The organism is Rhodococcus gannanensis (assembly GCF_042681175.1).
Classification (GTDB): Bacteria; Actinomycetota; Actinomycetes; order Mycobacteriales; family Mycobacteriaceae; genus Rhodococcus_G; species Rhodococcus_G gannanensis.
Map to the genome: position 1 here is coordinate 98,867 of NZ_JBHUFB010000013.1, position 57,454 is coordinate 156,320.

50 protein-coding genes (1 of these 50 only partly in view) are annotated in these 57,454 nt (G+C 69.3%); 22 read left to right on the forward strand and 28 right to left on the reverse strand.

Annotated elements, in window-relative coordinates:
- Positions 1-1,629: DEAD/DEAH box helicase (locus ACFSJG_RS17690; protein WP_378486550.1), on the reverse strand; the 1,629-nt coding region annotated here is incomplete at its 3' end.
- 284 nt (positions 1,630-1,913) lie between these two features.
- On the opposite strand from ACFSJG_RS17690, the gene ACFSJG_RS17695 reads away from it, so the two are divergent.
- The gene (locus tag ACFSJG_RS17695; RefSeq protein WP_378486551.1) at positions 1,914-3,152 is read left to right on the forward strand and encodes a YihY/virulence factor BrkB family protein; all 1,239 of its coding nucleotides are present in this window, start codon (positions 1,914-1,916) and stop codon (positions 3,150-3,152) included.
- Here ACFSJG_RS17695 and ACFSJG_RS17700 read toward each other — a convergent pair.
- On the reverse strand, positions 3,125-3,361 hold the full coding sequence (locus ACFSJG_RS17700) for a DUF3039 domain-containing protein (protein WP_378486552.1): 237 nt from the start codon (positions 3,359-3,361) through the stop codon (positions 3,125-3,127). The two genes, ACFSJG_RS17695 and ACFSJG_RS17700, sit on opposite strands and share 28 nt — an antisense overlap.
- Positions 3,362-3,465: 104 nt before the next feature.
- Here ACFSJG_RS17700 and ACFSJG_RS17705 point away from each other — a divergent pair, with 104 nt between their 5' ends.
- The 3 genes from ACFSJG_RS17705 (at position 3,466) to ACFSJG_RS17715 (ending at position 6,496) form a co-directional block, all read left to right on the forward strand.
- Complete coding sequence (locus ACFSJG_RS17705; RefSeq protein WP_378486553.1) at positions 3,466-3,825, forward strand: DUF3099 domain-containing protein; 360 nt, start codon at positions 3,466-3,468, stop codon at positions 3,823-3,825.
- 61 nt (positions 3,826-3,886) lie between these two features.
- Positions 3,887-5,368 (forward strand): DUF7782 domain-containing protein, encoded by a 1,482-nt coding sequence (locus ACFSJG_RS17710; RefSeq protein WP_378486554.1) that lies wholly within the window; start codon positions 3,887-3,889, stop codon positions 5,366-5,368.
- Between the two features lie 156 nt (positions 5,369-5,524).
- Positions 5,525-6,496, forward strand: a complete 972-nt coding sequence (locus ACFSJG_RS17715; protein ID WP_378486555.1) for a sigma-70 family RNA polymerase sigma factor — start codon at positions 5,525-5,527, stop codon at positions 6,494-6,496.
- A gap of 87 nt (positions 6,497-6,583) precedes the next feature.
- Here the strand turns inward: ACFSJG_RS17715 and ACFSJG_RS17720 are convergent, their stop codons facing one another.
- Together ACFSJG_RS17720 and ACFSJG_RS17725 are read right to left on the reverse strand one after the other, a co-directional pair.
- Entirely contained in the window at positions 6,584-9,271 is a 2,688-nt protein-coding gene (locus tag ACFSJG_RS17720) for a bifunctional acetate--CoA ligase family protein/GNAT family N-acetyltransferase (protein ID WP_378486556.1), read from the reverse strand.
- The gene (locus tag ACFSJG_RS17725) at positions 9,264-10,547 is read right to left on the reverse strand and encodes an acetoin utilization protein AcuC (RefSeq protein WP_378486557.1); all 1,284 of its coding nucleotides are present in this window, start codon (positions 10,545-10,547) and stop codon (positions 9,264-9,266) included. Before ACFSJG_RS17725 ends, ACFSJG_RS17720 begins: the two co-directional genes overlap by 8 nt.
- A 191-nt stretch (positions 10,548-10,738) precedes the next feature.
- Here ACFSJG_RS17725 and ACFSJG_RS17730 point away from each other — a divergent pair, with 191 nt between their 5' ends.
- From ACFSJG_RS17730 to ACFSJG_RS17740, 3 genes are all read left to right on the forward strand, one after another.
- Positions 10,739-11,425, forward strand: a complete 687-nt coding sequence (locus tag ACFSJG_RS17730) for a metal-dependent transcriptional regulator (protein ID WP_378486854.1) — start codon at positions 10,739-10,741, stop codon at positions 11,423-11,425.
- A 4-nt stretch (positions 11,426-11,429) separates the two neighbouring features.
- On the forward strand, positions 11,430-12,416 hold the full coding sequence (gene galE, locus ACFSJG_RS17735) for a UDP-glucose 4-epimerase GalE (protein WP_378486558.1): 987 nt from the start codon (positions 11,430-11,432) through the stop codon (positions 12,414-12,416).
- Positions 12,417-12,593: 177 nt separating this feature from the next.
- The gene (locus ACFSJG_RS17740) at positions 12,594-13,646 is read left to right on the forward strand and encodes a phosphatidylinositol-specific phospholipase C (protein WP_378486559.1); all 1,053 of its coding nucleotides are present in this window, start codon (positions 12,594-12,596) and stop codon (positions 13,644-13,646) included.
- A gap of 14 nt (positions 13,647-13,660) precedes the next feature.
- Here ACFSJG_RS17740 and ACFSJG_RS17745 read toward each other — a convergent pair whose 3' ends face one another.
- Both ACFSJG_RS17745 and ACFSJG_RS17750 read right to left on the reverse strand, forming a co-directional pair.
- Positions 13,661-14,725, reverse strand: coding sequence for a DUF4192 domain-containing protein (locus ACFSJG_RS17745; protein WP_378486560.1), 1,065 nt, complete (start codon positions 14,723-14,725; stop codon positions 13,661-13,663).
- Positions 14,726-14,833: 108 nt separating this feature from the next.
- Positions 14,834-15,565, reverse strand: a complete 732-nt coding sequence (locus ACFSJG_RS17750; RefSeq protein ID WP_378486855.1) for a sensor domain-containing protein — start codon at positions 15,563-15,565, stop codon at positions 14,834-14,836.
- 236 nt (positions 15,566-15,801) lie between these two features.
- On the opposite strand from ACFSJG_RS17750, the gene ACFSJG_RS17755 reads away from it, so the two are divergent.
- The 4 genes from ACFSJG_RS17755 (at position 15,802) to ACFSJG_RS17770 (ending at position 21,865) form a co-directional block, all read left to right on the forward strand.
- The gene (locus ACFSJG_RS17755) at positions 15,802-16,764 is read left to right on the forward strand and encodes a proteasome assembly chaperone family protein (RefSeq protein WP_378486561.1); all 963 of its coding nucleotides are present in this window, start codon (positions 15,802-15,804) and stop codon (positions 16,762-16,764) included.
- 114 nt (positions 16,765-16,878) lie between these two features.
- Positions 16,879-17,916, forward strand: a complete 1,038-nt coding sequence (locus ACFSJG_RS17760; RefSeq protein ID WP_378486562.1) for an alpha/beta fold hydrolase — start codon at positions 16,879-16,881, stop codon at positions 17,914-17,916.
- A 32-nt stretch (positions 17,917-17,948) separates the two neighbouring features.
- Complete coding sequence (locus ACFSJG_RS17765; RefSeq protein ID WP_378486563.1) at positions 17,949-20,453, forward strand: DEAD/DEAH box helicase; 2,505 nt, start codon at positions 17,949-17,951, stop codon at positions 20,451-20,453.
- A 2-nt stretch (positions 20,454-20,455) separates the two neighbouring features.
- Entirely contained in the window at positions 20,456-21,865 is a 1,410-nt protein-coding gene (locus tag ACFSJG_RS17770; protein ID WP_378486564.1) for a cytochrome P450, read from the forward strand.
- Between the two features lie 86 nt (positions 21,866-21,951).
- Here the strand turns inward: ACFSJG_RS17770 and ACFSJG_RS17775 are convergent, their stop codons facing one another.
- Both ACFSJG_RS17775 and ACFSJG_RS17780 read right to left on the reverse strand, forming a co-directional pair.
- A complete protein-coding gene (locus ACFSJG_RS17775; RefSeq protein WP_378486565.1) occupies positions 21,952-22,635 on the reverse strand; it encodes a hypothetical protein in 684 nt (227 codons plus the stop codon).
- Positions 22,636-22,886: 251 nt separating this feature from the next.
- Entirely contained in the window at positions 22,887-23,321 is a 435-nt protein-coding gene (locus ACFSJG_RS17780) for a DUF5997 family protein (protein WP_378486566.1), read from the reverse strand.
- A 32-nt stretch (positions 23,322-23,353) separates the two neighbouring features.
- Here ACFSJG_RS17780 and ACFSJG_RS17785 point away from each other — a divergent pair, with 32 nt between their 5' ends.
- A complete protein-coding gene (locus ACFSJG_RS17785) occupies positions 23,354-24,106 on the forward strand; it encodes a LysR substrate-binding domain-containing protein (RefSeq protein ID WP_378486567.1) in 753 nt (250 codons plus the stop codon).
- Here the strand turns inward: ACFSJG_RS17785 and ACFSJG_RS17790 are convergent.
- Entirely contained in the window at positions 24,080-25,111 is a 1,032-nt protein-coding gene (locus ACFSJG_RS17790) for an AraC family transcriptional regulator (protein WP_378486568.1), read from the reverse strand. The two genes, ACFSJG_RS17785 and ACFSJG_RS17790, sit on opposite strands and share 27 nt — an antisense overlap.
- A 112-nt stretch (positions 25,112-25,223) precedes the next feature.
- Here ACFSJG_RS17790 and ACFSJG_RS17795 point away from each other — a divergent pair, with 112 nt between their 5' ends.
- From ACFSJG_RS17795 to ACFSJG_RS17805, 3 genes are read left to right on the forward strand one after another with little or no spacing between them, the layout of a single operon-like run.
- Positions 25,224-26,675, forward strand: coding sequence for an aldehyde dehydrogenase (locus ACFSJG_RS17795; protein WP_378486569.1), 1,452 nt, complete (start codon positions 25,224-25,226; stop codon positions 26,673-26,675).
- Between the two features lie 20 nt (positions 26,676-26,695).
- On the forward strand, positions 26,696-27,490 hold the full coding sequence (locus ACFSJG_RS17800; RefSeq protein WP_378486570.1) for a maleylpyruvate isomerase N-terminal domain-containing protein: 795 nt from the start codon (positions 26,696-26,698) through the stop codon (positions 27,488-27,490).
- 59 nt (positions 27,491-27,549) lie between these two features.
- Positions 27,550-28,386: an SDR family oxidoreductase gene (locus ACFSJG_RS17805; protein WP_378486571.1), complete on the forward strand. Its 837-nt coding sequence runs from the start codon at positions 27,550-27,552 to the stop codon at positions 28,384-28,386.
- 68 nt (positions 28,387-28,454) lie between these two features.
- On the opposite strand, the gene ACFSJG_RS17810 is transcribed toward ACFSJG_RS17805, so the two are convergent.
- Positions 28,455-29,639, reverse strand: a complete 1,185-nt coding sequence (locus ACFSJG_RS17810) for an acetyl-CoA C-acyltransferase (RefSeq protein WP_378486572.1) — start codon at positions 29,637-29,639, stop codon at positions 28,455-28,457.
- Positions 29,640-29,783: 144 nt separating this feature from the next.
- Complete coding sequence (locus tag ACFSJG_RS17815) at positions 29,784-30,713, reverse strand: hydrogen peroxide-inducible genes activator (protein WP_378486573.1); 930 nt, start codon at positions 30,711-30,713, stop codon at positions 29,784-29,786.
- Between the two features lie 131 nt (positions 30,714-30,844).
- On the opposite strand from ACFSJG_RS17815, the gene ACFSJG_RS17820 reads away from it, so the two are divergent.
- Positions 30,845-31,519 carry a PhzF family phenazine biosynthesis protein gene (locus ACFSJG_RS17820; RefSeq protein ID WP_378486574.1) on the forward strand — a complete coding sequence of 225 codons (675 nt, stop codon included), beginning with the start codon at positions 30,845-30,847 and terminating at the stop codon, positions 31,517-31,519.
- 37 nt (positions 31,520-31,556) lie between these two features.
- Here ACFSJG_RS17820 and ACFSJG_RS17825 read toward each other — a convergent pair whose 3' ends face one another.
- Positions 31,557-32,138: a transglycosylase family protein gene (locus ACFSJG_RS17825; protein ID WP_378486575.1), complete on the reverse strand. Its 582-nt coding sequence runs from the start codon at positions 32,136-32,138 to the stop codon at positions 31,557-31,559.
- A 381-nt stretch (positions 32,139-32,519) separates the two neighbouring features.
- Complete coding sequence (locus ACFSJG_RS17830) at positions 32,520-33,206, reverse strand: hypothetical protein (protein WP_378486576.1); 687 nt, start codon at positions 33,204-33,206, stop codon at positions 32,520-32,522.
- Between the two features lie 17 nt (positions 33,207-33,223).
- Between ACFSJG_RS17830 and ACFSJG_RS17835 the strand changes: the two genes are divergently transcribed.
- Entirely contained in the window at positions 33,224-33,463 is a 240-nt protein-coding gene (locus ACFSJG_RS17835; protein ID WP_378486577.1) for a hypothetical protein, read from the forward strand.
- Between the two features lie 42 nt (positions 33,464-33,505).
- On the opposite strand, the gene ACFSJG_RS17840 is transcribed toward ACFSJG_RS17835, so the two are convergent.
- Both ACFSJG_RS17840 and ACFSJG_RS17845 read right to left on the reverse strand, forming a co-directional pair.
- Positions 33,506-34,732 (reverse strand): aminotransferase family protein, encoded by a 1,227-nt coding sequence (locus ACFSJG_RS17840; protein WP_378486578.1) that lies wholly within the window; start codon positions 34,730-34,732, stop codon positions 33,506-33,508.
- Complete coding sequence (locus ACFSJG_RS17845) at positions 34,729-35,406, reverse strand: Pr6Pr family membrane protein (RefSeq protein ID WP_378486579.1); 678 nt, start codon at positions 35,404-35,406, stop codon at positions 34,729-34,731. Before ACFSJG_RS17845 ends, ACFSJG_RS17840 begins: the two co-directional genes overlap by 4 nt.
- 130 nt (positions 35,407-35,536) lie before the next feature.
- Between ACFSJG_RS17845 and hrpA the strand changes: the two genes are divergently transcribed.
- The gene (gene hrpA, locus ACFSJG_RS17850; protein ID WP_378486580.1) at positions 35,537-39,445 is read left to right on the forward strand and encodes an ATP-dependent RNA helicase HrpA; all 3,909 of its coding nucleotides are present in this window, start codon (positions 35,537-35,539) and stop codon (positions 39,443-39,445) included.
- A 60-nt stretch (positions 39,446-39,505) separates the two neighbouring features.
- Here hrpA and nrdR read toward each other — a convergent pair whose 3' ends face one another.
- Together nrdR and ACFSJG_RS17860 are read right to left on the reverse strand one after the other, a co-directional pair.
- Positions 39,506-39,994, reverse strand: coding sequence for a transcriptional regulator NrdR (nrdR, locus tag ACFSJG_RS17855; protein WP_378486581.1), 489 nt, complete (start codon positions 39,992-39,994; stop codon positions 39,506-39,508).
- A gap of 161 nt (positions 39,995-40,155) precedes the next feature.
- Positions 40,156-40,656, reverse strand: coding sequence for a hypothetical protein (locus tag ACFSJG_RS17860; RefSeq protein ID WP_378486582.1), 501 nt, complete (start codon positions 40,654-40,656; stop codon positions 40,156-40,158).
- Between the two features lie 318 nt (positions 40,657-40,974).
- On the opposite strand from ACFSJG_RS17860, the gene lexA reads away from it, so the two are divergent.
- Positions 40,975-41,676 (forward strand): transcriptional repressor LexA, encoded by a 702-nt coding sequence (gene lexA, locus ACFSJG_RS17865; RefSeq protein ID WP_378486583.1) that lies wholly within the window; start codon positions 40,975-40,977, stop codon positions 41,674-41,676.
- Between the two features lie 100 nt (positions 41,677-41,776).
- Here lexA and ACFSJG_RS17870 read toward each other — a convergent pair whose 3' ends face one another.
- The 5 genes from ACFSJG_RS17870 to ACFSJG_RS17890 all read right to left on the reverse strand — a co-directional run bounded on the left by ACFSJG_RS17870 (position 41,777) and on the right by ACFSJG_RS17890 (position 48,290).
- A complete protein-coding gene (locus tag ACFSJG_RS17870; RefSeq protein ID WP_378486584.1) occupies positions 41,777-42,919 on the reverse strand; it encodes an acyl-CoA dehydrogenase family protein in 1,143 nt (380 codons plus the stop codon).
- A 113-nt stretch (positions 42,920-43,032) separates the two neighbouring features.
- Positions 43,033-44,625, reverse strand: coding sequence for a flavin-containing monooxygenase (locus ACFSJG_RS17875; protein WP_378486585.1), 1,593 nt, complete (start codon positions 44,623-44,625; stop codon positions 43,033-43,035).
- Positions 44,626-44,628: 3 nt separating this feature from the next.
- On the reverse strand, positions 44,629-45,588 hold the full coding sequence (locus ACFSJG_RS17880) for an alpha/beta hydrolase (RefSeq protein ID WP_378486586.1): 960 nt from the start codon (positions 45,586-45,588) through the stop codon (positions 44,629-44,631).
- Between the two features lie 116 nt (positions 45,589-45,704).
- The gene (locus ACFSJG_RS17885; RefSeq protein WP_378486587.1) at positions 45,705-47,114 is read right to left on the reverse strand and encodes an aldehyde dehydrogenase family protein; all 1,410 of its coding nucleotides are present in this window, start codon (positions 47,112-47,114) and stop codon (positions 45,705-45,707) included.
- A 48-nt stretch (positions 47,115-47,162) separates the two neighbouring features.
- Entirely contained in the window at positions 47,163-48,290 is a 1,128-nt protein-coding gene (locus tag ACFSJG_RS17890) for an NDMA-dependent alcohol dehydrogenase (RefSeq protein ID WP_378486588.1), read from the reverse strand.
- A gap of 209 nt (positions 48,291-48,499) precedes the next feature.
- Here ACFSJG_RS17890 and ACFSJG_RS17895 point away from each other — a divergent pair, with 209 nt between their 5' ends.
- Positions 48,500-49,576: an AraC family transcriptional regulator gene (locus ACFSJG_RS17895; protein ID WP_378486589.1), complete on the forward strand. Its 1,077-nt coding sequence runs from the start codon at positions 48,500-48,502 to the stop codon at positions 49,574-49,576.
- Between the two features lie 54 nt (positions 49,577-49,630).
- Here the strand turns inward: ACFSJG_RS17895 and ACFSJG_RS17900 are convergent, their stop codons facing one another.
- The 4 genes from ACFSJG_RS17900 to ACFSJG_RS17915 all read right to left on the reverse strand — a co-directional run bounded on the left by ACFSJG_RS17900 (position 49,631) and on the right by ACFSJG_RS17915 (position 54,403).
- Entirely contained in the window at positions 49,631-50,899 is a 1,269-nt protein-coding gene (locus tag ACFSJG_RS17900) for a uracil-xanthine permease family protein (protein ID WP_378486856.1), read from the reverse strand.
- Between the two features lie 58 nt (positions 50,900-50,957).
- Positions 50,958-52,157: a lipase family protein gene (locus ACFSJG_RS17905; RefSeq protein ID WP_378486590.1), complete on the reverse strand. Its 1,200-nt coding sequence runs from the start codon at positions 52,155-52,157 to the stop codon at positions 50,958-50,960.
- Between the two features lie 59 nt (positions 52,158-52,216).
- The gene (locus ACFSJG_RS17910; RefSeq protein WP_378486591.1) at positions 52,217-53,227 is read right to left on the reverse strand and encodes a PHP domain-containing protein; all 1,011 of its coding nucleotides are present in this window, start codon (positions 53,225-53,227) and stop codon (positions 52,217-52,219) included.
- Positions 53,228-53,443: 216 nt separating this feature from the next.
- Positions 53,444-54,403, reverse strand: coding sequence for a siderophore-interacting protein (locus ACFSJG_RS17915; RefSeq protein WP_378486592.1), 960 nt, complete (start codon positions 54,401-54,403; stop codon positions 53,444-53,446).
- 121 nt (positions 54,404-54,524) lie between these two features.
- Here ACFSJG_RS17915 and ACFSJG_RS17920 point away from each other — a divergent pair, with 121 nt between their 5' ends.
- Positions 54,525-55,547 (forward strand): iron-siderophore ABC transporter substrate-binding protein, encoded by a 1,023-nt coding sequence (locus ACFSJG_RS17920; protein WP_378486593.1) that lies wholly within the window; start codon positions 54,525-54,527, stop codon positions 55,545-55,547.
- 37 nt (positions 55,548-55,584) lie between these two features.
- Here ACFSJG_RS17920 and ACFSJG_RS17925 read toward each other — a convergent pair whose 3' ends face one another.
- A complete protein-coding gene (locus ACFSJG_RS17925) occupies positions 55,585-56,070 on the reverse strand; it encodes a GbsR/MarR family transcriptional regulator (protein WP_378486594.1) in 486 nt (161 codons plus the stop codon).
- An 85-nt stretch (positions 56,071-56,155) separates the two neighbouring features.
- On the opposite strand from ACFSJG_RS17925, the gene ACFSJG_RS17930 reads away from it, so the two are divergent.
- Positions 56,156-56,821, forward strand: a complete 666-nt coding sequence (locus tag ACFSJG_RS17930; protein ID WP_378486595.1) for a GAP family protein — start codon at positions 56,156-56,158, stop codon at positions 56,819-56,821.
- 13 nt (positions 56,822-56,834) lie between these two features.
- Here the strand turns inward: ACFSJG_RS17930 and ACFSJG_RS17935 are convergent, their stop codons facing one another.
- Positions 56,835-57,454, reverse strand: the 3' portion of a protein-coding gene (locus ACFSJG_RS17935) for a hypothetical protein (RefSeq protein ID WP_378486596.1). It continues 337 nt past the right edge of the window; only the last 620 of its 957 coding nucleotides appear in the window; its start codon lies beyond the right edge, outside the window — the gene reads right to left on this strand; its stop codon occupies positions 56,835-56,837.

A 57,454-nucleotide genomic window follows, 5' to 3' on the forward strand; every position in this document is an offset into this window, starting at 1 on the left:
CGGTGGCCCGCCGCAGAGCCGGCGCAGCTCGCCGTGGATCCAGCCGTGCGGCTTGCCGGTGCGGTGGTGTGCCATCGCCACGAGGCTGTTGAGTTCCTTGCGGAGCTGGGCCAGCTTCGCCGCGGACTCGGCCCGCTCGGACGCCGCAGGCGCGGGGACGTGCGGCGCTGCCTCCTGCGACTTCTTCTGGAGCTGTCCGGCCTGACGATCCCGGAGCAGGGCACGCATCTGGTCCGCGTCGAGGAGACCGGGCAACCCGAGGTAGTCGGCTTCCTCGTCGCTGCCGGCGAAGGTCGCGGTCCCGAACGAGGAGCCGTCGTAGATCACCTGATCGAGCTCGGCGTCGGCGCCGAGCGAGGTGAAGGCCTTCTCCTCCTCGCCCAGCTCGTCCTTCTGCTTGTTCGCGTCGGCGATCAGGTCGTCGTCGAGTCCGTCCTTCTCCCGGTGCGGCTTGCCGAGCACGTGGTCGCGCTGCACCTCCAGCTGGCTCGCCAGGTCGAGCAGCACGGGTACGGACGGCAGGAACACGCTCGCGGTCTCACCCTTGGCCCGCGAGCGCACGAATCGTCCGATCGCCTGCGCGAAGAACAGCGGGGTCGACGAGCTCGTCGCGTAGACACCGACCGCGAGCCGGGGCACGTCGACGCCCTCGGACACCATCCGGACGGCGATCATCCACGGCTCGGTGTTGTTGCTGAATTCGGCGATCCGTTTCGACGCGGTCGGGTCGTCGGACAGGACGACGGTCGGGGCACGCCCGGTGATCGCCTCGAGGATCTTCGCGTACGCGCGGGCCACGGTCTGGTCGGTGGCGATGACGAGGCCGCCCGCGTCGGGCATTCCGCCCGACCGCAACTGCTGGAGCCGGGTGTTCGCGGCCCCCAGGACGGCGGGGATCCAGTCGCCGTTCGGATCGAGAGCGGTGCGCCAGGCCCGTGCGGTCTGTTCGGCGGACAGCGGCTCACCGAGCCGGGCGGCGAACTCCTCGCCGGCGTTGTTGCGCCACCGCGCCTCGCCCGAATAGGCGAGGAACACGACGGGCCGGACGACGCCGTCCGCAAGCGCGTCCGAGTACCCGTAGGCGTGATCGGCCTTCGAGCGCATCAGGCCCTCGTGGTCCGGCTCGTACTGGACGAACGGGATGGCGGAGTCGTCGCTGCGGAACGGTGTACCGGTGAGAGCGAGCCTGCGAGTCGCCGGGTCGTATGCCTCACGGATCGCGTCGCCCCAGCTCTTCGCGTCGCCGCCGTGGTGGATCTCGTCGAGGATCACCAGTGTGCGGCGGTTCTCCGTCCGGACCCGGTGCTTCGTCGGGTGCGACGCGACCTGCGCATAGGTGACGACCACGCCGTGGTAGTCGGCGGAGGTCTGACCGGTCGAGTTCGTGAAGTTCGAGTCGAGCGCGATACCGAGTCGCGCCGCGGACTCCGCCCACTGGTGCTTGAGGTGCTCGGTCGGCGCGACGACCGTCACCTGGTCGACGGTCCGGTCGCCGAGCAGTTCCGCTGCGACGCGCAGGGCGAAGGTCGTCTTGCCTGCGCCCGGGGTCGCGACGGCGAGGAAGTCACGTGGCTTCGTCGCCAGGTACTTCGTCAGCGCACGCCGCTGCCAGGCGCGGAGCGTGGCCATGGGTGCGGGAGCGGGGTTTTCGGAGATACCGGTGCGCGGTTCTATGTCACCCGTGAGCACTGTGGCTACCGCTCCTCTCGACTGCGGGACCGTGAAACTGCCCGACGAGCCTAACCCCCACCGCCGACCTTCCCCGCATCCGACAGCGCCCCGCGGCGGAAGTGTCACGCACGCGACATCTCGCGCCTCGCCGCGCCCGCCCGGGTGCGACGCGTGCGCGATGTTCGCGACACGGCGGCACCCGACGAGTGGCCGCGACGGCCGTCAGGGATGCTTGGACCATCATGAGCGACAGGGTGGACGGGCAGCAGGCGGGCGACACGCCCGATGCTTCCGACGAGCTGCCCACCCATCACGCCCGGCCCGGCACCGAGAGACCCCACCCGCTGCGCCGCGGCTGGGAGGTCGTCACCCGCACCGCGGACCGGGCCTGGTCGTACTCGATCTTCGGAAAGTCGGCGACGGCAGCGTTCTGGCAGACCCTCTCGCTCCCCCCGCTCCTGCTGGGTCTGCTGGGCAGCCTGGGCTACGTGGGCGGCTGGTTCGGTCCCGACACCGTGCAGATCATCGAATCGAAGATCCTCACGTTCAGCCGCACCGCGTTCAGTGAGAGCGTCGTCGACCAGATCATCTCCCCGACCGTCACCGACGTGCTCAATCGCGGGCGCCCCGAGCTGATCTCCGCGGGCTTCCTGCTGTCCCTGTGGGCGGGCTCGTCGGCGATCTCCACCTTCGTCGACTCGATCGTCGAGGCGCACGGGCAGCGTGACGTGCGTCATCCGCTGTGGCAGCGCATCTTCGCGTTGCTGCTGTACGTGGGTTTCCTGCTGGTCGCGGTGTTCGTCCTGCCGCTGGTGGCGCTGGGCCCGACGCTCCTCGGCCGGGCGATGCCGGAGTCCTGGTACGACGTCGGATCCCGGCTGGTCGACACCTTCTACTACCCGGGTGTGGGTCTGCTGCTGATCGTGGCGCTGACGACGCTGTACAAGCTCGCGCTGGTGAAGTCGCTGCCGTTCCACCGGCTGCTGGCGGGGTCACTGCTCGCCGGTGTCTTCTTCATCGCGGCGAGCGCGGTGCTGCGGCGATACCTGACGTGGATCACGAGCACCGGCTACACCTACGGCGCTCTCGCCACCCCGATCGCGTTCCTACTGTTCACGTTCTTCCTGGGCTTCGCGGTGATCCTGGGCGCGCACTTCAACGCGACCGTGCAGGAGTTCTGGCCCGCGCGGGCGACGCGGATGGAACAGGTGCGGGAGTGGCTGGCCGCGCAGGCCGCCGTCGCAGAGGCCGAATCCGGCCCGGTCACCACCCTGACGCGGCGACTGGCCTCCGCCCCGATCCGCGTCGTGGACCCGGACCAGGGCAGGCACGAGGCGCCCGACCCGGAGGAACCGGATGCGTGCGACCTACCGGCCCGGTTCCACGGCACGCCCACCGAACCGGATCCGCGCGACAACGACGGTCCGGCCCAGTCGACCAGCGGGGGTTCGGCTCACTCGCCCGGCCGGAGCCCGTCGTAGATCTTCTTGCACTCCGGGCAGACGGGCGAGCCGGGCTTCGCGGATTTCGTCACGGGGAACACCTCGCCGCACAGCGCGACGACATGGGTCCCCATCACGGCGCTCTCGGCGATCTTGTTCTTCTTGACGTAGTGGAAGAACTTCGGGGCGTCGTCGTCCGTCGTCTCGTCGGTGGTGGTGTCGGGACGTTCCTTGGTCACAGTGCTCACCAGTCCATGATGACGCATCCGCAGGCGGCGGGCGAGGGCCCGCCGTAGGAACGCAGCCATGCCCCGGTCGTGACTATCCGGGCTTCGAGTGGGAGGCTGGACGCATGGCTTCGAGTTCACACAACTCGCCGCGGGACGGCGACGAGGACTCGCGGAATCCGGTTCTGATCACCGACGCGGCGCAGTCGTTCGACGAGCAGCACCGTGCCCGCGTCCGCAAGTACACGATCATGATGGGAATCCGCATCCCGGCGCTCGTGCTGGCCGCGATCGCGTACAGCGCCTGGGGCAACGGGCTGATCAGCCTGCTCATCATCGGCGCGTCGATTCCGCTGCCGTGGATCGCCGTGCTGGTGGCGAACGACCGTCCGCCGCGCCGCGACGACGAACCCCGGCGCTTCGATCACCGACCGTCCCCGGCCACCGCGATCGAGTCGCCGAACCACCGCACGATCGACGGCTGACCGACCCGTACCCCACGCCGGTGCGCGTCCGCCGGCGCGGCGAGCTGCGACAATGGTCGGCGTGAACCGCGACCTCCTCTCACTCTGTGGCCCACTCCGCGAGGCCCTGCAGCGCACCGACTACACCGCCGACACCGTCCTCGCCGCGCTCGGCGACGACGCGCACGCGGCACTCGGACGCGGCGAGCCCGTCCCGGTACGCCGGGCCACACGTGACGCGGGCGAACTCGGCCTGCTGGTCCGCCTCTTCCTTCTCGGCGACGACTGCCCGGCGACCGCGGTTGCGTCCGCGCTGGCGCCGGTCGATCTCGACCACGCGGTCGCGGCGGGACTGCTCGAGCGCGACGGCGACGTGGTCCGGGCGGCGCTCGACCTGCGTCCGATGGACCTCGGCCACGGGAACGTCTGGGTCGTCTCCGACCTGGACGGCAGCATGCGACCGCGGGCGACCGCCCCCGACCACGTGCTCGGTGTGGGGCACGCCTCCCTGTCCCTGCTCCGCGGAACGCCGACGGCCCCGACGGGCACGGTCCTCGACGTCGGAACGGGCTGCGGAATCCAGGCACTGCACGCGACCGGGTACGCCGAATCGGTCACGGCCACCGACGTCAATCTGCGGGCGCTGGACCTGTCGGCCGCGACCTTCGCGCTCAACGACGTGCGCGCCGATCTGCTCGCGGGGTCGTGGTTCGAGCCGGTCGCCGGGCGCACCTTCGACCGTGTCGTCGCGAACCCGCCGTTCGTGGTCGGCCGGGCGCGGGTCGAGCACACGTACCGCGACTCGGGTCTGGACCTCGACGGCGCGAGCGAACTGATGATCTCGCGTGCCGCCGACCACCTGAATCCCGGTGGCACCGCGTCGATGCTGGCGTCGTGGGTGCACGTGGCAGGCGACGACTGGCGTGCCCGGGTGGCGTCGTGGTTGCCGTCACACGGGGTGGACGCCTGGATCGTCCAGCGGGACGTCGCGGACCCGGCGCTGTACGTCGGAACCTGGATGCGCGACGCGGGCCTCGATCCGCGGGATCCCGCGACCGCGGCGCAGGCCGACGCATGGCTGGCGCACTTCGCGGCGAACGAGGTCGAGGGGATCGGGTTCGGGTTCGTGTACCTGCGCCGGACCGACGAGCCGTCCGACGTCCTCGCGGAGGATCTGCGGCACGCCTACAGCGATCCGCTCGGCGACGAGGCCCTCGGCTGTCTCGACCGGGCGGCCTGGCTGCGCGAGCGGGACGTCCTGGAGGCCCGCTTCGCCCTCGCTCCGTCGACCGCTCTCGAACGGGTCAGCCTCCCCGGCGACGAGGGATGGCGTCAGGTGGTGGCCCGCGTGCACCGGGGTGACGGTCCGGCGTGGCAGCACGAGATCGACGATCTCGCTGCCGCGTTGCTCGGCGGAATGCGGGCGGACGGGCTGGCGTTGGGCGAACTGGTCGAGCTGCTCGCGGCGGCGCACGGCGAGGATGCCGAGGCGCTGGCGACTGCCGCCGTTCCGCTCGTGCACGGTCTGGTCCGGCACGGGCTGCTGCTGCCCGCCTCGCACTGACCGCCCGGGTTCCGGGTGGGTGTTCTTCTCAGCAACTTCTCAGGACGGACCCCTCGAATGCCCAGTTCAGGGGTGATTCGGTGCGGAACTCTCGGGAACTTTGACGTCCGCTGCGGCGTTGTAGGTCATGAGAGAACACAGATGAGGAGGCAAGTCATGACGAGCCCCACCACCACCCGCCGAGCGCGCCCGACCGCCGAGGATCTGGATGCGCAGTCCCCGTCCGCCGACCTGGTTCGCGTCTACCTGAACGGGATCGGGCGGACCGCACTGCTGACCGCCGCGGACGAGGTCGAACTCGCGAAGCGGATCGAGGCGGGACTGTATGCCGTTCACGTGCTCGAGACCGGCAAGCGCCTGAGCGCATCGAAGAAGCGTGACCTCGCGGCGATCGTCCGCGACGGTGAGGCTGCACGACGTCACCTCCTGGAGGCGAATCTGCGCCTCGTCGTCTCCCTGGCCAAGCGGTACACGGGACGCGGGATGCCGCTGCTGGACCTGATCCAGGAGGGCAACCTGGGCCTGATCAGGGCCATGGAGAAGTTCGACTACGCGAAGGGCTTCAAGTTCTCCACGTACGCCACGTGGTGGATCCGGCAGGCCATCACCCGCGGCATGGCCGACCAGTCGCGCACGATCCGGCTGCCCGTCCACCTGGTCGAGCAGGTCAACAAGCTGGCCCGCATCAAGCGGGAACTGCACCAGCAGCTCGGCCGGGAGGCGACCGACGAGGAACTGGCAGAGGAGTCGGGCATCCCTGCCGCGAAGATCGCGGATCTGCTCGATCACAGCAGGGACCCGGTGAGCCTGGACATGCCGGTCGGTTCGGACGAGGAAGCGCCGCTCGGCGACTTCATCGAGGACTCCGAGGCGACCTCCGCGGAGAGCGCCGTCATCGCGGGTCTGCTACACAGCGACGTGCGCAGCGTGCTGGCCACGCTCGACGAACGCGAACAGCAGGTGATCCGGTTCCGGTACGGGCTCGACGACGGACAGCCCCGGACGCTGGATCAGATCGGCAAGATCTTCGGCCTGTCGCGTGAGCGTGTCCGGCAGATCGAACGCGAGGTGATGGGCAAGCTGCGCCAGGGCGAGCGCGCCGACCGCCTCCGCTCGTACGCCAGCTGACGCGCCAGCCGATCCGACCGCCGGCCGTCCGGGCTCCCTCCCCCCTCTGGGAGCCCCGGGCGGCCGGCTTCGTCGTGTTCCGGCCGTTCAGCGCAGGCGGCGCGGTCCCATGTCGACCCGGGTGCTCGGTTCGGGACCGATCCGCACCCGGGAGTCGGTGAGCTCGGCGCCGGACGCGCTGGCGAGTACCGGCTCGCAGACCAGTTCCCGCACCTCGGGCAGGTCGTCCCCGAGCGCGGATATGCGTTGCAGCAGTTCGACGAGGGCCGTCCGGTTCACGCCCGGCCCACCGCGGTACCCGGACAGCAGCGGCGCGGCCTTCGGAGCGTCGATCAGCTCCCCCGCCTCGTCCTCGGTGAGGGGAAGCACCCGGTACGCGCGATCTCCGAGCAGGCTGGAGATCACCCCGGCGAGCCCGAACGAGATGAGCGATCCGAACGACGGGTCGTCCTGCACGCGGACCACGCACCCGAATCCCTTGGTCGCCATCCGCTGCACGTACAGCAGTGGGTCTCCGGACTCGGTCGCGAGATCGCGGTAGGCGCGGCGTACTGCGTCGGCGGTGTCGAGGTCGAGTCGGACGCCGGCCAGGTCCGGGCGGTGGCGCCACTGTTCGCGGGTGGCCTTGACGGCGACCGGATATCCCAGTTCGTCGGCAGCGGCGACCGCGTCCGCCTCGCTGGACGCGGCGGCGAACTTCGCGATCGAGACGCCGTAACAGTCCAGCAGTTCCGCGGCCTCGAAGTCGGTGAGCCAGCGGCCCTGTCCGCCGCAGTCCTCCAGCCAGCCGCGGACGAGAGCGGCGGCCCGGTCGGCGTCGATCCCGTCGGGACGTACCACCTGGGACACCGGGCGTTCGCGCCACTGCGCATACCGCCAGGCGCGGCCCAGTGCGAGCGCGGCACGTTCCGGTCCCGGGAACGACGGCACCGACCCCCGCACCGGGTTGCCGTCCGGGCCGCGCACTGCGAGGACGTCCGGAATGCCCTCGGCAGCGAGGAAGGTCGTCACGATCGGTTTCCCGGAGTCGCGCGCGGCATCCCGCAGGGCCTTCGCGTACGGCTCCGGGTCCATCGCCACCGGCGGCACGAACACCGCAACCACCGAGTCCACCTCGGGGTCCTCGAGGGCGGTGCGGACGGCGCCGCCGAACTGGTCCGGCGTGGCCTGCGGTCCGAGGTCGACGGGGTCGCCGACGACGAGCCCTTCGGACCGGGCGGCGTCGACCGCGAGCAGACCCAGAGCCGACGAGTTGCCGATGACGGCGAGCCGGGGGCCCGCGGGCAACGGCTGGTAGCCGAACAGCACCGCGCAGTCGAAGAGTTGGGCAATGGACCCGACCTGCACGACACCGGCCTGGGCGAAGAGGTCGTGGACGATCGAGTCGTCGATCTCGACGCTCGTCGCCTTGAGCGCGGCGGGGACGGCGTGGCGTCCCGACTTCACCGCGACCACCGGCTTGTTGCGGGCGACGCGTCGCGCGATCCGGGAGAACTTGCGGGGGTTGCCGAACGACTCCAGGTAGAGCAGCACCACTTCGGTCTCGGGGTCGGTGTCCCAGTACTGGAGTAGGTCGTTGCCCGACACGTCGGCGCGGTTGCCCGCGGAGACGAAGGTGGACAGGCCGATTCGGCGCCGGGCCGCCTCGTCGAGGATCGCGATGCCGAGTGCGCCGGACTGGCAGAAGAATCCGACCTTGCCGCCGTGCGGAAGCACCGGCGCGAGTGTCGCGTTCAGCTGCACGGCGGGGTGACTGTTCGCGACACCCAGCGCATTCGGCCCCACCAGGCGCATGCCGTGTGCCCGCGCCGCGTGCACGAGTCGCCGCTCCTTGGCGTAGCCGTCGGAGCCGGTCTCGCCGAACCCGGACGACACGACGACGAGCGCCTTGACGCCCTTGGCCAGACAGTCGTCGAGGACCTCGTCGATCGCCTCGGCGGGCACGGCGACCACCGCGAGGTCCACCGGGTCGGGAATCTCGCGCACCGACGGGTAGGCGCGGACGCCGCGCACTGACCGGCGTTCGGAGTTGACCGGGTACACCGGTCCGGCGAATCCGGCGCCGAGCAGGTTGCGCAGCACCGCGTTTCCGACCTTGCCGTCGTCGGTGGATGCGCCGATCACGGCGACCGACTGGGGGCTCAGCAGGTTCCGCACGCTGCGGGCCTCGGCGGCCCGCTCGCGCGCGTTGCGCACGGTGAGCAGCGCCTCGGTCGGGTCGATGGCGAACTCGAGCCGCAGGACGCCGCCCTCGAAGCTGCGGCTGACCTGGTAGCCGGCGCTGCGGAAGACCGTGACCATGTTCCGGTTCTCGGCGAGCACTTCGGCGACGAACATCGTCAGCCCGTTCTCGGCGGCCGCCCCCGCGAGGTGCTCCAGCAGGATCGGGCCCAGACCGCGGCCCTGGTGCTCGTCGGCGACGACGAACGCGACCTCCGCCGACTTCCCGTCGCCTACCTCGAGGAGTCGCTCGTATCGGCCGACGGCGATGATCTCGTCGCCGAGGATCGCGACGAACGCCACCCGATTGTGGTGGTCGACCGTGGTGAAGCGAACCAGGTCCCGCTGCGACATCGTCGGGTACGGCCCGAAGTACCGCAGGTAGCGGGTCCGCTCGGACAGTTTCGCGTGGAAGGCGACGAGCCGGTCCGCGTCCTCCGGGGTGATGGGACGCAGATGGACCGCCCCACCGTCTGTGGCCAGTACGTCGGCGATCCAGTGCGCGGGGAACGCGGGCTCCTGCGGGCCCGACTCGGTCGTTCCGGGTTCAGTCACGGGGGTCCTCCGGATCGAGACCGAGAAGCGGGAAGGTCGCTCTGCGGGTGGCGATGATGGCCGCGTCGACACGGATCAGTGCTCGGTCCATCGTGTTGACACCGGTCTCGGGGGTGCCGCCCGGACCGTCCCAGGGCCGGTAGCCGATGTCGCCGCCGTCGGTCATGGTGGTCGGCAGGTCCACCGACGGCGCCTTCGCGGCAACCGCGTCCCGCCAGGACTCGGGCACCGCCGTCCCCGGGTCGACGTCGCGGTCGAGCACCGCCGCGATGAGATGCGTCCAGGACCGGGGAACCACCCGGACGAGGCCGTATCCGCCGCCGCCCACCGCGATCCACCGTCCGTCGGCGTACCGGTCGGCGAGGTCGCGCATCGCCCGGTACGCGGCGCGGTGGCCGTCGACCGTCAACGACAGGTCGGCGAGCGGATCCTCGCGGTGACTGTCCGCCCCGCACTGACTGATCACGATCTGCGGCCTGAACGCGGCGACGGCAGCGGGGACGATGGAGTGGAATGCCCTGAGCCACACGGCATCCACCGTCCCGGGGAGCACGGGGACGTTGACGGAGGTCCCCTCGCCCTCGCCGGACCCGACCTCGCTGGACCAGCCGGTGTTCGGCCACAGGGTGGCGGGGTGCTGGTGGAGCGAGACGGTGAGGACCCGAGGGTCGCCGAGGAACGCGTGCTGGACGCCGTCGCCGTGGTGCGCGTCGACGTCGATGTAGGCGATCCGGTCGAATCCGTTGTCCAGCAACCAGGAAATGGCGATCGCGGCGTCGTTGTACACGCAGAAGCCGGACGCCCAGTCCGCCATCGCGTGGTGCATGCCGCCACCGATGCTGACCGCCCGACGCGCCCGTCCCGACGCGATCTCGCGGGCCGCGGCGAGTGTGCCGCCCGCGAGGATCGCACTGGCCTCGTGCATCCGGGGGAAGATCGGGTTGTCCTCGCTGCCGAGTCCGTGCGGCGCGGAGATGCTGTCCGCGCGGGCGTCGGTGAGCCGCTGCGCGGCACCGGCCGAACCCGCCTCCTTCACCGCCGCGATGAGTCCCGGGGTGTGGATCCGGAGCAGGTCCGCGTCCGTGGCGGGCTCGGGAGCGACGATCTCGGCGCCCTCGACCAGGCCGAGGCTCGTCGCGAGCGACATCGTCAGGTCGAGCCGGGTCGGGTTCATCGGATGGTCTGCGCTCCACCGATAGTTCAGGTAGTCCGGACTCCACACCACCACCCCGTCCGAGGTGGCGGTCGGGGTGCCGGGACTGGTCGTTGCGGCCATGTCCGTCACGCTACTTGCGCCGCCCGGGAAGTCGCGAGCGGTACTCGGTGTTGCACCTGTGGGGTCGGATGGCAGGCGCCCGGCACGAGCCGGAACGGCGAGATGTGTGGCATGAGTCGCATCGTCAGCGCGTGTGGCACCTATTCGCCGTACACCCCCGGTAGAATCACCGGGAACGAAGGGGCGTGAGCGTGAAGGATCTGGTCGACACAACGGAGATGTACCTCCGGACGATCTACGACCTTGAAGAAGAGGGCGTCATCCCGCTGCGGGCGCGGATCGCCGAGCGGCTCGAGCAGAGCGGGCCGACCGTCAGTCAGACGGTGGCGCGGATGGAACGTGACGGGCTGCTGCTCGTCGCGGGCGATCGGCACCTCGAACTGACGGACAAGGGGCGCGAACTCGCGGTGGCGGTGATGCGCAAGCATCGCCTCGCCGAGCGACTGCTCGTCGACGTCATCGGTCTCGACTGGGACCAGGTGCACGCCGAGGCCTGCCGCTGGGAGCACGTGATGAGCGAGGAGGTCGAGCGGCGACTCGTGCAGGTCCTCGACAATCCGACGACCTCCCCGTACGGAAACCCGATCCCCGGTCTCGCGCAGCTCGGGCTGACCAAGCCCGTCGACGAGACCGAGACGTTGATCCGTCTGACCGAGGTGCCCGCCGGGCAGCCGACCGCGGTCGTGGTCCGCCGACTGGCCGAGCACGTGCAGTCCGATCCCGACATCATCGCGCTGCTGCGCGACGCCGGTGTCGTGCCGGACGCCCGGGTGACGGTCGAGTCCAACCCGGATTCGGTGACGATCACGGTGCCCGGCCACTCCGGTGTCGACCTCCCCGCCGAAATGGCGCACGCCGTCCAGGTCAAGCAGGTCTGAACGAGTGCGACTTCTGGTCACCGGCGGTGCCGGTTATGTGGGAAGCGTGTGCGCGACCGTTCTGCTCGAGCGTGGACACGACGTGGTGATCGTCGACAACCTGTCGACGGGCAACGTCGACGCGGTGCCGACGGGCGCGGAGTTCGTCGAGGGCGACGTCGCGGACGTCGCGGCGCGGGTCCTCGGCGACGGCCGGTTCGACGGCGTGTTGCACTTCGCGGCGCAGTCGTTGGTCGGCGAGTCCGTGGAACAGCCGGCGAAGTACTGGCAGGGCAATGTCGTGACGACGCTGACACTGCTGGAGGCGATGCGGGAGGCAGGAACACCCAAGCTGGTGTTCTCGTCGACGGCGGCCACGTACGGCGAGCCCGAGCGGACCCCGATCACCGAGGACGATCCGACCCGGCCGACGAATCCGTACGGCGCGACGAAGCTCGCGATCGATCACGCCATCACCTCGTACGCGGACGCGTACGGGCTGGCCGCGACGAGCCTGCGCTACTTCAACGTGGCAGGCGCCTACCGCGGCGCGGGCGAGAACCGGGTCGTGGAAACGCATCTGATTCCGCTCGTGCTGCAGGTGGCCCTGGGGCAGCGGGACAAGATCTCGGTGTTCGGCACCGACTGGCCGACCCCGGACGGCACCGCGGTGCGGGACTACATCCACGTTCTCGACCTCGCCGATGCGCACCTGCTCGCACTGGACCACGCGACACCCGGCGCCCACACCGTGTACAACCTCGGCAGCGGGGCCGGATTCAGTGTGCGCGAGGTCATTTCGTCCTGCCGTCGGGTGACCGGACTGCCGATCGCCTCCGAGGACGCCCCGCGTCGGGCAGGCGATCCCGCGGTACTCGTCGCGTCGAGTGAACGTGCGATGGCAGACCTCGGCTGGCAGCCGAAACACACCGACCTCGACGTGATCGTCGCGGACGCGTGGCAGTACCTCCAGGAGCTGGGCGACCGCTCGCACGCTGCCCGCCGGAGCTGACACCGCACTCGCGGGCCGCACCGCGGCCCGCGAGTTCACCCCCTCCCCGCGCGCTGGACACCCGGCGCGGCAACTGTCCGAAACGCAACGCGGCACGACACGGCGTGCAATGCTGCGCACGATTCGCGAGCCGGCATCCCGGCTCGTCGCGACGCGTGTGCAAAGGACGGTCTCCCTGTGACGGTGTACTCCCTGCCTGCCGACTCCCCCGCTGCCGGCCATGCGGACACTCGTAGCCGGCGAGCGGCACGCACACTGTTCGCCCTCCTGACCGCACTCCTCGTGATTCCGGCTCCGCTGGCCGCCGCCGGATCTCTCGATGCGGGCAGCGCAGACCTGATCGGCGCCACCGGGTCTCTCGCACCGAGTGGGCTCGAACGAGCCGAGAACCCGGACTGGATGGGAGGTCTTCCCGACGACGTCGGACTGTCCGAACTGTCGCTGCCGGGAACACACGACACAATGGCCGTCCGGGCGTCGGTGTTCGCCGAAACCCAGGACGTCGACCTGCCCACACAGTTGCGGGCCGGTGTCCGGGCGGTGGACATCCGCACCCGGCACTTCCGGGACGCCTACCCGATCCACCACGGACTCGAGTACCTGAACACCAACTTCACCGATGTCGTCGTGCAGCTGACCGACTTCCTTCGTGATCACCCCACCGAGACCGTGGTGATGCGCCTGAAGGAGGAGTACACGCCCGCGGAGAACACACGCAGTTACGAGGACACGCTCCGCTGGTACCTCCACGACAACCCCGACACCGCGGCGCGACTGAGCGAACACCTGTGGTCGGCGGACGGAAACCGCTTCCCCACCCTCGGTGAGGTGCGCGGGAAGATCGTCGTGATCCAGGGATTCGACGGGGCCGAGACGTACGGGCCCCGCTGGGGCAACGCGGGTATGGACATCCAGGACACCTACGAACTCACCGATCTGCGCGACGTGGATCGCAAGTGGGACCTCGTGCGCGCCCAGTTCGACCGCGCGGCTGCCGGCGACCCGCAGACGTTCTTCGTCAATCACCTCAGTGCCACCGGCAACCCTGTCGCACTGGTGTCGGGAACCGTCCCCGTGACCGTTGCCCGGGGCGTCCCCGGCACGATCGGGATACTCGCCCGCGCGGAAGAGCACCTCGCAGCGAACCCGACAGGCCGCACCGGAGCCGTGATGGCCGACTACCCGACCCCGGAACTCGTCGACGAGCTCGTCGCCCGGAACTTCCGCTGACCGTGGCTGCGCCGTCACAGCCCTTCCGCCGGGGGCAACGTGACACCGAGGTCCGCCGCGACGTCCCGGCCGGTTTCGGCGAGCTCGACGAGTGCGGTGGGAGGCAACCCCTGACCGAGTGCCCGGTCGAGCAGGCCCGCGAGCCGGTGACCGGGGTCCGCGCAGCGCGCGGCTCCGAGCGCCACTCCGGCGAGCGGGCCGTTCCCCCGGACGTATGCGCTGAACCCCAGCAGCGCGGACGGCTCGGCTCTCGCGCGGCCCGGTAGGGCGCGCGCGAGCACGGTCCACACCTGTTCGGCGGCATCGGCGGCGACCGTCACGGCCAGGCCGAGGACGGCGTCGCGCACCCGGACCCGCTCGAGCGCGACGGACACCGTGACGATCTCGTCGTCGGTGAGCCTGCCGGTCGACTCCATCGCCGCGACGCGAAGCAGGACGCGTTCGAGCAGTTCCCGATCGCCGACGCCACCGGACGTCGGGTGCCGGGCGACCGCCAACCGCCGTCCCAGTTCACGCCGACGCCGGTCCGGCAACGGGTGGAGGATGCGGGACAGTTCGTCGCGGGACCCGAGTATCGGACGGCCGCGAAGAACCTGGGCGAGCGCCACTCTCGACGCCGTCGGATCCGGCAGGGACCCGCCGCGGAGGTCCCCGGCGAGGCCCCACCAGGGTTGTCCGGCAACGATGTCCGTCGTCGCGTGCGCGGAACGAACCGGGACGCCGACGTCCTGCAGGATCGCGGCGAAGAGATCGACGAACGCAAAGCAGGTCGACGCCGCCAGTGTCGTGTCGCGGTCGTCGACGACCACCACCACGACGGCGTCCGCGCCGGAGTTCGCGCAGACCACGGCGATCTGTTCGAGACCGAACCGGTCGTCCGCGGCGACGACACCGTCGGGAAGGTCCTGCCTCATGACGCACTGCACGGTCGTCGGGCTGCCGCCCAGGCAGATCGCGACGAGCGATCGGCGTGGCCGGAACCCGAGCAGTGCGGGAAGTGCGGCGATGAGTTCGCCCGGTTCGCTGATCCGCACAGGCGACGGTCCGCCGGGAAGTGGATTCGGTTGTGTGGTTGTCATGCCGGGAACCGTCCCCGACGGATCCGACCCGGTCCCGGCCCGCGACGGCGCCCGGTCCGCGGCCTGTGGACGGGTGTCGGTGCTCGTCCACAGGCGCCGTCGCGGGGTTTACTTCTGCGCCGCCGTGACCTTCTGGACCGCCTCGGTGAACAACTGGTCCAACGCCGCCGAGTCCGGGGCCTCGTCGCCGAACGACATGTGTGTGGCGGAGATTCGCACGTCGTCGACCTGCGCGACCAGGCGCAGCATCGACTGGGTGACCGTCTGATCGGCGTTGCCTGAGGTGACCGTCTGTCGCAGCGCCATCGTGTCGTCGGCGTTCAGCGGTGGCGCCGGAAGCATCGTCGTGGTGACGGTCGCGGTGGCGCCGTTCCGCGTGGTGGTCACCTCGGGGCACTCGGCCAGTTCGGACTCGCGCACGTCCAGGGTCCTGTCCACCCGCGCCAGTTCGACGGAGATGGTCGTCCGGGCGGCGTTGTCGGTGCCGACGATCAACGCGGCCGCGTCCGGCCCGAACGTCTGAGGCGGAGGCTTGCAGCCGGCCGGATCGACCGACGCCCCGGCGGGGATGCCGTCGAGGTCTGCTGTCGCCTGTTCGACCGCGTTGTCGGGCAGGACCAGCGCCTCGTAGCGTGCCGGGAAGTCCTCGGGAGACAGCAGCATCGACGCGAGCGGGGCCTCGATCGTCCCCGTCACCGCTCCGTCCTCGGTCGTCCCGCCCGTACCGGGTCCGGAGGTGCCGGGCAGGGCCGCGCCCGCCTGCCCGGCGGGCTCAGCCACCCCGGACACGTCCGACGAACACCCGGCGAGGGCGAGGGTCACGGCGGCCGATGCGGCCATCAGGATGCGGCGTCTCAACGAAGTTCCTCCCGAGTCACGTGGGGCTTGCACCCCAACTCTGCCAGGTGGCGGCCGCATGCACCCTCGACCGACGCGGCGCGTCGACCCGTGAGCGGGAATGTCGTGACCTCCGGTCACGTTGAACGCAGACGTGAGGTGGGACCCCGACCGGGGTGGCGCACACCCTGGACCGGTAAGGGACACTGGTCACAACGAAAACGCGAAAGGGTTGGGCGATGAACGAGCAGTCGGGCATGTACGAGCTGGAGTTTCCGGCACCGCAGGTGTCCGCCGACGACGGCCGGGGCCCCGTGCTGGTGCACGGACTGGAGGGGTACTCGGACGCCGGGCATGCCGTGAAGCTCGCCACCACGCACCTGCGGGAGAGCCTCGAAACCGAGCTGGTCGCCTCGTTCGCGGTCGACGAGTTGATCGACTACCGCTCGCGGCGCCCGACGATGACGTTCAAGTCGAACCAGTTCACCGACTACGACACCCCCGAACTGAACCTCTATGCACTCAAGGACACGACGGGTACGCCGTTCCTGCTGCTGGCCGGCATGGAACCGGACCTGAAGTGGGAGCGCTTCACCACCGCGGTGCGGCTCCTCGCCGAACAGCTGGGAGTGCGCCGCACCATCGGGTTGAACTCGATCCCCATGGCGGTGCCGCACACCCGCCCGCTCGGCGTCACGGCGCACTCCGCGAACCCGGACCTGGTCGGCGAGAACGAGGGCTGGCCGGGCGACCTGCGCATTCCCGGCAGCGCCTCGTCGTTGCTGGAGCTCCGCATGTCGCAGCACGGGCACGAGTCGATGGGCTACTCGGTGCACGTCCCGCACTATCTGGCGCAGGCCGACTACCCGGCCGCAGCCGAGACCCTCCTGGAGCGGGTCGGCGAGGTCGCGGATCTGGACCTCCCGCTGGCGGCGCTCGGGCAGGCCGCCGCCAGGGTGCGTGAGCAGGTGGACGCGCAGGTCAACGGCAACGACGAGGTCGAATCCGTGGTCCGTGCGCTGGAGCAGCAGTACGACACCTACGTCACCGCGCAGGAGCGGCAGTCCAGCCTGCTCGCAACCGAGAGCGAACTGCCCAGCGGTGACGAGCTGGGCGCCGAGTTCGAGCGCTTCCTCGCCGAGCTGGGCGACGCGGACGGCGACGACGACGCGGGTTCCGGAGCCGGCGAGCGAGGGGTGTGAATCCGTTTTACAGTTATCCGGCGCGCCCGGGACTTCATCTATACGATCGTCCAGATCACAGCTCGGCATGGTCGGTCCGGTAGTCACCGGACCGACGAACGACAGGAGTGACTCATGGGCGGAGACCGACCCCGCGTACTGCGGACCGTGCCCGACACCGAACCGCGCCTCGAGTTCCGGACCGTGCACGGCTACCGCAGGGCGTTCCGGATGGCAGGCAGCGGCCCGGCACTCCTCCTGATCCACGGAATCGGTGACAACTCCGCAACCTGGAACGAGGTCATTCCCCACCTGGCGAAGAACTTCACCGTCATCGCCCCCGACCTGCTCGGGCACGGGCGCTCCGACAAGCCGCGCGCCGACTACTCCATCGCCGCGTACGCGAACGGTATGCGGGATCTGCTCACCGTGCTGGGCATCGACCGCGTCACCGTCGTCGGGCATTCGCTCGGCGGCGGGGTGGCGCTGCAGTTCTCGTACCAGTTTCCGCAGATGATCGAGCGGCTGATCGTCGTCGCCCCCGGCGGTGTCACGAAGGACGTGAATCCGGCCCTGCGGTTCGCCGCGCTGCCGATCGCGAACGAGGCACTGCGCCTGCTTCGGGTTCCCGGTGTCGTCGATCTCGTCGGCGGACTGGGGCTGATCGCGGACCGCCTGTACAAGGGACCGTTCAAGTCCCTCGACATCTTCCACGACTCGCCGGACCTGGTGCGCGTGCTCCGAGACCTGCCCGACCCGACGGCCCGGGAGGCGTTCCTCCGCACGTTGCGCGCCGTCGTCGACTGGCGGGGCCAGGTCGTCACCATGCTCGACCGATGTTATCTGACCGCCGACCTACCGGTTCAGATCATCTGGGGCGACCGCGACGCCGTCATTCCGGTCAGCCACGCGCACCTCGCGCATTCCGCACTCCCCCACTCGCGTCTCGACATCTTCGAGGGCAGCGGCCACTTCCCGTTCCACGACGATCCCCTCCGATTCCTTCGTGTGGTCGAGGAGTTCGTCGCCACCACCCGGGCCCACGAGTTCAATCCCGACCGCTGGCGGCAGATGCTCATGGGCGGCGTCGGGGAATCACAGATCAGCGGCCCCAGCGCCACCCGGGAAGCCGTGCTGGACGCGATGGGCGCCGACGAGCGCAGCGCAACCTGAGTCGGTTCGTCCCTCTCGCATAGCCTGTATCGGTGCTCCTCTCCGAACTGGTTCCCGACAACCCCGACGCCGACACCCTCTTCGATGCCTTCGCCGGCTGGGCGTCCGACCGCGGCCTGACGTTGTATCCGGCGCAGGAGGAGTCGCTCATCGAGATCGTGTCGGGAGCGAACGTCGTCCTGTCGACTCCGACGGGATCGGGGAAGTCCCTGGTCGCGATCGGCGCCCACTTCGCTGCGCTGGCCGACGGTCGCCGCACGTTCTACACGGCGCCGATCAAGGCTCTGGTGAGCGAGAAGTTCTTCGCGTTGTGCGAGGTGTTCGGCGCCGAGAACGTCGGCATGATGACCGGCGACGCGTCGGTGAACTCCCAGGCGCCGATCGTGTGCGCGACCGCCGAGATCGTCGCGAACCTGGCGCTGCGCCAGGGCGCCGACTCCGATATCGGCCAGGTGGTGATGGACGAGTTCCACTACTACTCCGAACCGGATCGTGGCTGGGCCTGGCAGGTCCCGCTCATCGAACTCCCCAACGCCCAGTTCCTCCTGATGTCCGCGACGCTCGGCGACGTGTCGTTCTTCCGGGACGACCTGACGCGTCGCACCGGCCGCCCCACCACCGTGGTCGGTGGCACGGAACGACCTGTGCCGCTGACCTTCTCGTACGCGAAGACCCCGATCGGCGAAACGATCGAGGAACTGGTGACCACACACCAGGCACCCGTGTACGTCGTGCACTTCACCCAGGCCGCCGCGCTCGAACGCGCGCAGGCGCTGACGAGCGTCAACATGTGCAGCAAGGAGGAGAAGGCCGCGATCGCCGACGCGATCGGCGCCTTCCGCTTCACCACCGGCTTCGGCAAGACCCTGTCCCGGCTGGTCCGGCACGGTATCGGCGTTCACCACGCGGGAATGCTGCCCAAGTACCGCCGACTCGTCGAACGGCTCGCACAGGACGGCCTGCTCAAGGTCATCTGTGGCACCGACACCCTCGGCGTCGGCATCAACGTCCCGATCCGTACCGTGCTGATGACCGGGCTGACCAAGTTCGACGGGACCCGCACCCGGCACCTGCGGGCCCGCGAGTTCCACCAGATCGCCGGACGGGCCGGCCGCGCCGGGTTCGACACCATGGGCACGGTCGTGGTGCAGGCGCCCGAGCACGAGATCGAGAACCACCGTCTCGTCCAGAAGGCGGGCGACGACCCGAAGAAGCTCAAGAAGATTCAACGCAAGAAGCCGCCGGAGGGATTCGTCTCCTGGGGCGAGCCGACGTTCGACCGGCTCGTCGCCGCGGCACCGGAGCAGCTCACCTCCCGCTTCCGGGTGTCGAATTCGATGCTGCTCAACGTGATCGCACGCCCTGGGAACTGCTTCACCGCGATGCGGCATCTGCTCGAGGACAACCACGAGCCCCGCCCGCAGCAGCGCAAGCACATTCGCCGGTCGATCGCCCTCTACCGCGGTCTGTTGCAGGCGGGCATCGTCGAGCAGCTCGACGAGCCGGACGAGAACGGGTCGTGGGCGCGGCTGACGATGGACCTGCAACGCGACTTCGCCCTGAACCAACCACTGTCACCGTTCGCGCTGGCCGCGATCGAACTCCTCGACGAGGACGCGGTCACCTACGCACTGGACGTGATCTCGGTGATCGAGTCGACCCTCGACGATCCGCGGCAGATCCTGATGGCCCAGCAGCACGCGGCGCGCGGCGAAGCGGTGCAGCAGATGAAGGCCGACGGGATCGAGTACGAGGAGCGGATGGAACTCCTCGAGGACGTCACCTGGCCCAAGCCGCTCGAGGATCTGCTGTATCCGGCGTTCGAGACGTATCGCGGTGGGCACCCGTGGGTGTCGGAGTTCGCGCTGTCCCCCAAGTCGGTGGTGCGGGACATGATCGAGAAGGCGATGACCTTCGCCGAACTCGTCAGTCACTACGGCCTCGCCCGTTCCGAGGGTCTGGTGCTGCGCTACCTCGCAGACGCGTATCGCGCTCTGCGGCAGACGGTCCCGGACTCCGCCCGCACCGAGGAACTCGAGGACGTCATCGAGTGGCTCGGCGAGCTCATCCGACAGGTCGACTCGTCGCTGCTCGACGAATGGGAGCAGCTGACCAACCCGGGAGTCGAGTCCGACGACCAGCAGGTCGCGTTCGGCGCCGACGTCCCGCGGCCGGTGTCCGCGAACGTCCGGGCGTTCACGGTGATGATCCGCAACGCCATGTTCAAGCGTGTCGAGCTGGCGTCGCGGCGGCGGTGGGAGACGTTGGCCCAACTCGGCGACGGCCTCGAGGCCGACGACTGGGCGGACCTGATGGAGCTGTACTTCGACGAGTACGACGAGATCGGCACCGGGCCCGACGCCCGCGGCCCGCAACTGTTCACGGTGTCGCGGGAGGCGGAGCTGTGGCGGGTCCGGCAAACCCTCGCCGACCCGAACGGCGACCACGGCTGGGCACTGGTCGGCGAAGTCAACCTCGCCGAATCCGATGCCGCGGGCGAGGTCGTGTTCGACGAGTTCGAGGTGATCGAGGGGTGACGATGCCGTCCGTGTCAGGAGCGGCGACGGCGTCCGCGTCCCGCACCTCGTATCCGCCCCATCCGCCGAAGCGCGTTCCGCTCCTCGGCGACGTGCTGGGGCTCGACCCGGTCAAGCCGATGCAGAAGACCGCGCGGATGCTCGCCCAACTCGGCCCGATCTACCAGCGCCGCATTCTCGGCCTGCGGCTGACCTTCGTGGGCGGCGCGGCGCTCGCCGCTGAGGTGAACGACGACGCGGTGTGGCGCAAGGCGGTCGCCCGTCCGCTACAGAAGCTGCGCCCCATCGTCGCCGACGGATTGTTCACCGCGTACGACGACGAGCCGAACTGGGCGAAGGCCCATGCGATCCTCGCGCCCGCGTTCACCCAGGCGTCGATGCGGTCGTATCACGACACGATGCTCGGCGTCGTGGACGAGATGTGCACGGCGTGGGACGACACCCCGGGCGAACTCGACGTCGCGGCGGAGATGACCAAGCTGACGTTGGAGACGATCGGCCGCTGCGGCTTCGGATACCGGTTCGGGTCCTTCGACAGCGGCGAGCTCGATCCGTTCGTCCAGGCAATGAGCAGCGCCCTCGGCTACGTGCAGAAGCAGGGCATCCCCGTTCCGGGCAGGACGCTGTACGACCGCGTCACCGGGCGTGCCCGCGAGCATCGCCGCGACATCGACCACATGTTCACGGTCGTCGACGACGTGATCGCGGACCGGCGGTCCGCTCCGCACCAGGATCCCCGCGACCTTCTCGACCTGATGCTCGCGACCGCCGATCCGGACACCGGCGAGCGACTCGATCCGGTGAACGTCCGCAACCAGATCCTGACGTTCCTCGTCGCCGGGCACGAAACCAGTTCGTCCGCACTGGCTTTCGCGCTGTATCTGCTGTCGAGCCACCCCGGCGAGGAGGAGAAGGCGCGAGGCGAGGTCGATGCGCTCTGGGCCGGCGTCCCGACCGTCGGTTTCGAGCAGGTCGCGAAGCTACGCACGGTGCGCCGGGTCCTCGACGAGACCCTGCGGCTGTGGCCGACGGCACCAGGTTATTTCCGGGAGGCGAAGCACGACACCGTGCTCGGCGGTCGGTATCCGATCCGCGCGGGCCAGATGGTGATGGTGGTGTTGCAGGGAGTCCACACCGATCCCGCGGTGTGGGGCGAGGACGCCGACGAGTTCCGCCCGGACCGTTTCCTGCCGGAGGAGGTGCGGGCCCGGCCCGGGCATGCGTACAAGCCGTTCGGCACCGGCATTCGGGCCTGCATCGGCCGCCAGTTCGCGTATCACGAGATGATCCTGGCCCTCGCGACGATCCTGCACCGCTACCGCATCACCATCGATTCCGCACCGACACTCGACGTGCGGGAACAGTTGACGTTCAAGCCCACCGGATTGCGGATGACGGTCACGCGGCGCTGAGTCCGATTCCGCGGTGACGCCACGACGAGGTGTCACCGCGCGCGAACGAGGTCGGTGTCACGGCGAGCACGACGTGCCCGGGTCGCTCACCGCGGCCCGTAACCACCGCTCGGCCCGTAGTCACCGGTCGGTCCGTAATCGCCATCAGGTCCGTAATCGCCATCGGGTCCGTAGTCGCCGTCGGGTCCGTACGTTCCGGTGGGGCCGTACGTCCCGGTCGGGCCGTAGCCCCCGCCGGTTCCGTAGGCGCCGCCGGTTCCGTCCATCGGCGCCGACCCCGCGACCCGCGTCGTCGTGGTCGCGCCCCACGTCGGCTGGGGCAGCTGGTCCATCGTCGGCTGCGGTCGCCCTGAGGTCGTCCCGACCGTCCCGGTCTCCGGCAACAACCCGGACAGTGCCCCGGCGATCACGAGGTCCGCGACGAACTCGTCACCGACCTGTTCGCCCTGGACGACCGCTGCGTCACCGATCTCGAGGTTCTCGAACTCGTCGCCCTGCAGGGTGACGATGCGGGTGGTCGCGCTCGTGCCGACGGTGACCTTGGTGCCGTCCTCCGCCTCGAGCACGAACGTGTCGCCGGCGATGGTGTCGACGGTCCCCGACGCGGCGAGGAAGAGCCCGGGGCCTGGAGCGGGTGCCGCCACGGTGGTTGTCGGCACGACCGTTGTCGCGGCGACCGGAACCGGCGCCGGTGCACTGGTCGTCCCGCTCGATCCGGCGACATAGCCGCCCGCCGCGCCGATCGCCAGGGCGACAACGGAGGCGCTCACCGCGACTACGCGGCCCCGCACCGACCTCTGCGGCTCCGCCGGGGGCTCGGGTTCGGGCTCGGGTTCCGCTTGGGGTTCCGGTTCGGGCTCGAGTTGCACACGAGGAATCACAACGGTCGGGTCGGAACTCATGTCGTACGGATGGGACACCGGTCGAGCCTCCTCGTGACAGTGACAGCGCGCGGAACTGTCCGGATGCTCCCCCGGACATCGAACAGCCCATCGCGCCCCCCGCGACGGGCGTTACCCACTCAGTCCTGTGGGTGCATGATCGGCTTGGCGCCCCGCTGCTTGCGGTTCGACGCCTCCCGCTTGGCGGTCTGCTGCTCGCGGATTCGCTTCTCGTCCTTCTTCACCTCGACGAGACTGGCCCGCTCGGCGACCAGCCAGTCGGGCTGATCCGCGAGGAGCGCGTCGATCTGCTCGGTCGTGAGCGCCTCGGTGACGCCACCGCGCGCGAGTCCGGCGATGGACACGCCGAGCTTGTCGGCGACGACGTTCTTCGGGTGCGGACCGTTGGCGCGCAGGTCCTGCAACCACTGCGGCGGATCGGTGCGCAGCGCGGCGAGTTCGTCGCGGGTGATGACGCCGTCGCGGAACTCGTCGGGCGTCGCTTCGAGATACACGTCCAGCTTCTTCGCGGCCGTCGCCGGCTTCATCGTCTGGGGTGTCTTCTGCGCACTCATGTGCTCAGCGTATCGACCGGTAGCCTGACTGCATGACCGAGCCCGCGCCCACGACGTTCCGGCTCGCCTACGTTCCCGGGGTGACCCCGGCGAAATGGGTGCGGATCTGGGGTGAGCGCAGGCCCGACGTCCGTCTCGAACTGGTCCCCGTGACCGCCGGCGAGTCGGCCGATCTGCTCCGTGCCGGCGGCGCCGACGCGGGGCTGGTGCGGTTGCCGATCGAGCGCGACGGCCTGAGCGTCATCGCGCTGTACGAGGAGACACCCGTCGTCGTGGTCCCCAAGGACCACGTGATCACCGCCGCCGACGAGGTGGCGACAGCCGACCTCGCGGACGAGATCGTCCTGCATCCCCACGACGACACCCTGGAATGGCAGTCGCGGCCGGGTACCGCGGCTCAGCATCGGCCCGACACGACCGGGGACGCGATCGAGCTGGTCGCGGCGGGAGTCGGAGTGCTCGTCGTCCCGCAGTCGCTGGCGCGTCTGCACCATCGCAAGGACCTCACCTACCGAACCGTCTCCGACGCACCGACCTCCCCCGTCGCCCTGTCCTGGCCGGCCGGGACGACAACCGATCTGGTGGAGGAGTTCGTCGGGATCGTGCGTGGTCGCAGCGCGAACAGCTCACGCGGTCCCGGCGGCGACGAACCCGCACCCAAGCGAACCGCCTCGCAGAAGGCCGCCGCGAAACGTGCCGCCCGCGAAGCCGCGGGCAAGGTGCCGCCGCAACGGTCCGGCAAGGGAGGCAAGGGCCGCTCAGCCCCCAAACGCGGTCGACGCTGACGGTTCGAACTGCTCGGCGAGCAGGCGACGCTTGGCGAGTGGCGTCACCCCGAACCATCGACGACAGCTGCGGGTGAGCGCGCTCTGCTCCGAGTAGCCGAGTTGCTGAGCCACCGCGGACAGCGGCACGTCCCGTTTGGACAGCAGCGTCAGTGCCACTTCCCGGCGGATGTCGTCCACCATCGACTCGAAGGTTCGCCCCGTCTCGGAAAGCCGACGCTGCAGGGCCCGGGGATGCAGCATCATCAGTTCGGCGACGGCGGAGAGTGTTGCGGCACCGGCGGGTAGGGCGCGGGTGATCACCACCGACACCTCGTCACTGAAGGCGACCTCCGGATTCCTGCCCGCCATGTATCGAACCGCCAGGTCGTATGCCAGCGGGTCCACCGACGGCAGCTTTCGGTCGAGGACACCGCGCGGCATCACCATGAGATTGCGATCCGCACCGAATTCGACAGGACACTCGAAACAGTCGGTGTAGACGTGCATTTCGGAGATCTGTTGATGCTGAAACGTCATCCTCCGGGGCCTGAAGTCGGGACCGGCCAGCGCCCGAAACGTACCGAGCGTCACCCCGAGCGCCAATTCGACCACGTGCGCGCGGAACGGAAGGCGGTGCAGCACGGTGGTGAACTCGTAGGCCGCCTCGGCGTCGCCGACGGTCAGACGGGTCGACAGCGCCGGACTGTATACGTGCGCGAACTCCGCCACCCCTCGCACCGCGGCGCCGACCGTGTCCGCGTTGCGGGCGACGATCGCCACGGGACCGAGGATGTCCGGGTCCTGGCGCCTGGCCAGTCGTAGCCCGAAGTCCGGAACCCGCATCTCTTCGGCGCAGGTTCCGATCAGGGCGGCCAGCGCACTGAACGGAACGAAACGGTCGTAGGCGCCCACGATCTCCGGGTCGATGCCGAGCCGGTCGAGGACGGCCTGAGGGTCCCCGCCGAGTTCGCGAATCAGTTCGGGCGCGTGACTGAGCGACGACGCGCAGATCAGATCCGCCATGTGTCCAAAAGTAAAAAAGTGGTCGTGTGATGTCAATAGTTCGAGCGCGCACCCCGTGACGATGGACACATACGGGTAAGGCCCGCATCGCGAGACTCAACGAGGAGTTCTGATGACGACACACACCGAGCGCACCGCGCTCTTCATCGACGGCGAGTGGCGAACGCCGTCCACCGGCGACGTCATCCCGGTCGTGTCCCCACTGACCGAGCAGCGGATCGGATCTGTGCCTGCGTCGACACACACCGATGTCGATGCAGCGGTGGCCGCGGCCCGCGCCGCACGTCGCCGCCCCGAGTGGGCCGGTCTCGCCCCCACGGAACGCGCCACGCTCCTGCGCCGGTTCGCGGACGCCCTGGAGAAGCGAGCCGAGGAGCGGGCGGCCACCGTCACGAGCGAGAACGGCATGCCGATCCTGTTGGCGCGCTTCGCCGAAGGCGATGCTCCCGTCCAGCTGCTGCGCTACTACGCCGGACTGGTCGAGTCGACACCTGTCGAGGAGCGCCGCACCAGCCAGCCGATCCCCGGCACCACCGTCGTCCGTCGCGAGCCGGTCGGTGTCGTCGCTGCGATCGCACCGTGGAACTTCCCCGCCGTGCTCTCGATGTTCAAGGTCGCGCCCGCCCTTGCCGCCGGGTGCACCGTCGTCCTCAAGCCGTCGCCCGAGACGACGCTGGACTCCTACCTGCTCGCCGAGGCCGCAGCCGAGGCCGGCCTGCCCGCGGGCGTACTCAACATCGTCACCGGCGGCGCGGAGATCGGCCAGTACCTCGTTGCCCACCCGGGCGTCGACAAGGTCGCGTTCACCGGCTCGACACCGGCCGGACGGCACATCGGCCGCGTGTGCGGGGAACTGCTTCGCCCGGCCACCCTCGAACTCGGCGGCAAGTCCGCCGCGCTGGTTCTCGACGACGCCGACCTCGACGCGACGGTCGCCGGACTCGCCACCGCATCGCTGCTCAACACCGGGCAGACCTGCTACATGTCTACTCGAATTCTGTTGCCGCACAGCAGGTACTCCGAGTTCCGTGACGCGATCACCGAGATGGCGGCGGGCCTGCCGGTCGGCGACCCGATGGACGAGACGACCGTCGTGGGGCCGCTCGTGAGTGCGCGTCAGCGCGACCGCGTGCTGTCCCTCATCGAGCAGGGCCGGGCGGAGGGCGGCACGGTCACCACCGGCGGTGGCCGCCCCGCAGACCGGGACACCGGGTACTTCGTCGCGCCGACGGTGTTCGCCGACGTCGACAACGCGGCGACCATTGCGCGCCAGGAGATCTTCGGGCCGGTCCTGACCCTGCTCCCCTACACCGACGTGGATGAGGCCGTCGCCGTGGCCAACGACTCCGAGTACGGACTCGGCGGCACGGTGTGGACCACCGACGACAACCGCGGACTGGACGTCGCGCGGCGGGTCGAGACAGGTTCGTTCGGCGTGAACACCTTCAACCTCGACTGGGGTTCGCCGTTCGGCGGTGTGAAGGCCAGCGGGGTCGGTCGCGAACTCGGGCCCGAAGGCCTCGCCGCGTACCAGAACCTCAAGTCCATCTTCCTCACCGCCTGACCGACCAGGAGTCACATTCCATGTCCACCACAGGAGTCGCGGCGTCCCGTGCGCTGGCCGCGAACACGCTGAGCATCATCGAGACCTTCGGACCCGACGACTGGGCCGCCGACACGGCCTGCCACGGCTGGCGGGTCCACGACCTGATCACCCACATGGGGTTCTTCTTCAACTTCATCGCCGATTCGACCCTGGTTCTGCCCGACAACCCGAGCGGGAAGTCCGAGCGACTCAACGACGCAGCCGTGCGCGAACGCGCCGACTGGACCGCGGATCAGGTGGTCGAGTATTACCGCGCGCAGTCCGAAGCAGGCCTGGCGACCCTGGAAGCCCTGCAGGGCCCCGACTTCACCGACGCCACGGTCGACATGCTCGACCTCGGCACGTACCGGCTCGCCGCACTGGCCGACGCCGTCGCGTTCGACCACCTGGTGCACCTGACGTGCGACCTGCTCGCGCCGCGCGGCCCGATCGCCGGCGGGGACGTCGACGTGGCCGCCGCGATCGACCCTGCCGTCGACTGGATGATCGCCGGACTTCCCCAGATGTGCCGCGTTGCACTGCATCCCACGCTCACCGAACCGATCGGACTGCGACTGACCGGCACCACCGAACGCACCTTCGTCCTCGATCGCGGCGTGGACGACACCGTCGTCGTCACCGAGACGGGCCACCTGCCCGCGGACGTCGCGACGACGAACGCCGTCGACTTCCTCTCCTGGGCCACCACCCGGACCGCATGGCGGTCCGCTGTGACGGTGACCGGGGACCGGACGCTGGTGTCCGCGGTCCTCGACGCCGTCGACGTCGTCTGACGTCCGGCCGACACGGACGTCGGACGAACTCCCCTCATCCCCCTCACGAAAGGCAACACATGTCGCAGTACCTGAAGGACAAGGTCATCGTCGTCACCGGGGCCGGAAGCGGTTTCGGCAAGCTCATCTCCGAGAAGTGCGCCGCTGCGGGCGCGAAGATCGTCGGCGTCGACATCAGCGGCGAACGGCTGGTCGAGGTGTTCGACGGCATCCGAGCCGCCGGGCACGAAGGCACCCACCACACCGCCGACGTCACCGACATGGGCCAGGTGAAAGCCGCGATTGCGCACGCCGTCGACACCTACGGTGCCGTGGACGTCCTCGTCAACAACGCCGGCGTAATGCCGCTGGCCTACTTCGCCGACCACGAGCGCGCCTGGGAGAAGTGGCACAAGGCGATCGACATCAACATCAAGGGTGTCGTGAACGGCATCTCGGCCGTGTACGACCGGATGATCGAGCAGGGCCGCGGCCAGGTCGTCAACATCTCGTCGATCTACGGGAACGCGGGCATCGAAGGATCCGGCGTGTACAGCGCCACCAAGGCGGCCGTCACGACGATCTCGGACTCCCTGCGGATCGAGGCCAAGGGCAAGATCAAGGTCACCACCGTCAAGCCGACCGGCATCACCGGCACCGACCTGGCCAGCTGGATCGTCAACGACACCGCCATCATGGGCCTGGTCGGGCAGCGAGCACCGCAGTACGCCGAGACCGTCGCCAACCTGACCAACGGCACGCTGCCGCCCGAGCAGACGGACGTGGACTCGGTGAAGTACTGGCTGATCAAGCCCGATGACCTCGCCGACGCCGTCGTTCACGTCATCGACCAGCCGTGGGGCATCAGCCTCAGCGACGTCACCGTCCGCGCCAGCGGCGAGGACTACATCTACTAGGCGCTACCCGCTCGTGCGCGGTTTGTGGGTCCAGGGGCCCACAAACCGCGCACGAGCGCCGAAGGCGCCTACACCGACAGGATCATCGCGATGCCCTGGCCACCGCCGCCGCACAGGGCTGCGGCGCCCGTGCCGCCGCCTGCGGCCTTGAGCGAGTGCGCGAGGGACAGGGCGATGCGGGCGCCGGACATGCCGACCGGGTGCCCGACCGCGATCGCTCCGCCGTGGATGTTGACCTTCTCGGGGTCCACACCGAGCTGACGCACCGACGCCAGCGCGACACCGGCGAACGCCTCGTTGATCTCGAGCAGGTCGAGGTCGGCGACGGCGATCTCACCGTCCCGCTTCACGGCCTCCTCGATCGCGTTCGCGGGCTGGTGCAGCAGCGAGGTGTCGGGACCGGCGACGAGGGCGTGCGACCGGATCTCGGCGAGCCACTCGATGCCGCGGGCCTCGGCGAGGTCCTTGCGCATCACCACGACGGCGGCGGCGCCGTCGGAGAGCTGGGACGCCGCGCCCGCGGTGATGGTGCCGTCCTTCGCGAACGCCGGACGCAGCTTCCCGAGGGACTCCACCGTGGTCTCGGCGCGGATGCCCTCGTCAGCGGAGACGGTGACGGTGCCCTTGCGGGAGGTGATCTCGACCGGCGCGATCTCGGCCGCGAACGCACCCGACTCGGTCGCGGCAGCGGCGAGGCGGTGCGAGCGGGCCGCGAACTCGTCCTGCTGCTCGCGGGTGATGGCCTCGGCCTCCGAGCCCTGGTACTTCTCGGTGGACGCGCCCATCGAGACGCCGTCGAACGCACACACGAGCGCGTCGCGGTCGAGGGCGTCCTCGAAGTTGGTGGAGCCGTACTTGAGGCCCGTGCGCGCGCCCCGGACCAGGTACGGCGCGTTGGTCATCGACTCCATGCCACCCGCGACGACGACGTCCGCGGCACCGGTCGCGATCAGGCGATCGGCCTGCATGATCGCCTCGAGGCCGGACAGGCAGAGGTTGTTGACGGTGGTCGCCGGAACCGTCATCGGCAGCCCCGCCGCGACCGCTGCCTGACGCGCAGGGTTGGGGCCGACACCGGCCTGGACGACGGTGCCCATCACGACGGCGTCGACACCGTCGGTGCCGACACCGGCACGCTCGATGGCGGCGGCGATGGCGCGACCGCCCAGGTCCGCCGCGGTCAGGGACGCCAGCGCGCCGGACAGCTTGCCGATCGGGGTGCGGGCCCCCGCCACGATGACACTGGTGCTCACGATCACTCCTCACCACCCGCGCCTGTGGGCGGGAACGTACGAATTGTCACGGTCGGTACGGCACTCGGTGCCGAACAGTGGACATCCTCGCATTTCCGGTACCCCAGCCCTACATCGCTGCCGGTCCTCGCCCGGACGACCGACTCAGTCGTGCACGTGCGCGCCCTCGGGTGCGATCGTTCGGATCACCTCGGCGAGGCGCTCGTAGGCGTCGCCGCGTCCGCTCGACGCGCGGAACACCACACCGATGGTCCGACCCGGTGCCGGTGCTGCGAATCGGGCGGTGGCGAGATCACCGCGGGCGGCTTCCACCTCGACAGCGGACTCGGGTACCAGGGTGACGCCGAGCCCGCCGGACACGCACTGCACGACCGTCGACAGCGACGTCGCGCGGGTGTCGCCCGCGAGCGGGTGCGCGTCGACGGAACGGCACAGGTCGAGGGTCTGGTCGCGCAGGCAGTGCCCCTCGTCGAGGAGCAGCAGCGGAAGGTCGTCCAACGCGGCGGGAGTCAGGTTCGAGCGACCCGCGAGTTCGTGGTCGCGGGGCACCACCATCACGAAGTCCTCTGTGTACAGGGGAATCTCGACGGTTCCCGACATGTCCGAGGGCAACGCCAGCACTGCGACGTCCAGCGAGCCGCCGCGGAGCGCCGCCAGCAGCCGTGCGGTCTGGTCCTCGACGACGTGCGGCACCACCGCGGGGAGCTCCGCCCTGATCACGGGCAGTAGCGCGGGCAGAAGGTAGGGCGCGACCGTGGGTATCAGACCTATCCGCAGCGGCCCGGCCAGCGCCTGGCCGATTCCGGCGGCGGCGGTGACGAAGCCGTCCGCACCCTCGACGATCTGCTTGGCCTGGGCGAGGAGAACCGTTCCGGCCGCGGTGACGAGGACGCGACGGGTGCTGCGCTCGATCAGCTGCACACCGAGGCCGGATTCGAGCGCGGCGAGCGCCTGCGACAGCGTCGGCTGACTGACCCCGAGACGCGTTGCCGCCGTACCGAAATGGCGGTACTCGGCGACGGCGACGAAGGCGCGGAGCTGAGCAAGGGTCGGCTGCCAACTCTGATCGGACACGCCTATGAGTTTACCGCTGTTCATCGTCGATTCCTGTTGACGAGGCCACCACCCCACGCCGGCGAGGACCGTCGCCGAAACGAGGCGCGACCTCCACCCGGACGGCACCCGGTGAGCGGTATCGTTCGACGATGGGCATTCAGGTAGACGTCGTCAGGGTGTTCACCGATCCCGATGGGCGCCACGGCAATCCGCTCGGAATCGTCGACGCGAGCGAGGTCGCGCCGCCGGACAGGCAGCGGATCGCCACCACGCTCGGCTACAGCGAAACCGTGTTCGTCGACATACCCGACCCCGGCGCGACCACGGCATCCGCACAGATATTCACCCCCGCCGCCGAACTCCCCTTCGCCGGACATCCCACCGTGGGCCTGGCGTGGTGGCTCGGCGACCGCGGACTCCCGGTGGAGACGCTCGCCGTGCCCGCGGGCGACGTCGCGACACACACGACCGGCGCCGACACCTGGGTTCGGGCGAAACCCGACTGGGCACCCGAGTTCACGCTGCACTGTCAACCCGACACCGCAGCCGTGGCCGCCGTCGCCGCCGCATCATTCGACACCGGACACCACTACGTGTGGGCGTGGGCAGGCGCGGGTGCGATCCGGTCCCGCATGTTCGCGCCCGACCTCGGCGTCCCCGAGGACGAGGCCACCGGCGCCGCGGCGCTGCGCATCACCGAGCACCTGCGTCGCGACCTGCACATCACGCAGGGACGCGGATCACGCATCGTCACGCGGATCGTCTCGGACGGCTGGATCGAGGTCGGGGGGCAGGTCCGACGCGACCGCCCGGTGACCGTCTGACGACGGCCACCGGGCGGAGCGGAGCGTGACGAACGGATCAGAACGCGAGCGTCTGGCCGGGGAAGATGAGATCGATGTTGTCGACCTGCGAGGCGAGAGCCGACAGGTCGATGCCGTGATCCCGCGCGATCTGCGAGAGCGTGTCGCCCGCCTGGACGACGTAGGTGGACGCGCCGAGCGTCTGCACCTGGGGCGCCTCGGCGACCTGGGCGGCAACCTGCTGGACCGGGTCGAGAACCGGCGCCGGGGCCGGCTCGGCGACGGGCTCGGCGATGTCGGAGACACCGGAGGTCAGGTACTGACCGCACACCGGCCACGCACCGACGCCCTGGCCCGCGAGGACGTTCTCGGCGACGCGGATCTGCTCGGCCTTGCTGGCGTTGTGTGCGGACCCGGAGCCGCCGTAGGCCTGCCAGGTGCTCTGCGAGAACTGCAGACCGCCGTAGTAGCCGTTGCCGGTGTTGATGGACCAGTTGCCGCCGCTCTCGCACTGCGCGACGCCGTCCCAGTTGTGGGTGGCGGCGGAGGCGGTGCCTGCGCTCAGTCCCATCGGGACGGCGGCGAGGGCAGCGGTGGCGGCGACGGCGCCGAGGGCGCGCTTGGGGGTGAAGCTGGACATACGGGGAAATCCTCTCCTTGCCGCCGGCGGTCCGATTCGAACGCCTGGCGGCGGTTCGAGATCTGTCCGTCCCACTCCTGTCCCGGGGAATGTGTGACGTCCGGCCCGCGGGACAGGATCTAGCGGTAGCGGGTCGGCGTTGGTCCGGTTGTCTCGGACCGGAAACGACCGTAAGCGATCATCACGAACAGATCACGACATGCGTGTCGTACGACGGCACGACACAATTGCTGATATAGAACGCGATCGCCGCTGTACAGCGTAATGATTGATCGTTGAACCAACCGGCCGGTTCCTTCGAGAAGTGTGACGACCGACACCACGAAAAGGTGGCGGGGGTCACTCGGTTCCCGTGGTGCGTGACGTCAGAACATGATCACGTCACGCCCGAGGCGAGCGTCCCGCTGCCAGATCGTCGTCGTTCAGCAGGACCGCGATCTCGTCCCCCAGACGGACGCCGTCGGTCAGCGGCAGCCGATCGCCGCTCCAGAACTTGCCGGGGTCGTACCAGTTGGTCTTCCGCCGCCCGGTGAGCAGTCCCATCGCCTCGTAGGTCTGCGCGACCACCTCCGCGCAGTACGCGCTCTCGATCCCCGCAGCCTTCTCCTCCTGCCGCCTGCGTACAGCGGGGAGCCGTCCACCGAACCACCGTGAGGCCAGTTTCACGGTCGAGGGGAAGGGCGCGCCGTTGAGCCGCGCGATCGTCCGCAGCAGCTCGTCCTCCTGCTCGCGGGTGACGGGCGACTCGAGCTGCCGCAGCCAGCCACGCTGCCCGTACTTCGCTCCCCACACCTGCACCGCGGAACGGAGATCGTGCAGCTGCACACCGCGCTGGTACCTGCCGGTCCACATGTCCTGGAGCGAGTGTCCCAACTCCGCGTGCCACATCAGGGGCGGCATGTCGTCGAGGACCACCGACATGCCGACATGGTTGACGGGACTGTTCGTCAGCGTCTGGATGGCGCGGTCGGCGCCGGAATGGCCCCGGAAGATCCAGATGTCGCCGGTGCGGGTGGCGTCGACCGCCACGTCGAGGGTGACCTGCGATTCGTGCATGCGCCGACTCATGCCCCTAGGTTAGAGCGATGCCGGTCAATGCCAGGTCTCTGTGGAAGCTCGTCGGACTCGCAGGCGTCGTGGGAGTTGCCGCGACGGGGGCGCTGACCGTCCGAGCGGAACGCAAGCGCCGGGCATACACACCGGACGAGGTGCGCGCGCAGCTGCACACCAGGTACGCGCAGGCCGCCGCGGACGCCGATGCCCGACCCAAGGTCGAACTCGCGCCGGTCCGTCGACGGCTCCGCGACCGCCTCCGCAAACGCTGACGCACTGCCCACCGAATCGGCGAGCAGCGCGTCGTGTGTCGCTCAGCCGAGTGCCGCGCGGACACCGGCCGCCATCTCGGCGACCTGTTCGTCGGTCATCACGAACGAGGGCGAGAACTGCATCGCGCCGACACCCGCGGCGCGACCCGAGATGCCGTGCTCACGAAGGGCCTTCACGAACGGAAGCGCCTCGGCCGGATCGGCGAGCTGGACGGCCGCGACGGCACCGAGGCCACTGCGCACCTCCTGCACCCGCGGATGGTCCGCGAGCGGCGCGAGGTGATCGTGCAGCGAACGCTCCAGACGCGCGGACTCGGCGAGGAGGTTCTCGCGCTCCATGATCGCCAGGTTCGCGAGCGCCGCAGCCGCGGCTCCGGCGTGACCGCCGTAGGTGTAACCGTGCCGCCACCAGACGCCACCGGAGAAGAACGGCTCGGAGATGCGCGGCGCGATGAACACCGCACCCATCGGCACGTATCCCGACGTCAGACCCTTGGCCGTGGTGACCATGTCGGGCTGCAGGTCGAAACGGGTGGACGCGAACCACGACCCGCCGATGCGGCCGAACCCGGTCACGACCTCGTCCACGACGAAGAGGATCTCGTGCTCGCGGCAGATCTCCCGCACCTCCGCGAGATAGCCCTCCGGCGGCAGGTAGATCCCGCCGGCGCCGATGATCGGTTCGCAGAAGAACGCGGCGATCGAGTCGGCGCCCTCGCGTTCGATCAACTCGAGCAGGCTCTTGGCGTTGTCCCACTCGACCGTTCGGGTGTCGGGCATGAGCTCGCCGTACCCCTCGCGGTTCACAGGGATGCCCGCGAGCGCGGTTCCGGCGACGTGCATGCCGTGGTATGCCTTCTGCCTGCCCACGACGATGCGCTTGGCAGGCCGGCCGACCTCGTTCCAGTACCTGCGGGCGAGCTTCGCGGCGGTGTCCACCGAGTCCGAACCACCCGAGGTGAAGAAGATCTTGCTGCCGGGGACCGGAGCGATCGTGGCGAGCTTGTCGGCGAGCGCGACCGTCGTCTCCGGAGCGAAGTCACCGAAGTTCGAGAAGTGCGCCATCGTCGAGAGCTGCTGCGCGACCGCATCCGCGATCTCCGTGCGCCCGTGTCCGACGTTCGTGAACCACAACCCTGCGGTGGCATCCAGGTAGCGCTTCCCGGCGTCGTCCCAGATGTACGCTCCCTCACCGCGACTGACCACGAAGGCCCCGTCGCGCTGGACCGCGCCCATGTCGGCGAACCCGTGCCACAGCGAACCGCTCATTCCTCGACCTTCCTCTCGACACCGTCGCCGGGTGTCTCGTGCGTGTCCTCACCGTATCGCCACCGGCGACCGAGTCGCCCGGCCGCGTTGACGGCCACGCAGATCAGGACGAACGCGATCACCAGGACCACGAGCCCGATCGCCATGTTCAGGTAGCCCTGCGTACGGGGGTCGATGAACGGGTACGGATACCAGTCGACGACAGGGCCCCGGACCAGGGTGTAGACGCCGTAGACGACCGGGAACCACACCCACGTGACCGCCTGGGTGTCGCTGATCCGCATCCGTGGCGGGTTGACCACCCAGTCCAGGATCAGGACCAGCGGCAGCACCCGGTGCACCAGGTTGTTGGTCCACTGACCCTGCATTCCGACGTCGATGCTCGCGAGCAGAATCGCGTACACGATGCCGGTGATGACCATGTACACCGTGACCGCACCGCGAAACATCTGCCAGCCCCGGTCCAGTGGGTCGGCGGCCGCGCCGGCGAGGAGGACGATCACGGCGAGCACGTTGCTCAGCACGGTGAAGTAGCCGAAGTAATTGAACCAGTCGAGATTCTCGGTGTGCAGCGGAATCCACACCAAGGCGAGCAGCCCGAGCGCTCCGAACACGAGCCTCAGGAGCCGATAGACCGGGTGGGTGTGGACGGGCGCGCGCGCGACGTCGGTCATGTTCAGATCGTCGCACGCACGCTGGGCAGTCCGGCGGATTTGGCCCGTCGCCCCGGACGGGCCGCCGTCCACGTCCGCGCGGACGGTGGACGCGCGTCCCCCCGGCACCGTTCGATACCCTGGCCTGAGCATGTCCACCACGCCTTCCCCCGCGCCGTCCGGCCCGAATCGACGCGACCTCACGCGTCTCCTGCCCGACCTCACCCTGCGCGACGAGCACCGCCTGCGCCGAAAGCTCGACCGCGCCCGGTCCCCGGAGGCCGTGGCCGCTCTGTCGCGGGAGATCGCCACCGCGCAGGCCCGGGTCGCGACCCGACGGGCGGCGGTCCCCACGACGACCTATCCGGAGGCACTACCGGTCAGCGCCCGCCGCGACGACATCGCCGCCGCCATCGCGGCGCACCAGGTGGTCATCGTCGCGGGCGAGACGGGGTCCGGCAAGACGACCCAGATCCCCAAGATCTGCCTCGATCTCGGCCGGGGCATTCGCGGGCTGATCGGGCACACCCAACCGCGCCGGCTGGCGGCGCGCACGGTCGCCGAGCGGATCGCCGAGGAACTCGGCACCGACCTCGGGGACGCCGTCGGCTACACAGTCCGCTTCACCGACCAGGTCTCCGACGGCACGCTCGTCAAGCTGATGACCGACGGCATCCTGCTCGCGGAGATCCAGCGCGACCGCCTGCTGCGCCGCTACGACACCCTGATCATCGACGAGGCGCACGAGCGCAGCCTCAACATCGACTTCATCCTCGGCTACCTCAAGCAGCTGCTCCCCCGCCGCCCCGATCTGAAGGTGATCATCACCTCCGCGACGATCGACCCGGAACGCTTCGCCGAGCACTTCGCCGTCGACGGGGTGCCTGCGCCGATCGTCGAGGTGTCGGGCCGCACCTTCCCCGTCGAGATGCGGTACCGCCCCCTCACCGTGCACGTCGGCGAACAGACGATCGACCGGGACCCGGTCGACGCGGTCGGCGAGGCCGTCGAGGAGCTGATGGCGGAGGGCGACGGCGACATCCTCGTCTTCCTCTCCGGCGAACGGGAGATCCGGGACACCGCCGACGCACTGCGGGAACGCAGGATCCGGGGCCTCGACATCCTCCCGCTCTACGCCCGACTGTCCGCGGCCGAGCAGCATCGCGTGTTCGAGAAGCACGCGGGCAGGCGAGTCGTGTTGTCCACCAACGTCGCCGAGACGTCACTGACGGTGCCGGGCATCCGGTACGTCGTCGATCCCGGTACCGCACGCATCTCGCGCTACTCGGTGCGGACCAAGGTGCAGCGGCTGCCGATCGAGGAGATCTCCCAGGCATCTGCGCGTCAGCGGGCCGGCCGCTGCGGTCGCGTCGCGGACGGGATCTGCATCCGCCTGTACTCGGAGGACGACTTCGAGTCCCGGCCGGAGTTCACCGAACCGGAGATCCTGCGCACCAACCTCGCCTCGGTGGTGTTGCAGATGACCGCGCTCGGCCTAGGTGACATCGAGGCGTTCCCCTTCGTGGAGAAACCCGACCCGCGAGCCGTGCGTGACGGTGTCGCCCTGCTCGAGGAACTCGGCGCGATCTCCCCGCCCAAGAAGGACGCCCCCGCCGAGCTGACCCCGGTCGGTCGCGAGCTCGCACAGATCCCCGTCGACCCCCGCATGGCGCGGATGCTCGCGCAGGCCAATCAGACGGGCTGCCTGCGCGAGATGCTCGTCATCGTCTCCGCCCTGTCGATCCAGGACGTGCGTGAACGTCCCGCCGAGCACCAGCAGGCCGCGGACGAGAAGCACGCCCGCTTCACCGTTCCGGGATCGGACTTCCTGGCCTACCAGAAGCTGTGGGAGTACCTGCGCACCCAACGGAAGGACCTGTCCTCCAATCAGTTCCGCAAGATGTGCAAGACCGAGTTCCTGCACTGGCTGCGTATCAGGGAATGGCAGGACCTGCACGGACAGCTGTCGCAGATCACCCGCTCGCTCGGCTGGTCCGTCGCCGACGCCGACGCGTCCCCCGATTCGATCCATCAGGCGCTGCTGGCGGGTCTGCTGTCCCACATCGGACTGCGTGAGGGCGACAAGAAGGATTTCCTCGGAGCCCGTGGTGCGCGGTTCGCCGTCTTCCCCGGCTCGTCGCTGTTCAAGAAGCCACCTCGCTGGGTGATGGCCGCCGAACTCGTCGAGACCTCACGCCTGTGGGGCCGCATGGCTGCGGGAATCGAGCCGGAATGGGCCGAGAAGCTCGCGCCCCACCTCGTCAAACGCACCTACTCGGAGCCGCACTGGTCCACGAAGCGGGCCTGCGCAATGGCGTACGAGCGGGTGACGCTGTACGGCATCCCCCTCGTCGCCAAGCGTGCCGTCACCTATTCCTCGATCGATCCGGAGGCGTCGCGCGAGCTGTTCATCCGGCACGCCCTCGTGCAGGGCGAGTGGCAGACCCAGCACAGCTTCTTCCACGCGAACCGGGCGCTGCTCGACGACGTCGAGGAGATGGAGACCCGCGCCCGGCGCCGCGACATCCTCGTCGACGACGAAACCCTCTACGAGTTCTACGACCAGCGGGTCGGCGCGGAGGCGGTGTCGGCGAGGCACTTCGACACCTGGTGGAAGAAGGCCCGGCGGACCGACCCCGATCTCCTGACGTTCACCGCCGCGAACGTGGTCAACCCCGAGGCCTCGTCGGTCCTCGGCGGCGATTACCCCAACACCTGGCGCCAGGGAGACCTGTCGTTCCCCCTCACGTACCAGTTCGAGCCGGGTACCGAGGACGACGGTGTCACCGCGCGCATCCCCGTCGCGCTGCTCGCGCAGGTCCGGAACGTCGGATTCGAGTGGCTGGTGCCGGGCATGCGCGAGGAGTTGGTGACGGCGCTGATCAAGACCTTGCCGAAGACGTTGCGTCGCACGGTCGTTCCCGCACCCGACTACGCGCGAGCCGCCCTGTCGGTCGTCAAGCCGCGCACCGAGCCGTTGCCGGTGGCGATGGCGCGGGAACTGACCCGGATGGCAGGCACCCCGATCAACCCGGGCGACTTCGACCTCACGGCGATTCCCGGTCACCTGCGGATGACGTTCGCCGCGGTCGATCCCGCGGGTACGGTGGTCGGCCGCAGCAAGAGCCTCGACGATCTGCGCGCCGGCCAGGCGCCGCGGGTCGCGGCGGCCGTGTCGAAGGCGGCCGCGACCACGGAACGGCCCGCCGCGACCGTGTGGACGTCCGAAACCCTGGGGACCGTCCCGGACACCGTCACCCGAGACCTCGGCGGACAGAAGGTGGTCGGCTATCCCGCGCTCGTCCCCGAATCCGGCGGTGTCGCGGTGCGGGTGATGGCGACGCCCGCCGAGCAGCGGCGGGCGATGCTCGACGGCACCCGCGCACTGTTGATGTCGGCGGTGCCGACCCCGACGAAGTCGGCCGTCGGAGGGCTCGGTACCCGAGACCGGCTGGCACTCAGCCAGAACCCGCACGGCAGTGTCGACGCCCTGATCGAGGACTGCCGCACCTGCGCCGTCGACGCGCTCGTCGACAGGCACGGCGGCCCGCCCCGCACGCCCGAGGCGTTCTCGGAGCTGCAGGCCGCGGTCCGTGCCGAACTCGCCCGGGAGGTTGCGGTGCTGGTCCGGCTCGCCGTTCCGGTTCTGGCCCGGACCCAGCGCCTCCGCGTACTCCTCGACGGCACCCGCGGCGATGCCGTCGACGACGTTCGCGAACAACTGGATTCCCTGGTGTACCGCGGGTTCGTCGCCGACACCGGCGCCACCCGTCTCCGCGAGCTGCCCCGATACCTCGACGCCGCGATCGCCCGGCTCGAGGCGCTCCCGGGCTCGGCGACCCGTGATCGCCAGAACCTCACCGTCCTGGACGGCGTGTTCGACGAGTACGGGAAGCTACTGGCCCGGCTGGACCCGCGGCGGCACCACGATCCCGACGTCGACGCAATCCGCTGGATGATCGAGGAGCTACGGGTCGGCCTGTTCGCGCAGTCGTTGGGTACCCCGTACCCGGTGTCGGACAAGCGGATCCGCAAGGCGATCGCAGCGATCACCCGGTAGCCGGGGCCGCGCGGTCACTGCCCGCAGATCCGTGGAGACACGGCGCCGGGGAAACCGCCCCTAGCGCGCGGCGGACTCGTCGGATTCGGTGCGGGCAGACTCGGCTCGGTGCACGCGGAGATCCTTGATCTCCTGCTCGAAGTCCTCGGCCGAGGAGAAGGACCGGTAGACCGACGCGAATCGCAGGTAGGCGACCTCGTCGAGGTCACGGAGCGGACCGAGGATGGCCAGGCCGACCTCGTTGCTCGGGATCTCGGCGGACCCGTTGGCGCGCACGGTCTCCTCGACCTTCTGCGCCAACTGGTACAGGGCGTCGTCTGCGACGTCGCGACCCTGGCAGGCCCGCCGGACACCGCGGACCACCTTCTCACGGCTGAACGGCTCGGTGACGCCGCTGCGCTTGACGACGGACAGCACCGCGGTCTCGACCGTGGTGAAGCGACGACCGCACTCGGGGCACTGGCGCCTGCGCCGGATCGCCTGTCCCTCGTCCGCCTCGCGCGAGTCGACGACGCGCGAGTCGGGGTGCCGACAGAACGGGCAGTGCATGGTGTGTCCTTCGCGTGAACCGTGGACGCGGTCGTGAGTTCCCGGCGCACCGAGATCGTCCTGACGCCCAGGTGCACCGAGCCCCCACGTTCCACTGGATGTGGTGGGCCCAACAAGCTTCGACAATACCGTCGGATCACCCATGGCCGTGCACGTCCCGGTCAGTCGCCCGCCGTCGGCGACCCGGACGAGGGTGCACCGACGTGCTCTGCGCCGCTCGAGACCCCGCCGCCCGCCACCCCGTCGACCGCGGTGATCCGCTCGCCGACGTCGGTGAGCGACTCGTCCACGCCCACCTGCACCACCGAGGTGCTCACCGGTGCGACGTCGCCCGCCCGCCACTGGGCGAGGCCCAGGAATCCGGCCAGCACCAGGGCCGTGGACAGCGCGGTGATCACGACGGCACCCCAGCCGACCTCCTGCGAATCGGTCGGCCGGTGCGGCGACGTCGACGTCGCCACCCGGGGCCGCTCGTACGCCATCGGCCGGCCGCCCGGGCGGCGTCCCGAATCCGCACCGGAACGGCGCAGACCTCGGCGGCGCGTGTCCGCCGCACCGGCACGCGCTGCGGCACCGCCGCCTCGCGCGATGTCGTCGGCCGTACCCGTGCGCGCCTCGCCACCGTCTCGGGTGGCGCCGAAGATGTCCGCCGCAACGCTCATGTGAACCTCCACTGGTGTCCGAACAGCACCGGCGTTCGACGTCGAGCGGTCGAATCGGCGCTGGTACTTCGAGGGCCGGATGTGCGGAAAGCCTGTGTTCGATCAAGCGTTCGAAAGAACACATGTTCGATTACTACCACGCCACACCGACAAAAGCGCCCCCGCGAGGCGAAAAAGTCGAACAGATGTTTGATCGATTCGAGATTTCCGTCTAGATTCGTGCCAGAGACCACATCACGCGCAGGCGTCACACCCGACCCGCCCGGCACACGGCACGAGACGACGGCACCACACGAGAAGACGAGGCCAGGAGGCTCCATGAAGGACGACAGCTCCAGCGACGGCGCGACGGCCGGCACCGGCCCATCCGCCACGGCGGGGCTAACGGATCGGCAGCGGCGCGTTCTGGAGGTGATCCGGGAGTCGGTCAGTGAGCGCGGGTATCCGCCCAGCATCCGGGAGATCGGCGACGCGGTCGGACTGACGTCCACCTCCTCCGTCGCGCACCAGTTGCGCACCCTCGAGCGGAAGGGGCTGCTGCGACGCGACGCCAACCGGCCGCGGGCGGTCGACGTTCGCGGACTCGACGACGCACCGACCGGCGCGGACACCACCGCGGGCGACGTGGCCGAACTCGATTCGGCGAAGCCCGCGATGGTCCCGGTTCTCGGCCGAATCGCAGCAGGCGGCCCGATCCTGGCGGAGGAAGCCGTCGAGGACGTCTTCCCGCTTCCGCGCGAGCTGGTCGGCCAGGGTTCGCTGTTCCTCCTGAAGGTGGTCGGCGAGTCGATGATCGACGCGGCCATCTGCGACGGCGACTGGGTGGTCGTGCGTCAGCAGTCCGTTGCGGAGAACGGCGACATCGTCGCCGCGATGATCGACGGCGAGGCGACAGTCAAGACGTTCAAGCGCACCAAGGGTCAGGTGTGGCTGATGCCGCACAACGAGTTGTTCGAGCCCATCCCCGGTAACGACGCGCAGATCCTCGGCAAGGTCGTCACCGTGATGCGAAAGATCTGAGCCCCCCGACAACCGGTGTGAACCCACTCGGGGCCGTGGCGGATGATTCCGTCACGGCCCCGAGTGGCCCCTCACAGGTTCCTGTGTGGCGATCCGGCGATCAGAGGTTCAGGCCGCGCCCGATGATCTCCTTCATGATCTCGCTGGTACCGCCGTAGATCTTCTGCACGCGAGAATCCATGTATGCCTTCGCGATCGGGTACTCCCGCATGTAGCCGTAGCCGCCGTGCAGCTGGAGGCAGCGGTCGATGAGCTCCACCTGACGGTCGGTGGTCCAGTACTTGGCCATCGCGGCTTCCTGGACGGTGAGCTTGTTCTCGTTCAGCAGCTCGATCGACTTGTCGACGAAGACGCGCGCGATCTGCGTCTGCGTGGCCATGTCCGCCAGTTCGAAGCGGGTGTTCTGGAAGCTGCCGATCGACTTGCCGAAGGCCTTGCGGTCGCGAACGTACTGAACTGTCATCTCCAGGGCCGACTCCATCGCGGCCGCGGCGACGACGGCGATCGAGAGCCGTTCCTGCGGAAGGTTCTTCATCAGGTAGATGAAGCCCATCCCCTCCTCACCGAGCAGGTTCGCCGCGGGCACCCGAACGTCGGTGAAGCTGAGCTCGGCGGTGTCCTGCGCCTTGAGCCCGATCTTGTCGAGATTGCGGCCACGCTCGAAGCCGTCCATGCCGCGCTCGACGACGAGCAGCGAGAATCCCTGCGCGCCCTTCTCGGGATCGGTCTGCGCGACGACGATCACCAGGTCGGCGTTGATGCCGTTCGTGATGAACGTCTTGGATCCGTTGAGGATCCAGTGGTCGCCGTCCTTCACCGCGCGGGTCTTGATGCCCTGCAGGTCGGATCCGGTGCCCGGCTCCGTCATCGCGATCGCGGTGATGATCTCGCCGGAACAGAATCCCGGCAGCCAGCGTCGCTTCTGCTCCTCTGTCGCGAGGTCCATCAGGTACGGGGCGACGACGTCGTTGTGGAGCATGAAGCCGATGCCGCTGAACCCGCGACGGGTGGTCTCCTCGGTGACGATCGTGTTGTAGCGGAAGTCGAGGACCCCGCCGCCGCCGTACTCCTCCGGCACCGCCATGCCGAGGAAGCCCTGCTCACCCGCCTTCTTCCAGACCTCGCGGTCCACGATGTTCTGCTCCTCCCACCGGTCGTGGTGGGGAGCGACCTCGAGGTCGAGGAACTTGCGGTAGGACTCACGGAAGAGTTCGTGCTCGGGCTCGAAGAGGGTGCGTTCCATGGGCCCCAGGCTAGGTCGCACCGCGCGGACCGGTCGATGACCGGAGCGAGCGGAAAGTGTGACCGCCACGGCACGTCGGAACGTATCGCGGTGGCGCGGCGGCCACCGGTCCGTCAGGCCACCTCGAAACCGTGGTAGCCCGCGACGGCGATGCCGTCACCGATCTGCTTGTAGGCCCCCACTCCCGCCGCGAACGGCAGGAACACCCGCCGCTTGCCGGGCACGTTGGCACCCATGTACCAGGACGCCGCCTGCGGAAAGAGGGTGAGGTCGGCGACGTCGTTGGTGGTGTTCACCCAGTTGTCCTCGGCCTCCACCTCGGGTTCGACGCGCACCGCACCGCGGTCGCGCAGGTGCACGAGGAGGTCCGTGATCCAGTCGACGTGGTACTCGATGGAGGTCATCATGTTCGACAGCACCGACGGGCTCTGCGGACCCGTGACCGTGAAGAGATTCGGGAAGTCCGCGGACATCAACCCCAGATAGGTGCGGGGGCCGTCCGCCCACTTCTCGCGCAGGGTGCGGTCGCCGTGACGGATGTCGATCGCGTTCAGCGCGCCGGTCATCGCGTCGTACCCGGTCGCGAGGACGATCACGTCGAACTCGCGTTCCGTGCCGCCCGCGACGATTCCCCGTTCTGTGAACCGCGCGAGAGGCTCCTCGCGCAGATCCACGAGTTCGACGTTGTCCTGGTTGTAGACCTCGAAGTACCCGGTGTCGACGCACATCCGTTTCGCAGCGATCGGGTACGAGCGCGGCGTGAGCTTCTCCGCGACAACGGGGTCGTTCACCTTCGCCCGGATCCGGGCGCGAGCGTACTCGGCGGCACGGTCGTTCGCGTCCGGGTCGAGGAGCAGATCGAAGAACGACTGTTGATAGCACAGTCCGCCGTTGTCCCAGCGTCGTTCGAGCTCGGACGTGACCGTTCCGTCGTCGAGGTCCTCGAAGAACGGCGGCAGCGCCGCCCCCTCCCCGCACTGCGCTCCCCCGCGGGTCAGGCGGCTCACCTGCCGAAACTCCGGGTAGTGCCGCTTCACCTCGGCGAGCAGATCGTCGATCGCGTGGTTGTGTGCGGGCACCGCATAGGACGGCGTGCGCTGGAAGACCGTCAGGGATCCGACGACCGGGGCGATGGCCGTGATCGTCTGCAGGCCCGACGAACCCGTCCCGACGACAGCGACTCGCTTGCCGGTCAGGTCGACGCCCTGCTCGGGCCAGTCCCAGGTCCAGTACGTGTCACCGCCGAAGTTCTCGAGTCCGTCGAACTCCGGCCTGGTCGGTACCGAGAGGCACCCGGTCGCGGCGATCACGAAGCGGCTCGTGAACCGCTCGCCCCCGTCGGTGCCGACGGTCCATTCGTTGGTGGCGTCGTCGAATTCCAGCGCGGTGACCCGGGTGTCGAACGTGATGTCGCGGCGCAGGTCGTAGCGGTCGGCGACGTGCCGGATGTAGTCGAGGATCTCCGGTTGCGCCGCGTAGCGTTCCGTCCAGTTCCACTCCTGCTCGAGCTGCGGGTCGAAGGAGTATGAGTACTCCACCGACTCGATGTCGCAGCGGGCGCCCGGGTAGCGGTTCCAGTACCAGGTGCCGCCGACCTCGGGGCCGGCCTCGATCACGCGGGTGTCGAACCCGAGTTCCCGGAGCCGGTGGAGCTGGTAGAGGCCGGCGAATCCGGCGCCGATGACGGTGACGTCGTGGTCGGCCATGTCTCATCCCTCCTGACCGCCGGGCGTGTACCCGGCGAGGAACTTCCCGATGTGGTCGGCGACGAGTTCGACGCCGGTCCGGTAGCCCGGCAGGATGTCCGCCATCTGGAAGTAGGCGTGCATCTGCCCGGCAGCCTCCTCCAGGACGACGGCCACGCCGGCGTCCGCGAGTGCCCGCGCGTATGCCACGCCCTCGTCGTGCAGTGGGTCGCATTCGGCGACGTACACGAGCGCGGGTGGCAGCCCGGCGAGAGAGGGCGCCCGCAGTGGTGACGCATCGGGACTCGTCCTCGACTCCGCATTCGAGAGGTAGTGCCCCCAGAACCAGATCATCGTGTCCCGGCTGAGCAGCAGCTGGTTCTCCGGCGCCACGTACGACGGGCGGTCGAAGTCGCAGTCGGTAACCGGGTAGACCAGCACCTGGAAGTCGATCCGCGGACCGCCGCGGTCGCGGGCCCACTGCGTCATCACCGCGGCGATGTTGCCGCCCGCACTGTCGCCGGCGACGATCAGCGGCACACCCGCCGGCGCATGTCCCTCCAGATGCTCGGCCGCCCAGCACAATCCGAGATAGCTGTCCTCGATCGCCGCAGGGAAGGGATGCTCGGGGGCCTTGCGGTAGTTCACCAGGACGACGGTCGACCGGGTGAGGTTCACCAGGTCGCGGGCGACGTGGTCGTACTGGAGGTCGATGTCACCGATCACCCAGCCGCCGCCGTGGAAGTAGACGACGACCGAACGGGATTCACCCTCGGGTTCGAGGACGCGGACGCGGATCCGGCCGCCGTCAGGGGTGTCGAGCTTGAGATTGCGGACGCGTGCGACGTCCGGCCCGCGACCGCTCATGCCCGCGAAGATCGGGCCCGCCATCCTGGCCAGGGCCGGTGTTCCTTCGTGGATCGGGGGGTCGCGGGTTTCGGCGAGCTGCGTGAGCAACGCCAGGGACACGGGTTCGAGAGGCATGCGGGTCACTCCCTTCCGTCGTCGACGAACCCCACGCCGGGCAACGGCCCGGCGTGGGGCGTCGAGAGGTCACTGCGACGCGGTGCGCCCGATTCAGCGCGGCGCGGAACGCGTGATCAGCGCTGGATGGACTTCACCTCGAGGAACTCCTCGAGTCCGTACTCGCCCGCCTCGCGTCCGAGACCGGACTGCTTGTAACCGCCGAACGGCGCGTTGGGGTTGAAGGCACCCGCGTTGACCTGGACCTGGCCGGCACGGATCCGGCGGGCGATCTTCTCGGCACGTTCCGGCGAACCCCACACGGCTCCGGCCAGGCCGTAGTCGGTGTTGTTCGCGATCCGGACGGCCTCCTCCTCGCTGTCGTACGCGACGATCGACAGAACGGGACCGAAGATCTCCTCCTGGTGGATCGTCATGTCCTCGGTGACGTCGGAGAATACGGTGGGCCGGACGAACGCGCCGGGAGCGTCGACGTCGGTCGCCCCTCCGGTCACGAGCCGTGCGCCCTCGTCGATTCCGGTTTTGATGAACCCGAGCACCCGCTTCTGCTGTGCCCGGGAGGACAACGGGCCGACGGCGGTTCCGTCGTCGGTCGGGTCACCGACGGGGAGGGCGTCTGCGGTCGCCTTCGCGAGCGCCTCGACCTCGGCGACCTTGTCGCGCGGGACGATCATGCGGGTCAGCGCGGTGCACGTCTGGCCGGAGTTCATCATCATCATCTGGACCGAGGCGGGGACGACGGCGGCGAGGTCCGCGTCGTCGAGCACAACGTTGGGACTCTTGCCGCCCAGTTCCAGCGACACCTTCTTGACGTTGCGCGCCGCCACTTCCGACACGCGCTTACCCGCCCGGGTGGAGCCGGTGAAGCTGACGACGTCGACGTCGTCGTGACCGGCGATCGCCTCACCGACCTCGGCGCCGGTGCCGAAGACGATGTTGAAGACGCCCGGCGGGAGACCGACCTCGTCGACGATCTCGGTCAGCGTGATCGCGCACAGCGGCGTCACCTCGCTGGGCTTGACGACGACGGTGTTGCCCGCTGCGAGTCCGTACGCCACCTTGAGCGCGATCTGGTGCAGCGGATAGTTCCACGGCGTGATGGCGCCGAGTACACCGAAAGGCTCACGGACGACCGTCGATCCGCGGTGCTCGCCCTCGAACTCGTACTCCCGCACGATGTTCGCGGCTTCCGCGAAACTGTTGATCGGCAACGGCGTCTGGACGGCCCGCGCGACGGAGATCGGGCAGCCCATCTCGGACGAGATCGTCCGCGCGAGTTCTTCCGACCGCTCGGCGATCTTGCCTGCGATCGCAGCGAGGTAGTCGGCACGCTCCGAGGCCGGCGTCGCCGACCATGCGGGGAAGGCGGCGCGGGCCGCGGCGACGGCGGTGTCTACGTCGACCGAGGTACCGGCCGTCACCTCGGCGATCACCTCGTCGGTGGCCGGATTCGTGACGGGAATCCGCTGCGTGCCGGACGAGGCGGTCCACTTGCCGTCGATGTAGTTCTTGTCGTGGATCTGCATGTGTCGGATGCTCCTGAAATCGTCGATGCGGTCAGGTCGATGCGGTCGTCAGTAGTCGGCGTCGCCGTAGACGACGAGACCGCGCAGGTTCTTGCCGTCGAACATGTCCTGGTACCCCTGGTTGATGTCCTCGAGGCGGTACTTCGTCGTCACGAGTTCCTCGAGCTTCAGGTTCCCTGTGCGGTAGAGATCGAGCAGCTTGGGAATCTGGGTGCGCGGACCGACACCGCCGAAGATGGCGCCCTGGACCCGCTTCTGGAGGAGGGTGAGCTCGAACAGGTTGAGGTCGACGGTCGGGGCCGCGAAGTTGCCCATGCCGGTGACGATCACCTGACCGCCCTTCCCGGTCAGGCTCAGCGCCTGCTGGATGTGCTCGCCGTGGATCTCGCCGACGGTGATGATCGTGACCTGGGCCATCTTGCCCCAGGTGAGGTCGGGCAGTTCGGCCATCGCCTCGTCGACGGAGGCGTAGGTGTGGGTGGCCCCGAAGTCCAGTGCCTGCTTGCGCTTGAACTCGATCGGGTCGATCGCGACGACGAACCGGGCGCCCGCGTGCTTTGCGCCCTGGACCGAGTTGATACCCACGCCGCCGATGCCCATCACGACCACGGTGTCGCCGGGACGGGTGTTTCCGATCTCGGTCGCGGATCCCCAGCCGGTGGAGACGCCACAGCCGAGGAGCGCCGCCACCTCGAGGGGGATGTCCTTCTCGATCTTGACGACCGAGGCTTCGCTGACGGTGACGTAGGGCGCGAACGTCCCGAGCAGACACATCTGGATGACCGGCTGACCGTCCTTGGTCACCCGGAAGGTTTTGTCCGAGATGGCCTGGCCGGTGAGCAGGCCGGCACCCTCGTCGCACAGATTCTGCAGGCCGGTGGCGCAGGACGGGCAGGTTCCGCAGGCGGGGATGAACGCCAGAACGACGTGGTCACCCACCTCGAGTCCGGTAACACCGGGCCCGACCTTGGTGACGACACCCGCGCCCTCGTGCCCGCCGAGAACCGGCATGAACGGTACCGGGCTGTCGCCGGCGACGACGTGCGCGTCGGAATGGCACAGGCCCGACGCAGCCAGCTTGACCTGGACCTCACCGGCGACCGGGTCGCCGAGTTCCACCTCGGTGATCTTCCAGGGCGCGCCGACCTCTTCGACGATCGCAGCCTTGACCTTCATGCAACGCCTCCTCATGTGTGCCAACAGACACAGTCATCCTCATGTGTGATGTGTGTCACTGATCACACACGGTAGGTGCCACCCAGGAAATCGGCCAGGACCGTCCGGGCCACAACGCGACAGTTCCGGCCACGGTGGGTCGCACCGCGGCCCGGCACGCCACGCTAGAACTCGTTGACGCTTCGACCGTCGTCGGTGAGACTGGCCACATGATCCCCGGCGCCGTGGTCCGTCGCGAACTCTCTCCGGCGCCTGCGGTGACGCAGGCGTCGAACCGGATCATCGCCGCAATCACCGATCCCTGGGACCACCCCCGGACGATGGTGTCCGTCTCGCTCATGTGCGAATGGGGCGCGGCGCACGGCATCCCTGCGGCGACCCTCCTGGGCGGATCGGGCATCGACGAGCGGTCGCTGACCGATCCGGAGGTGCTCGTCGAGGCTCGCCAGGAGATGGCCGTCATCCGAAACCTGGTGTCCACGACCGCGGGACGGCCGGGAGTCGGGATCGAGTTGGGGTCGCTGTACCACCTGACCGCCTACGGGTATCTCGGATACCTGCTCACGGCGGCGGCGACCGCCCGCGACACCGTCGAGCACGGTCTGCACTTCGCCCTGCTCACCTTCGCGTTCACGACCATGACGGCACGGATCGACGCGGACGGTCGGTACGTCCTCACCTTCGAGGCCGAAGACGTACCGGAGGACATCCGGTGGTTCGTGGTGGAACGGGACGTCGCAGCGGTCGTGCAGGTGCACCGCGAGATCTTTCCCGGCGCCGACCGGGTGCCGTTGCGCGAGATCCGCCTCGAGGCCGGTCGACCCGGTTCGACGAGCGTGTACTCGGACTACTTCGGAGTGCCGATCGAGTTCGGGTGCGGCCGCAGTGAGGTCGTGCTGGATGCCGGTTACCTCGACGAGGTGCCCCCGATGGCGAACACACTCACGGCGCAGCTCCTCGTCGCTCAGTGCGAACGGATTCGTGCCGAGCGTCTCCACCACACCGGCGTCGCCGCCCAGGTCCGCGCCCACCTGCTCGACCGGACGTCGCTGGACCTGACGCTGGAGGAGGTGGCGATGCAGCTGCACTACGCACCGCGCACGCTGCGGCGGCACCTCGAGCACGAGGGCACGACGTTCCGGGAGCTCCTCGAGGAGGTGCGCCGCGGCGTCGCGGAGAGCCTGCTGCGGGAACGTTCTGTGCCCCGGCACGAGATCGCCCGGCGACTCGGGTACCAGGACTGGTCGAGTGTGGTGCGGGCGCGCCGCCGCTGGAAGCGCGCATGACGCCGCCGCTGGAAGCGCGCATGACACCGCCCCCGCACCGAGCGCTGTTCGGGTTCAGCGTCGGAAGCGCGCCAGCCATTTCATGAGCGGGTAGCCGACGAGGATGCCCACCGACCCCCAGGCGATGCCGCCGAGTTCGACGGACCCGATGGAGAGGGTGAGGTCTCCGATGCCCGCGACGATCGCGGCGGCGACGACGGTGAGGTTGACGGGGTCGGTGAAGTCGACCTTCGCGTCGGCCCAGATGCGGACGCCGAGGATGCCGATCAGTCCGTAGAGCACGAGGGTGGCACCGCCGATCACGCCGTCGGGGACGGTGAAGACGAGTGCGCCGAACTTCGGCGAGAACGCCAGGACGATCGCGGTCGCGGCTGCCACCCAGTAGGCGGCCGTCGAGTAGACGCGGGTCGCGGCCATCACTCCGATGTTCTCGGCGTAGGTGGTGGTACCGGAACCACCGCCCGCGCCCGCGAGCGTGGTCGCGAGCCCGTCCGCGAAGAGTGCGTCGCCGGCGACGGCGTCGAGGTTGCGTCCGGTCATCGCGGACACGGCCTTGACGTGGCCGACGTTCTCGGCGATCAACACGATCACCACCGGCAGCGCGAGCGCGATCACCGACCATTCGAAGGTGGGCCCGCGCAGTTCGGGGAGGCCGATCCAGGCCGCCTCCCGCAGCGCGTCGACGCGGTCGGTGGCGAGTTCACCTGTGACGGCGGCGAACACCCAGCCGATGACGACACCGACGAGGATGCCGAGGCGGCCCAGCAGTCCCGGGCCGGCCGCGGTGACGACGAGCACGGACACGAGGGTGACCCCCGCGACGAGTGGTTGCGCCTCGAACGACCCGACGGCGGCTGGCGCGAGGTTCAGTCCGATCAGCATCACCACCGCGCCGGTGACGATCGGGGGCATCACCGCGTCCAGGACGCGGGCACCTGCCGCCTTCACGAGCAGGCCGACGAGCATCAGCACCACGCCGACGCTGAGCACCGCGCCGAGTTGCGCGGCAGGCCCGTCGGCGGCGGACGCGGTGAGCGGCGCGATGAACGCGAAGGACGACCCGAGGTAGCTGGGTACCCTGCCCCGGGTGATCAGCAGGAACAGCGCGGTACCGATGCCGGAGAACAGCAGGGTGGTGGTGACCGGGAACCCGGTGATCGTCGGTACCAGGAGGGTGGCACCGAACATCGCGATGACGTGCTGCATGCCGATTCCGACGGTCCGCGGCCAGCTGAGCCGCTCGTCGGGGGCGACGACCTCACCGTCGGTGATCGACCGGCCGTCGCCGTGCAGGGTCCACCCGAAGCCGCCGCGCGCGGCCATGTCTCGTTTGGTCACGAGGCAGATCCTAGGGCGCGTGCGGGCGGCCGGCCCTACGCGATCAGCTCCCGAACGACGGTGCGGGCGTCTCGCCGTCGAACAGTGCCCGGACGAACGGCACGGTGTCGGGCAGGGAGGCTGCCATGGTTCCGCTGTGGTCGGTCGGGTAGGTCTTGAACGTCAGCGGCTCGCCGTTGCGGGCGAGGGTGCTGCCCAGGAGCAACGTCGACGGCATGATGACGTCGGTGTCCTTGAGGCCCTGTCCGATGAAGAACGGCTTGTCGTAACCGGTTTCGGGGACACCCATGTAGTCGGTGAGCACGCCCTGGATGTTCGGGATGGTCGAGAGCGGCTTGTCGAACAACGATCCGACGACCAGCCCGGTCGCTTCCTTCTTGAGCGGGTCGTAGCAGAGGATTTCGGCCTTCGCGAGCCACTCGCGTCCGGAGTCGTTGAGGAGGGACGGGATACCGAGTTCCGGGTGCGCGGCGTTGAGCCCGGCGAGGATGTAGAGCGAGTAGACCGTCAGACCGCCGGGCAGTGCCACCGGCGGGAAGCCGGGGCCCGCGAGGGCGACGATGTTCTCGATGTAGGCGGGAACTCCGGTGCCGACTGCGCCGCGGTAGTCGAGTTCGGGTCCGCCGAACTCGGTGGCGTAGCGGGCGGTGGTGATCGCGGCGCCTGCGCCCTGGGACTGTCCGATCGCGACCCAGGTGTTCGACAGCGACGGCTCGACGGCGCGGCCCGCCTTGACCATGTCGACGACGCTGTGTGCCTCCGCCTTGCCGTCGAGGTAGGGCATGGTACCGGGGGTTCCGAGGCCGGCGTAGTCGCTGGCGACGACGGCGTAGCCCTGGTCGAGCCACGTTCCGAGGTAGGCGAAGTCGCGCTCACGGGCTCCGGGTCCGACGACGGACGGCGCGCAGTCGTCACCGAGTCCGACGGTGCCGTGCGCCCACGACAGCACGGGCCAGCCCCCCTCGGGCGCCTCGCCCTCGGGGACGAAGACGGTGCCGGTGCTCAGCGCCGGTTCACCGGTCGCCCCGGTGGTCCAGTAGGTGAGCCGGTGCGCGTTCGCGGAACCCGGATACCAGAGGTCTCGGGGCAGGGTCTCGTTCGCGGTGACGGTGCCGGGCGCGGTGGACGCGGGTGCGGCGAGTGCGGGTGCGGCGCCGAGCAGCGCGCCTCCGAGTGCCAGTGCAAGGCCGAGTGCGCCGGTACGTCGGCGGATGGTTCGGGTCACGGTGTTCCTTTTCGACATGCGCACCGGCCGCGGTCGCGGCCCGGTGTCGCGACCCTACGAGTTGTTCAACCACATGGTCAAGCTTTCGTCCATTCGAGCAGGCGATCCACGTTCCAGGTGTTGACGATCCGGTCCGCCGGCACCTCGCACGCCTGCGCGCGTTCGCATCCGTAGCCCTGGAAGTCGAGTTGCCCCGGTGCATGGGCGTCCGTGTCGATCGAGAACAGGCAGCCGCGTTCCAGCGCGACACGAATGAGCCGCGACGGTGGATCACGGCGTTCCGGTCGACTGTTGATCTCGACCGCCGTGTCGAACCGACGGCACGCCTCGAACACGACCTCTGCGTTGAAATCCGACTCACCGCGGGTGCCGCGGCCGCCCTCGACAAGCCTGCCCGTGCAGTGCCCGAGGACGTCGACAAGCGGGTTCGCGACCGCCCGCACCATTCGCCGCGTCATCGCATCGTGGTCCATCCTCAGTTTCGAGTGCACGCTCGCGACGACGACGTCGAGTTCGGCGAGCAGTGCCGGATCCTGATCGAGCGTCCCGTCGTCGAGAATGTCCACCTCGATACCGGTGAGGATCCGGAACGGCGCGAGTTCCTCGTTCAGTTCCGCCACGACCTCGAGTTGTCGCCGCAGCCGGTCGGCGGACAGCCCGTTCGCCACCGTCAGCCGCGGCGAGTGATCGGTGAGGGCACAGTAGTCGTGCCCGATCATCGCCGCCCGGCGCATCATCTCCGCGATCGGACTGCCACCGTCGGACCAGTCAGAATGAGTGTGCAGGTCACCGCGGAGCGCGGCGAGGAGCTCGCGTCCACCGGCGCCGATCTGCTGGGCCGACTCCTTCACCTCGGACAGGTACGCGGGCACCTCGCCGGACCACGCCTGCGCGATCACGGTCGCGGTCTTCGGCCCGATCCCTGGCAGAGCCGTCCATGTCTCGGTGCGTCCGTACCGGTCACGCTGCTCGGGACTCAGCCCCTCGACGACGTCGGCCGCGCGCCGGTATGCCTTGACCCGGTGCGTCTCGGCCCGGCCACGCTCGAGCCAGAACGCGATCTCCCGTAACGCCTCGACGGGGTCCATGCCCCCATCCTGAGCCATACGCCGCGCTATCGCAGGATCTCGGCCACCCTCTCGCGTGCCAGGGTCGGGTCCGGGGCGGCGAGCGCCGCGTCGGCAGCGCGGCGGCACTGTTCGAGATCCACCGACGCCAGCAGCGCGGATCAGCGCATCCTCGAGAAGGTCGCCGAGCCGGCGGCCGCCGACCTCGACGCCTGAAATCTGCCGCGACGCGAGGTGTCATCCGGTGCGTTCGGCGACGCCCTGTCGCCAGTAGCCCATGAAGGCCACCCGTTTGCGGTCGAATCCCCAGTCGGTGACGAGGAGCCGGCGAAGCCGTTTGATGACCGCGGCCTCGCCCGCGAGCCAGGCGTAGAACTCGCCCGCCGGTTCGGGTTCCGGTGAATCCCACAGGATCTGGGAGTCCACGTCGATATCGTCGAGCGGTTGCGCAGCATCGACGTGCGCCGCGTCGACCGCGGTGCGACCGGCGCGGTGCCACTCGTGCAACGCGGGGACGAGGAGCGATCCGATCTCGCCGCCCTCCCGGGGAAGCCAGCGGACGTCGATGGTGGCGGCGCTGGCGATCTGGACCACGTCACCGCGGTCCGGCACCTCGATCAGGGCCGTGGCGCGACAGTGCACGGGAATTCGTTCCAGGATGCCCGCGATGGCGGGCGCCGCCGTCTCGTCACCCACGAGCAGCAGCTCGGTGGCGTTGCCCGGCTTCCAGTCCATACCGGCGTGGGACTGCTCGCTGCGCGCGTCGGGCCCGACGATGACAACGGCGTCGCCGGGTGCGGCGGAGTGCAGCCATGCGGAGCCGGGTCCGACAGGGTGCCCGTGCTCGGCGTGACCGACGAAGTCGACGTCGACGCGTCGGGATGCGGTGTCGACGGCCCGCACCGTGTAGGTGCGGAACGGGCTGCGCCGCTCTTCGGGCAGGGCACGCCACCGCGCGTACCAGTCCCCGCGCAGGACGGCATCCTCGTCGTCGACTCCGAGATCCGAGTAGCAGTGGTCGTCCTTCGGGAACACCACCTTGACTCGCTGATCGCGAGCGTGATCGGCGAAGTGCTCGAAGTGCGGGCCGGTGAAGCTGACCCGGACGAAGGTCGGAGTCAGTCGTCGGACTGCGGTCACCGTCGCACGGTAGGGGCGGTAGCCGGGCCGATCAGGGGCGGCGCTCGTCTCGGGCATCGGTCTCCTTCGCGGGAACGTCGGGCTCACGTCACGAACTTTCAAAAGATTTGATAGTTCAACTTAGGGAAGCCTACACTCGGCGCGCCCGACCGATGCACCACCGAGAGGACCTTCCCGCATGACCAGCAGGACCCGCTTCCGACGAGTGGCCGCTGTCGCGTCCGCACTCCTCGCACTGACCGCGTGTTCGAACTCGAGCAACGACACGACGCACACAGCGGCGGCGGAAGCATTCGAGACGGTGACCATCGAACACGCCCTCGGCGAGGCCGTGATCAGCGAGAAGCCCGAACGAATCGTCACCCTCGGGCAGGGCTCGACGGAGACCGCCATCGCGCTCGGCACCGTCCCGGTCGGGATGGAGGAGTACCCGTGGGGCAGCGACGAGACCGGCTACATGCCCTGGATCCACGAGGCGGTCGACGAGCGCGACGCGGACCTGCCGACCCAGTTCACCGGCGGCAACGAGCTGGACATCGAGGCGATCGCGGCACTCCACCCGGACCTCATCCTCGCACCGTGGTCCGGCGTCACCCCGGAGCAGTACAACCATCTCTCGGCGATCGCACCGACCGTCGCCTACCCCGAGGTCGCCTGGACGATCACCTGGCAACAGCAGATCGAGACGATCGCTCGCGCCATGGGCCAGGTCGACGACGGCGCCCGACTCGTCGCCGACATCGACAGGCAGCTCGCCGAATCCGCGCGTCCCGAGTACGCGGGCATCACGTTCTCCTACGTCTACAACACCGGGCCCGGCACTCTCGGTGTGTTCTTCCCGACCGAACAGCGGGTGGCGATGGTGAGCGCACTCGGCCTCACCGTCGATCCCGTGGTGGACACCCTCCGCGGATACGAGGTGTCGGGCACCGACTCCGCCGTGATCGGCCTCGAGAACGCACACCTGCTCACGGGCTCCGACCTGATTTTCACGTTCTACTCCGACGCGGCGAACCGCACCGACGTCGAGGCCCAGCCCGTGTACCGGCAGATTCCCGCGGTCGCGCGCGGCTCCGTCGTTGCGCCCACCGAGCAGTCGTTCGTCACCGGTTCCTCGATCATCAATCCCTTGACCGTGCCGTGGACGATCGAGCGATTCGTCCCGCTGATCGACGAGGCCGTCGCGAAGCTCGACCGTTGACGAGGCGGCGGAAATCTTTCCGCAGGAAGCGTTTCCGTCACTCCGGTCGCGCATCTCGCTCTCGTTTGAAGCGATCCCACTCGCTGCCCAGCCGCGCGTCGACGAGCCAGCCCATGTAGTCGCGCATGTTCCGCACCCGATGCCACGCGAGGCTCCCCTCCCGAACGAAAGGGAGAGTCTCCTCGGCGAGGCGGAGCTGGTTGTGCAGGTACACCTGCTCCGCCGCCAGGAATCCCGCCCACACATCGGTGTCCATCACGAAGTAGTGCGAGCGGTCCCCCCGTTTGCGCACCCGACGCACGAACCCCCTGTCGACGAGTTGCCGGGTGTAGGTCGACACCGATCCCCGACTGATTCCCAACGCCTCGACGAGTTCCGCCGGAGCCACCCCGTCGGACTCGTCCACCAGCAGGTAACCGGCGATAAGCCCTTCTATCCGAGACGCCCCCGCCGCGGACCAGTAGTCGGCGAACCGTTCCACGAAGCCTTCGACGGTTCCCTCACCACCCGCAGCCGCACTCATGGCGCACATTCAATCACCGCAACGAAAGGGACCACACCGCGACCGACTACTGTTCGTCGGTGCCCGGAACCCCTGAGGACGACTCGTGACCACCGCGATCGTGCTGTCGCTACCGATTGCGTTCGGCTTGGCGTTGGCCGCGATGCCGATGGTGATGCTGTCGACGGTCCTGATCACCACGCGGCCGGCCCGAGTGTCGTATGCCTTCGTCGGAGGCTGGGTCGGGGGCCTGATCGCGGCGGGCGCCGTGGTGCTGACCGTCGTCGACGTGATCGCGCTGGCAGCCGAGCCCACCTGGTGGGTCGGCGCACTGAAGCTCACACTCGGCGTGCTGCTGGTCGTGCTGGCCGTCCGGAAGTGGCGCGCACGACCCCGGAATGGGCAGGACCCCACTCTCCCGCGGTGGATGGCGGCCGCCCAGACCATGACCGAAGCACGAGCGCTCCGCCTCGGGTTCCTGCTCGCGGCAGCGAATCCGAAGAACCTGGCACTGGTCGCTGCCGGCGCGACGGTGATCGCGGATGCCACGCCCCGCGTACACGAGCAGGTCATCGCCCTGATCGTCTTCGCCGTCGTGGCCAGCCTGACAGTCGGTGCACCTGCGGTCGTTCGGGTCGCCCTCGCGGACAGCGCCGATCGCACGCTGGACGCGGCCGGCACGTGGATGACCCGTCACAACGCCGCAATCATGGCCGCCGTCCTGCTCGTTCTCGGCGTCGCACTGATCGGCAACGGGGCAGCCACGCTGTAGCCGCGACGTCCGGTCACCCCGCTGAGGTCGGCACCAGTGCAGTCGCCCTACGCAGGATCTGGACAGGTTGCAGCGGGCCGTCCACGGCCTCGGAGGCACTGAGCAGGTCCCCGTTCGGAGTGAAGGCGATCGCCTCGCCCTGCGGCTGGTTCGGCATCGGTACCCGGATCGGCCCCGACCCGGTCAGGGCGGCCACGATGTCACCGTCCGGCGCCGAGAAGAGGTAGACGTCCGTGTAGGTCCGCAGTGCGACGACGCGGCCGTCCGCGCTCACCGCTCCCCCGGTCACGAGCGTCGACCCGGCGATCGGCACCGGCCCGCCGGGAGTGTCGGTCGGCCCGAGCCGAACCTGCCCGGCGCGTCGCAGCGTCGTCGGCCCCTCCGGCAGGTCCGCGGCCGACTGGTCCACCGTGTAGACCCCCGCGGCTAGGAGGATCTCCTTGGTGACGATCACCGGTCTGCCGTCCGCTCCGACCAGCAGGGCTTCCGCATCGTGAGCGCCGTCCGGGTAGACGAGCGAACGATGCTCACCCGCGCCCGTGTCCGGATCCATCGAGATCAGTCCGATCGACGTGCGGGCGCGGTTGTTGTCGCCGGTGTCGGCGAGCCACAGGGTGCCGCCGGACATCGCGA

Coding starts and splice junctions, on each gene's coding strand:
- ACFSJG_RS17890 (WP_378486588.1), bottom strand. CDS start 48,290: ATGAAGGTCAAGGCTGCGATCGTCGAAGAGGTCGGCGCGCCCTGGAAG.
- ACFSJG_RS17745 (WP_378486560.1), bottom strand. CDS start 14,725: ATGACAACCACACAACCGAATCCACTTCCCGGCGGACCGTCGCCTGTG.
- ACFSJG_RS17915 (WP_378486592.1), bottom strand. CDS start 54,403: ATGCCCGAGACGAGCGCCGCCCCTGATCGGCCCGGCTACCGCCCCTAC.
- ACFSJG_RS17925 (WP_378486594.1), bottom strand. CDS start 56,070: ATGAGTGCGGCTGCGGGTGGTGAGGGAACCGTCGAAGGCTTCGTGGAA.
- ACFSJG_RS17880 (WP_378486586.1), bottom strand. CDS start 45,588: ATGCCTCTCGAACCCGTGTCCCTGGCGTTGCTCACGCAGCTCGCCGAA.
- ACFSJG_RS17835 (WP_378486577.1), top strand. CDS start 33,224: ATGCCGGTCAATGCCAGGTCTCTGTGGAAGCTCGTCGGACTCGCAGGC.
- ACFSJG_RS17895 (WP_378486589.1), top strand. CDS start 48,500: ATGATCCCCGGCGCCGTGGTCCGTCGCGAACTCTCTCCGGCGCCTGCG.
- ACFSJG_RS17905 (WP_378486590.1), bottom strand. CDS start 52,157: ATGTCGAAAAGGAACACCGTGACCCGAACCATCCGCCGACGTACCGGC.
- ACFSJG_RS17920 (WP_378486593.1), top strand. CDS start 54,525: ATGACCAGCAGGACCCGCTTCCGACGAGTGGCCGCTGTCGCGTCCGCA.
- ACFSJG_RS17875 (WP_378486585.1), bottom strand. CDS start 44,625: ATGGCCGACCACGACGTCACCGTCATCGGCGCCGGATTCGCCGGCCTC.
- ACFSJG_RS17805 (WP_378486571.1), top strand. CDS start 27,550: ATGTCGCAGTACCTGAAGGACAAGGTCATCGTCGTCACCGGGGCCGGA.
- ACFSJG_RS17725 (WP_378486557.1), bottom strand. CDS start 10,547: ATGGCCGCAACGACCAGTCCCGGCACCCCGACCGCCACCTCGGACGGG.
- ACFSJG_RS17820 (WP_378486574.1), top strand. CDS start 30,845: ATGGGCATTCAGGTAGACGTCGTCAGGGTGTTCACCGATCCCGATGGG.
- ACFSJG_RS17795 (WP_378486569.1), top strand. CDS start 25,224: ATGACGACACACACCGAGCGCACCGCGCTCTTCATCGACGGCGAGTGG.
- ACFSJG_RS17840 (WP_378486578.1), bottom strand. CDS start 34,732: ATGAGCGGTTCGCTGTGGCACGGGTTCGCCGACATGGGCGCGGTCCAG.
- ACFSJG_RS17750 (WP_378486855.1), bottom strand. CDS start 15,565: ATGGCCGCATCGGCCGCCGTGACCCTCGCCCTCGCCGGGTGTTCGTCG.
- nrdR (WP_378486581.1), bottom strand. CDS start 39,994: ATGCACTGCCCGTTCTGTCGGCACCCCGACTCGCGCGTCGTCGACTCG.
- ACFSJG_RS17790 (WP_378486568.1), bottom strand. CDS start 25,111: ATGGCGGATCTGATCTGCGCGTCGTCGCTCAGTCACGCGCCCGAACTG.
- ACFSJG_RS17715 (WP_378486555.1), top strand. CDS start 5,525: ATGACGAGCCCCACCACCACCCGCCGAGCGCGCCCGACCGCCGAGGAT.
- ACFSJG_RS17770 (WP_378486564.1), top strand. CDS start 20,456: ATGCCGTCCGTGTCAGGAGCGGCGACGGCGTCCGCGTCCCGCACCTCG.
- ACFSJG_RS17785 (WP_378486567.1), top strand. CDS start 23,354: ATGACCGAGCCCGCGCCCACGACGTTCCGGCTCGCCTACGTTCCCGGG.
- ACFSJG_RS17830 (WP_378486576.1), bottom strand. CDS start 33,206: ATGAGTCGGCGCATGCACGAATCGCAGGTCACCCTCGACGTGGCGGTC.
- ACFSJG_RS17860 (WP_378486582.1), bottom strand. CDS start 40,656: ATGAGCGTTGCGGCGGACATCTTCGGCGCCACCCGAGACGGTGGCGAG.
- ACFSJG_RS17800 (WP_378486570.1), top strand. CDS start 26,696: ATGTCCACCACAGGAGTCGCGGCGTCCCGTGCGCTGGCCGCGAACACG.
- ACFSJG_RS17695 (WP_378486551.1), top strand. CDS start 1,914: ATGAGCGACAGGGTGGACGGGCAGCAGGCGGGCGACACGCCCGATGCT.
- ACFSJG_RS17870 (WP_378486584.1), bottom strand. CDS start 42,919: ATGGAACGCACCCTCTTCGAGCCCGAGCACGAACTCTTCCGTGAGTCC.
- ACFSJG_RS17825 (WP_378486575.1), bottom strand. CDS start 32,138: ATGTCCAGCTTCACCCCCAAGCGCGCCCTCGGCGCCGTCGCCGCCACC.
- ACFSJG_RS17755 (WP_378486561.1), top strand. CDS start 15,802: ATGAACGAGCAGTCGGGCATGTACGAGCTGGAGTTTCCGGCACCGCAG.
- ACFSJG_RS17760 (WP_378486562.1), top strand. CDS start 16,879: ATGGGCGGAGACCGACCCCGCGTACTGCGGACCGTGCCCGACACCGAA.
- hrpA (WP_378486580.1), top strand. CDS start 35,537: ATGTCCACCACGCCTTCCCCCGCGCCGTCCGGCCCGAATCGACGCGAC.
- ACFSJG_RS17885 (WP_378486587.1), bottom strand. CDS start 47,114: ATGCAGATCCACGACAAGAACTACATCGACGGCAAGTGGACCGCCTCG.
- lexA (WP_378486583.1), top strand. CDS start 40,975: ATGAAGGACGACAGCTCCAGCGACGGCGCGACGGCCGGCACCGGCCCA.
- ACFSJG_RS17845 (WP_378486579.1), bottom strand. CDS start 35,406: ATGACCGACGTCGCGCGCGCGCCCGTCCACACCCACCCGGTCTATCGG.
- ACFSJG_RS17780 (WP_378486566.1), bottom strand. CDS start 23,321: ATGAGTGCGCAGAAGACACCCCAGACGATGAAGCCGGCGACGGCCGCG.
- ACFSJG_RS17705 (WP_378486553.1), top strand. CDS start 3,466: ATGGCTTCGAGTTCACACAACTCGCCGCGGGACGGCGACGAGGACTCG.
- ACFSJG_RS17910 (WP_378486591.1), bottom strand. CDS start 53,227: ATGGACCCCGTCGAGGCGTTACGGGAGATCGCGTTCTGGCTCGAGCGT.
- ACFSJG_RS17900 (WP_378486856.1), bottom strand. CDS start 50,899: ATGGCCGCGCGCGGCGGCTTCGGGTGGACCCTGCACGGCGACGGCCGG.